This window comes from Rheinheimera tangshanensis (genome assembly GCF_014645135.1).
Lineage (GTDB): Bacteria > Pseudomonadota > Gammaproteobacteria > Enterobacterales > Alteromonadaceae > Pararheinheimera > Pararheinheimera tangshanensis.
Map to the genome: position 1 here is coordinate 287,203 of NZ_BMLH01000004.1, position 57,671 is coordinate 344,873.

Annotated in this window: 52 protein-coding genes and 4 tRNA genes (1 of these 56 running past the window's edge); 30 read left to right on the plus strand and 26 right to left on the minus strand. The window is 46.7% G+C overall.

Annotated elements, in window-relative coordinates:
* Positions 1–127: 127 nt before the first annotated feature.
* Positions 128–2,260: an alpha-galactosidase gene (locus IEW88_RS10275; RefSeq protein WP_147904114.1), complete on the plus strand. Its 2,133-nt coding sequence runs from the start codon at positions 128–130 to the stop codon at positions 2,258–2,260.
* Between the two features lie 61 nt (positions 2,261–2,321).
* On the opposite strand, the gene IEW88_RS10280 is transcribed toward IEW88_RS10275, so the two are convergent.
* The gene (locus IEW88_RS10280) at positions 2,322–3,020 is read right to left on the minus strand and encodes a FadR/GntR family transcriptional regulator (RefSeq protein ID WP_053425200.1); all 699 of its coding nucleotides are present in this window, start codon (positions 3,018–3,020) and stop codon (positions 2,322–2,324) included.
* A 226-nt stretch (positions 3,021–3,246) separates the two neighbouring features.
* Between IEW88_RS10280 and IEW88_RS10285 the strand changes: the two genes are divergently transcribed.
* A complete protein-coding gene (locus IEW88_RS10285; protein WP_221411403.1) occupies positions 3,247–3,990 on the plus strand; it encodes an SDR family NAD(P)-dependent oxidoreductase in 744 nt (247 codons plus the stop codon).
* 93 nt (positions 3,991–4,083) lie between these two features.
* Here IEW88_RS10285 and glpD read toward each other — a convergent pair whose 3' ends face one another.
* The 6 genes from glpD to galE all read right to left on the minus strand — a co-directional run bounded on the left by glpD (position 4,084) and on the right by galE (position 12,217).
* Positions 4,084–5,607 carry a glycerol-3-phosphate dehydrogenase gene (glpD, locus tag IEW88_RS10290; RefSeq protein ID WP_147904115.1) on the minus strand — a complete coding sequence of 508 codons (1,524 nt, stop codon included), beginning with the start codon at positions 5,605–5,607 and terminating at the stop codon, positions 4,084–4,086.
* Positions 5,608–5,849: 242 nt separating this feature from the next.
* Positions 5,850–7,331: a glycerol kinase GlpK gene (gene glpK / locus IEW88_RS10295; RefSeq protein ID WP_147904116.1), complete on the minus strand. Its 1,482-nt coding sequence runs from the start codon at positions 7,329–7,331 to the stop codon at positions 5,850–5,852.
* 215 nt (positions 7,332–7,546) lie between these two features.
* Positions 7,547–8,935 carry an alpha/beta hydrolase family protein gene (locus IEW88_RS10300; protein ID WP_147904117.1) on the minus strand — a complete coding sequence of 463 codons (1,389 nt, stop codon included), beginning with the start codon at positions 8,933–8,935 and terminating at the stop codon, positions 7,547–7,549.
* Positions 8,936–8,996: 61 nt separating this feature from the next.
* Positions 8,997–10,163, minus strand: coding sequence for a galactokinase (gene galK, locus IEW88_RS10305; RefSeq protein ID WP_147904118.1), 1,167 nt, complete (start codon positions 10,161–10,163; stop codon positions 8,997–8,999).
* The gene (locus IEW88_RS10310) at positions 10,153–11,202 is read right to left on the minus strand and encodes a UDP-glucose--hexose-1-phosphate uridylyltransferase (protein ID WP_053425205.1); all 1,050 of its coding nucleotides are present in this window, start codon (positions 11,200–11,202) and stop codon (positions 10,153–10,155) included. The genes galK and IEW88_RS10310 overlap by 11 nt, the downstream gene beginning before the upstream one ends.
* Positions 11,195–12,217, minus strand: coding sequence for a UDP-glucose 4-epimerase GalE (gene galE / locus IEW88_RS10315; protein WP_053425206.1), 1,023 nt, complete (start codon positions 12,215–12,217; stop codon positions 11,195–11,197). The genes IEW88_RS10310 and galE overlap by 8 nt, the downstream gene beginning before the upstream one ends.
* A gap of 224 nt (positions 12,218–12,441) precedes the next feature.
* Between galE and IEW88_RS10320 the strand changes: the two genes are divergently transcribed.
* Together IEW88_RS10320 and IEW88_RS10325 are read left to right on the plus strand one after the other, a co-directional pair.
* Positions 12,442–13,461, plus strand: coding sequence for an oxidoreductase (locus IEW88_RS10320; protein ID WP_147904119.1), 1,020 nt, complete (start codon positions 12,442–12,444; stop codon positions 13,459–13,461).
* A gap of 4 nt (positions 13,462–13,465) precedes the next feature.
* The gene (locus tag IEW88_RS10325; protein WP_147904120.1) at positions 13,466–14,653 is read left to right on the plus strand and encodes a serine hydrolase domain-containing protein; all 1,188 of its coding nucleotides are present in this window, start codon (positions 13,466–13,468) and stop codon (positions 14,651–14,653) included.
* On the opposite strand, the gene IEW88_RS10330 is transcribed toward IEW88_RS10325, so the two are convergent.
* The 3 genes from IEW88_RS10330 to IEW88_RS10340 form a co-directional block, all read right to left on the minus strand.
* The gene (locus tag IEW88_RS10330) at positions 14,626–15,678 is read right to left on the minus strand and encodes a glycoside hydrolase family 16 protein (protein ID WP_147904121.1); all 1,053 of its coding nucleotides are present in this window, start codon (positions 15,676–15,678) and stop codon (positions 14,626–14,628) included. The genes IEW88_RS10325 and IEW88_RS10330 overlap by 28 nt on opposite strands.
* 79 nt (positions 15,679–15,757) lie before the next feature.
* Positions 15,758–16,933, minus strand: a complete 1,176-nt coding sequence (locus IEW88_RS10335) for a GGDEF domain-containing protein (RefSeq protein ID WP_147904122.1) — start codon at positions 16,931–16,933, stop codon at positions 15,758–15,760.
* Positions 16,934–17,167: 234 nt separating this feature from the next.
* Positions 17,168–18,421 carry a cyclic di-GMP phosphodiesterase gene (locus IEW88_RS10340; protein WP_147904123.1) on the minus strand — a complete coding sequence of 418 codons (1,254 nt, stop codon included), beginning with the start codon at positions 18,419–18,421 and terminating at the stop codon, positions 17,168–17,170.
* A gap of 342 nt (positions 18,422–18,763) precedes the next feature.
* Here IEW88_RS10340 and IEW88_RS10345 point away from each other — a divergent pair, with 342 nt between their 5' ends.
* On the plus strand, positions 18,764–19,495 hold the full coding sequence (locus tag IEW88_RS10345; protein WP_147904124.1) for a FadR/GntR family transcriptional regulator: 732 nt from the start codon (positions 18,764–18,766) through the stop codon (positions 19,493–19,495).
* A gap of 61 nt (positions 19,496–19,556) precedes the next feature.
* On the opposite strand, the gene araD1 is transcribed toward IEW88_RS10345, so the two are convergent.
* Together araD1 and IEW88_RS10355 are read right to left on the minus strand one after the other, a co-directional pair.
* Positions 19,557–20,552 (minus strand): AraD1 family protein, encoded by a 996-nt coding sequence (gene araD1 / locus IEW88_RS10350; RefSeq protein WP_147904125.1) that lies wholly within the window; start codon positions 20,550–20,552, stop codon positions 19,557–19,559.
* Positions 20,553–20,784: 232 nt separating this feature from the next.
* Positions 20,785–21,738: a glycoside hydrolase family 43 protein gene (locus IEW88_RS10355; protein ID WP_147904126.1), complete on the minus strand. Its 954-nt coding sequence runs from the start codon at positions 21,736–21,738 to the stop codon at positions 20,785–20,787.
* A gap of 240 nt (positions 21,739–21,978) precedes the next feature.
* Here IEW88_RS10355 and IEW88_RS10360 point away from each other — a divergent pair, with 240 nt between their 5' ends.
* From IEW88_RS10360 to IEW88_RS10425, 14 genes are all read left to right on the plus strand, one after another.
* The gene (locus tag IEW88_RS10360; RefSeq protein WP_147904127.1) at positions 21,979–23,718 is read left to right on the plus strand and encodes an IlvD/Edd family dehydratase; all 1,740 of its coding nucleotides are present in this window, start codon (positions 21,979–21,981) and stop codon (positions 23,716–23,718) included.
* 74 nt (positions 23,719–23,792) lie between these two features.
* Complete coding sequence (locus tag IEW88_RS10365) at positions 23,793–24,563, plus strand: SDR family NAD(P)-dependent oxidoreductase (RefSeq protein ID WP_147904128.1); 771 nt, start codon at positions 23,793–23,795, stop codon at positions 24,561–24,563.
* A 64-nt stretch (positions 24,564–24,627) separates the two neighbouring features.
* A complete protein-coding gene (locus IEW88_RS10370) occupies positions 24,628–26,223 on the plus strand; it encodes an aldehyde dehydrogenase (NADP(+)) (RefSeq protein WP_147904129.1) in 1,596 nt (531 codons plus the stop codon).
* Positions 26,213–27,283, plus strand: coding sequence for an aldose epimerase family protein (locus IEW88_RS10375; RefSeq protein WP_221411404.1), 1,071 nt, complete (start codon positions 26,213–26,215; stop codon positions 27,281–27,283). Before IEW88_RS10370 ends, IEW88_RS10375 begins: the two co-directional genes overlap by 11 nt.
* A gap of 84 nt (positions 27,284–27,367) precedes the next feature.
* Entirely contained in the window at positions 27,368–28,315 is a 948-nt protein-coding gene (locus IEW88_RS10380; protein WP_147904130.1) for an ABC transporter substrate-binding protein, read from the plus strand.
* A gap of 42 nt (positions 28,316–28,357) precedes the next feature.
* Positions 28,358–29,893: a sugar ABC transporter ATP-binding protein gene (locus tag IEW88_RS10385; protein ID WP_147904131.1), complete on the plus strand. Its 1,536-nt coding sequence runs from the start codon at positions 28,358–28,360 to the stop codon at positions 29,891–29,893.
* Positions 29,894–29,910: 17 nt separating this feature from the next.
* Positions 29,911–30,993 carry an ABC transporter permease gene (locus IEW88_RS10390; protein WP_221411405.1) on the plus strand — a complete coding sequence of 361 codons (1,083 nt, stop codon included), beginning with the start codon at positions 29,911–29,913 and terminating at the stop codon, positions 30,991–30,993.
* The gene (gene yjfF, locus IEW88_RS10395) at positions 30,993–31,964 is read left to right on the plus strand and encodes a galactofuranose ABC transporter, permease protein YjfF (RefSeq protein WP_221411406.1); all 972 of its coding nucleotides are present in this window, start codon (positions 30,993–30,995) and stop codon (positions 31,962–31,964) included. The genes IEW88_RS10390 and yjfF overlap by 1 nt, the downstream gene beginning before the upstream one ends.
* Positions 31,961–32,905 carry an SMP-30/gluconolactonase/LRE family protein gene (locus IEW88_RS10400; RefSeq protein WP_147904134.1) on the plus strand — a complete coding sequence of 315 codons (945 nt, stop codon included), beginning with the start codon at positions 31,961–31,963 and terminating at the stop codon, positions 32,903–32,905. Before yjfF ends, IEW88_RS10400 begins: the two co-directional genes overlap by 4 nt.
* Complete coding sequence (locus IEW88_RS10405) at positions 32,889–33,875, plus strand: glycoside hydrolase family 43 protein (RefSeq protein WP_147904135.1); 987 nt, start codon at positions 32,889–32,891, stop codon at positions 33,873–33,875. Before IEW88_RS10400 ends, IEW88_RS10405 begins: the two co-directional genes overlap by 17 nt.
* A 119-nt stretch (positions 33,876–33,994) precedes the next feature.
* Positions 33,995–35,320 (plus strand): M16 family metallopeptidase, encoded by a 1,326-nt coding sequence (locus IEW88_RS10410; RefSeq protein WP_147904136.1) that lies wholly within the window; start codon positions 33,995–33,997, stop codon positions 35,318–35,320.
* The gene (locus IEW88_RS10415) at positions 35,317–36,735 is read left to right on the plus strand and encodes a M16 family metallopeptidase (RefSeq protein ID WP_147904137.1); all 1,419 of its coding nucleotides are present in this window, start codon (positions 35,317–35,319) and stop codon (positions 36,733–36,735) included. The genes IEW88_RS10410 and IEW88_RS10415 overlap by 4 nt, the downstream gene beginning before the upstream one ends.
* 72 nt (positions 36,736–36,807) lie before the next feature.
* On the plus strand, positions 36,808–38,013 hold the full coding sequence (locus tag IEW88_RS10420) for a DUF3142 domain-containing protein (protein WP_147904138.1): 1,206 nt from the start codon (positions 36,808–36,810) through the stop codon (positions 38,011–38,013).
* 3 nt (positions 38,014–38,016) lie between these two features.
* Positions 38,017–40,149, plus strand: coding sequence for a hypothetical protein (locus IEW88_RS10425; RefSeq protein WP_147904139.1), 2,133 nt, complete (start codon positions 38,017–38,019; stop codon positions 40,147–40,149).
* Positions 40,150–40,260: 111 nt separating this feature from the next.
* Here the strand turns inward: IEW88_RS10425 and IEW88_RS10430 are convergent.
* From IEW88_RS10430 to IEW88_RS10445, 4 genes are all read right to left on the minus strand, one after another.
* Positions 40,261–40,335, minus strand: a tRNA-Gln gene (locus tag IEW88_RS10430).
* A 59-nt stretch (positions 40,336–40,394) separates the two neighbouring features.
* Positions 40,395–40,469, minus strand: a tRNA-Gln gene (locus IEW88_RS10435).
* A gap of 27 nt (positions 40,470–40,496) precedes the next feature.
* Positions 40,497–40,581, minus strand: a tRNA-Leu gene (locus IEW88_RS10440).
* A 23-nt stretch (positions 40,582–40,604) separates the two neighbouring features.
* Positions 40,605–40,681: transfer RNA gene (locus tag IEW88_RS10445), tRNA-Met, on the minus strand.
* Between the two features lie 254 nt (positions 40,682–40,935).
* On the opposite strand from IEW88_RS10445, the gene IEW88_RS10450 reads away from it, so the two are divergent.
* Positions 40,936–42,486 carry a POT-type proton-dependent oligopeptide transporter gene (locus IEW88_RS10450; RefSeq protein WP_147904140.1) on the plus strand — a complete coding sequence of 517 codons (1,551 nt, stop codon included), beginning with the start codon at positions 40,936–40,938 and terminating at the stop codon, positions 42,484–42,486.
* A gap of 264 nt (positions 42,487–42,750) precedes the next feature.
* Here the strand turns inward: IEW88_RS10450 and IEW88_RS10455 are convergent, their stop codons facing one another.
* The 4 genes from IEW88_RS10455 to IEW88_RS10465 form a co-directional block, all read right to left on the minus strand.
* Positions 42,751–43,086 (minus strand): hypothetical protein, encoded by a 336-nt coding sequence (locus IEW88_RS10455; protein WP_147904141.1) that lies wholly within the window; start codon positions 43,084–43,086, stop codon positions 42,751–42,753.
* Positions 43,087–43,302: 216 nt separating this feature from the next.
* The gene (locus tag IEW88_RS18690) at positions 43,303–43,500 is read right to left on the minus strand and encodes a hypothetical protein (protein WP_147904142.1); all 198 of its coding nucleotides are present in this window, start codon (positions 43,498–43,500) and stop codon (positions 43,303–43,305) included.
* Between the two features lie 28 nt (positions 43,501–43,528).
* Positions 43,529–44,254 (minus strand): immunity protein Imm33 domain-containing protein, encoded by a 726-nt coding sequence (locus IEW88_RS10460; RefSeq protein WP_147904143.1) that lies wholly within the window; start codon positions 44,252–44,254, stop codon positions 43,529–43,531.
* 17 nt (positions 44,255–44,271) lie between these two features.
* On the minus strand, positions 44,272–44,811 hold the full coding sequence (locus IEW88_RS10465; RefSeq protein WP_147904144.1) for a hypothetical protein: 540 nt from the start codon (positions 44,809–44,811) through the stop codon (positions 44,272–44,274).
* Positions 44,812–45,042: 231 nt separating this feature from the next.
* Between IEW88_RS10465 and IEW88_RS10470 the strand changes: the two genes are divergently transcribed.
* Positions 45,043–45,357, plus strand: coding sequence for an antitoxin YezG family protein (locus IEW88_RS10470; RefSeq protein ID WP_147904145.1), 315 nt, complete (start codon positions 45,043–45,045; stop codon positions 45,355–45,357).
* A 159-nt stretch (positions 45,358–45,516) separates the two neighbouring features.
* On the opposite strand, the gene ychF is transcribed toward IEW88_RS10470, so the two are convergent.
* From ychF to lolB, 6 genes are all read right to left on the minus strand, one after another.
* A complete protein-coding gene (gene ychF / locus IEW88_RS10475; RefSeq protein ID WP_147904146.1) occupies positions 45,517–46,608 on the minus strand; it encodes a redox-regulated ATPase YchF in 1,092 nt (363 codons plus the stop codon).
* Between the two features lie 67 nt (positions 46,609–46,675).
* Entirely contained in the window at positions 46,676–47,266 is a 591-nt protein-coding gene (gene pth / locus IEW88_RS10480) for an aminoacyl-tRNA hydrolase (RefSeq protein ID WP_008899749.1), read from the minus strand.
* The gene (locus IEW88_RS10485; RefSeq protein ID WP_053425227.1) at positions 47,266–47,868 is read right to left on the minus strand and encodes a 50S ribosomal protein L25/general stress protein Ctc; all 603 of its coding nucleotides are present in this window, start codon (positions 47,866–47,868) and stop codon (positions 47,266–47,268) included. The genes pth and IEW88_RS10485 overlap by 1 nt, the downstream gene beginning before the upstream one ends.
* Before the next feature lie 368 nt (positions 47,869–48,236).
* A complete protein-coding gene (locus IEW88_RS10490) occupies positions 48,237–49,172 on the minus strand; it encodes a ribose-phosphate pyrophosphokinase (protein WP_286049765.1) in 936 nt (311 codons plus the stop codon).
* 80 nt (positions 49,173–49,252) lie between these two features.
* Positions 49,253–50,098: a 4-(cytidine 5'-diphospho)-2-C-methyl-D-erythritol kinase gene (gene ispE / locus IEW88_RS10495; protein WP_147904147.1), complete on the minus strand. Its 846-nt coding sequence runs from the start codon at positions 50,096–50,098 to the stop codon at positions 49,253–49,255.
* The gene (gene lolB / locus IEW88_RS10500; protein ID WP_185148588.1) at positions 50,086–50,697 is read right to left on the minus strand and encodes a lipoprotein insertase outer membrane protein LolB; all 612 of its coding nucleotides are present in this window, start codon (positions 50,695–50,697) and stop codon (positions 50,086–50,088) included. Before lolB ends, ispE begins: the two co-directional genes overlap by 13 nt.
* A 100-nt stretch (positions 50,698–50,797) precedes the next feature.
* Between lolB and hemA the strand changes: the two genes are divergently transcribed.
* From hemA to IEW88_RS10545, 9 genes are all read left to right on the plus strand, one after another.
* A complete protein-coding gene (gene hemA, locus IEW88_RS10505) occupies positions 50,798–52,045 on the plus strand; it encodes a glutamyl-tRNA reductase (RefSeq protein ID WP_147904149.1) in 1,248 nt (415 codons plus the stop codon).
* Between the two features lie 19 nt (positions 52,046–52,064).
* Entirely contained in the window at positions 52,065–53,156 is a 1,092-nt protein-coding gene (prfA, locus tag IEW88_RS10510) for a peptide chain release factor 1 (protein ID WP_053425232.1), read from the plus strand.
* Positions 53,143–54,015 carry a peptide chain release factor N(5)-glutamine methyltransferase gene (gene prmC, locus IEW88_RS10515; protein WP_147904150.1) on the plus strand — a complete coding sequence of 291 codons (873 nt, stop codon included), beginning with the start codon at positions 53,143–53,145 and terminating at the stop codon, positions 54,013–54,015. Before prfA ends, prmC begins: the two co-directional genes overlap by 14 nt.
* Positions 54,016–54,246: 231 nt before the next feature.
* Positions 54,247–54,498, plus strand: coding sequence for a hypothetical protein (locus tag IEW88_RS10520; protein WP_147904151.1), 252 nt, complete (start codon positions 54,247–54,249; stop codon positions 54,496–54,498).
* 229 nt (positions 54,499–54,727) lie between these two features.
* Positions 54,728–54,982 carry a type II toxin-antitoxin system Phd/YefM family antitoxin gene (locus IEW88_RS10525; RefSeq protein WP_147904152.1) on the plus strand — a complete coding sequence of 85 codons (255 nt, stop codon included), beginning with the start codon at positions 54,728–54,730 and terminating at the stop codon, positions 54,980–54,982.
* Entirely contained in the window at positions 54,975–55,238 is a 264-nt protein-coding gene (locus tag IEW88_RS10530; RefSeq protein WP_185148589.1) for a Txe/YoeB family addiction module toxin, read from the plus strand. Before IEW88_RS10525 ends, IEW88_RS10530 begins: the two co-directional genes overlap by 8 nt.
* A gap of 196 nt (positions 55,239–55,434) precedes the next feature.
* On the plus strand, positions 55,435–56,988 hold the full coding sequence (locus IEW88_RS10535) for a response regulator (protein ID WP_147904154.1): 1,554 nt from the start codon (positions 55,435–55,437) through the stop codon (positions 56,986–56,988).
* A gap of 82 nt (positions 56,989–57,070) precedes the next feature.
* A complete protein-coding gene (locus IEW88_RS10540; RefSeq protein WP_053425235.1) occupies positions 57,071–57,445 on the plus strand; it encodes a SirB2 family protein in 375 nt (124 codons plus the stop codon).
* A gap of 69 nt (positions 57,446–57,514) precedes the next feature.
* On the plus strand, positions 57,515–57,671 hold the start of the coding sequence (locus IEW88_RS10545; RefSeq protein ID WP_147904155.1) for a tetratricopeptide repeat protein. It continues 629 nt past the right edge of the window; the window shows 157 of its 786 coding nt (coding positions 1–157); the start codon lies at positions 57,515–57,517; its stop codon lies off the right edge, out of view.

Sequence of the window (57,671 nt, forward strand, 5' to 3'; positions counted from 1 at the left end):
TCATCACCAACTTGAATTCACGATATTATTAATTGTATGATATATAATATTATTATTTGTGCTGACTGTCTAATGCTCTGTACATTTACGGCAGCTTGATTGTTCGCTTTGCCAAAGGAATTTACCGATGAGTGCTATTCCCTCGTATATCCGGCTGGAAAGTCAGTCGCTGAGCTTGTTATTGGATTGCCGGAATCGTACCCCGGCTTTGTTGTATTTTGGTAAAAAGCTAACTGAAGCCACAACGGCACAGATGCTGACTCTGTTGTGTACAAGACAAGAAGCGAAGTGTTCAGTTGTGATTGAAGCTCCTATCTCATTGACACCTTTAAATGCAGAGGGATTCACCGGAGCGCCTGGCCTTGAATTAAGTAATGAGCAGCAGGCCTGGTCAGTTGGGCCACAACTTACTGCAGTAAGGCAGTTATCGTCGCATGAGGTTGAGTTGGTCAGCGTCGATTTACTCAGGCACATTGAGCTAACACATTTGCTGTCCTTAGATGAGCAATACGATGTTGTAAAGGCATCAACAGCAGTCCGTAATCTTGGCGCTGAACCATTGCAGATGCATTGGTGTGCGGCACCGACTTTTATGTTGCCTGATCACTTAACGCAACTGACCAGTTTTGAAGGTCGTTGGTCTAATGAATTTCAACGTCGCACTATCGATTTATTTTTGGGGAGTTTTTTGCGGGAAAATCGTAAAGGCAAAACCTCACACGATAACTTTCCGGGCGTTTTAGTTCACGGGAAAAATACCTCTGAACAGCAAGGCGAGTGTTTTGGTTTTCACTTAGCCTGGTCTGGTAATCACCGCAGTCGAGTAGAGCTGCTTGCTGAGGGGCGCAGCTACCTTCAGATGGGAGAGCTGTTGTTACCCGGAGAAATGGTTTTGCAGCAAGGTGAAAGTTATCAAAGCCCCGTATTGTATGCCTCATGGTCTGATCAGGGTTTTAGTGCCTTATCGCGCAACTTCCATGCATTTGTGCGTCACCGCCTGTTGAGCAAAGCGCAGCGCAGCAAGCCAAGACCAGTGCATTACAATACCTGGGAGGGGATCTACTTTCAGCATGATGTTGAGACACTAAAAACTCTCGCTGATGAGGTTGCAGCTCTTGGGGTAGAACGTTTTGTGTTAGACGATGGATGGTTTAAAGGCCGGCGTGGTGATTTTGCAGGTTTAGGCGACTGGACTGTGGATGCTGCGGTTTACCCGCAAGGGCTATCACCGCTGATTAATCATGTGAACTCGCTTGGCATGGAGTTTGGTATTTGGTTTGAGCCGGAGATGGTCAATCCGGATAGTGATTTATATCGTGCACACCCGGATTGGGTATTACAGACCAGCGGTAACCCACAACTTAGATTCCGTAACCAACTAGTGCTGGATTTAAGCCGTGCCGAAGTGACTAACTATTTGTTTAGCGCCATCGACGCCATCTTAAGTCAATATCCTCTGATCCGTTATATCAAATGGGATATTAACCGTGATCTGAATCATCCGGGTAATGCATTGGGCAAACCGGCTGTGCATCAACAGACACAAGCCTTATATGCGCTGATTGACCGCATTAAAGCCGCGCACCCTGGTTTAGAAATTGAGAGCTGCTCTTCTGGTGGCGCACGTATTGATTATGGCGTACTTGCACATACCGACAGAGTATGGACCTCAGATTCTAACGATGCATTGGACAGGTTACAGATCCAGCGGGGTTGCTCATTTTTCTTTCCATCCAATGTGATGGGCGCTCATGTCGGGCCACGGGATTGCCATATTACCGGCCGTCGTGTGACTTTAGAAATGCGCGCAGCTGTCGCTATGTTTGGCCATATGGGGATTGAGATGGACCCCAGAGAGCTGACGTCTGAGGAAAAAGTGGCGCTTAGGGCCGCCATTCAACTGCATAAACAGCATAGAGAGTTTATTCACCAGAGCGATTTATACCGGCTTGACAGCGATGGTGATTGCATAAATTTTGGTTTGGTTAACAAAGACAAAACTAAAGCGTTGTTCACTTATAACGTGGTTCGGGAAACTGCACGTACATTGCCGGCCCGTTATCGATTTACTGGCCTGGATGTAAAACGTCAGTACCGGATCAGTTTAATTTGGCCAACTCAGTTGAAGGAGTATTCTCCGTCGATACTAAGGCTTATTCAGGGCGAAATACTCAGTGCAGAGGCGTTAATGAGTTTTGGCATGCAACTGCCAATAGTTCATCCGCAAAGCTCATTGGTGTTTGAATTAGTGGCGGTATAAAGAGGGGGTAGCGACGAGCTCTGGTGAAGTTTAGAGCTCGTCTTTTTTGCGACAGTACAAACTAGAGTTTAGATTCAATCAGTTCCAGTACTTCGTCCAGAATGGCTTCGACTGCTTTTTTGGCTTTGTCCGGGTTGCGGGACTTTATAGTTTCCAGGATTTCTGCATGCTTTTGCACATCGGCACCAGGTACACCTTTGATTCTGTTGGTGTAACGAATGCTGACATGTAACGCCGTACTAATAAACTCAGAGAGTTGTAAGAAAAATCTGTTATTGCTCGCGACCAGCATAGCGGTATGAAAGGCTATATCTGCTTCTAGCGGATCGTCCAGACCTTTGTCTGCGTCAACCATCCGCGCCAGCGCTTTTTCGATATCTGCCAACTGCTGATATGTAGCAGTGACTGCGGCCAATGCCGCAACCTGAGGTTCCATCGCAATCCGTACCTGAGTAAATTCTTTCAGTAATGAAAGTGAAGGTTTGCTGCTTAAAATCCATTTTAATACGTCAGTATCAAACATGTTCCAGCTGCTTTCAGGTAAAACCCGGATCCCTTGTTTTGGCCTGGACGAGATAAGGCCCTTGGCTGAAAGCATTTTGACCGCTTCCCTCGTGGAACTTCGACTGACATCATATTTAATGCAGAGGTCGGCTTCTGAAGGAAGACCGGTTCCAACAGGATAAACCCCCTGAACTATAGCTAAACCTAAATCATAGGTAAGTTTATGTGTCAGATTATGCGTTTGAGAACTCTTCATCAGCCAACCACTTCTTAAATTTTATTAATGTAATATATCATATTAAAATACATACAGTTGCGATATAAGTTTTTTGTCCTGAGCAGGTTTCTTTGGTTATAACTTGACTATCGACCCCGTATAGCTTTATTTTCACGACTCAACCGCCAATCTCCTTAAAACGTTTAAGAAAACAATAGTATCAAATCAAACAATATCGGAGTTCATCAGGTTGCAGGAAGCTACAGTGTATCCAAGTCTAAGCCAAAAAGTGGTGTTCATTACCGGCGGAGCAAGCGGAATCGGGGCTGCTATGGTTCGTGCTTTTGCTGCGCAACAGGCTCAAGTTGCTTTTATTGACGTTGATCTAGATGCAGCTGAAACCTTACAGCAAGAGCTTTCCTCCAGTCAGCTTTGGTTTCGACAGGTGGATGTGCGTCAACCGTCTTTGCTTCAAAAGGCCATTCAGGATGCCGCAAAAGATCTGGGTGCTTTTGATGTGCTGGTAAATAATGTTGCCAACGATAAACGCCAACCTACTGCAGAAGTAACATCGATGGACTGGCAACAATGTATGCAAGTGAATTTGGATCCGGCGTTTTTTGCTTCACAAAGCGCTTTTGAGTTAATGAAAGTACAGCAGCATGGCTGTATTATTAATTTCAGTTCCATAAATGCACTCGTAGGTCAGCAACAGATGGCAGGTTATGTGACTGCAAAGGCGGGCATTATTGGCATGACCAAAGCGCTGGCGAAAGATTATGGCAACGCCGGTATTCGTGTGAATGCGATTTTACCTGGCTGGGTCGCTACTGAGCGTCAGCTTGCGACCTGGTTTACCTCTGAAGAACAGCAAAAATGGTTGGAGTCTTCTGCTATTAAACGTTTAATTACGCCACGAGACATTGCCAATTTAGCCTTGTTTCTGGCGTCTGATCAAAGTGCCTTAATTACAGGCCAAACCATCAGTGTGGACGGTGGCCGAACTTAATACGAAACTCATCATCAATCCAGATCCGGCATCACAGGTGCCGTTTTTGTCATCCCATTCGCTGGCGTTTGGCTGGTTTGCAAAACCTTGCTTCTACATCGCACTGCAGTTCTGAAATGACTGCATGGGCTGATGACGTTCCTGAATAAAGCATTCTAATTCGGCGGTTTGTTCTGCGGTAAAGTACAAGCCCAGTTTGCTGCGGCGCCATAAGATATCTTCTGCGTTTTCAGCCCATTCTTCTTTGAGTAAATAAATGACTTCGGCTTCAAACAGTCCATGACCAAAATGTTGTCCCAGATCTGTTGCTGACATCACTTCTTTTAACAACAAAAAGCTGCGGCTGCCATAACTGCGGACATAGCGCCGTATAATGCTAGTTTGCAGATAGGGATACTGTTGTATCAGAGCGTTAATGAGGGATTCTTTAGAGTCAAAATCACCGCCAGGTAAGGCTTTTTTTGCGGTCCAGGCTGGTCTTGCTCCTGTAAAAAATTGTACTAACTGATCAGTCGCGGCTTCGGCAAGTTTACGGTATGTCGTTATTTTTCCGCCAAAAACAGAAAGTAAGGGAAGTTTACCTTCATCAGTACTTAATTCTAGTTTGTAGTCGCGGGTAACCGTTTGAGCGCTATCGGATTCGTCATCCAATAAAGGCCTTACACCAGAAAATGATCCTACTATATCTGCTGTAGTCAGTTGTTTGTTAAAGTAACTATTGCAGATCTGCAGCAAGTAATGCACTTCTTCCTGACTTATGCTGACTTTTGAAGGCTCGCCCTGATACTCCACATCCGTGGTACCAATCAATGTGAAATTATCTTCAAATGGGATCACAAAGATAATACGTTGATCTTTATTTTGTAGCATGTATGCCTGTGGTTGGTCATGCAGCTTAGGGACAACAATATGGCTTCCTTTTACAAGACGCACATTCTGCGGCGATTTCTCTTCCAACGCCTGATCAAATAGTCTGGCGACCCAAGGGCCTCCAGCGTTGACAATAGCTTTTGTTTTGACCTGATAAGGCGCTTGCTGCCGTTGCTGCAGAGTCACTAACCAATGATCGCTTTTTCTTTGAGCAGCAATACACCTGGTTCGGGTGCAAATTGTTGCTCCGTGCTGTCGCGCTGCCAGAGCATTCGTCACTACAAGCCTCGAATCATCCACCCAGCCATCAGAGTATTCAAAACCTTTGCTGATGTGCTTTTGCAGTGGGCTGTCTGTGCCAAAGTGGATGCTCCTGGACGCAGGCAAAGTCACTCTTTTAGCGAGATGATCATAGAGAAATAAACCTAGACGAATGAGCCAGGCCGGACGCAGATGAGGCTGGTGCGGGAGGCGGAATATCATAGGCCACATGATATGTGGCGCATTTTTAAGCAGCACTTCTCGTTCAGCTAGTGCTTCTTTGACTAAGCGAAATTCATAGTGCTCTAAATAACGTAATCCGCCATGGATCAATTTGCTACTGTTAGAGGAGGTCGCTGAGGCTAAGTCGTTTTGCTCACACAACAGTACCTTCAATCCACGACCTGCACAATCCGCGGCAATACCTGTACCGTTAACGCCTCCACCAATAATCAGGACATCATGACAATTCGCTAGTTCATCCATTTTTTATTCCATGAAAATAAATCATACAAATAATATATATATCATGATATGGCGGTAGCAATAGACTGACAAGCGCCTTTTAGTCAAATAGATAAAAAAAACGCTGTTAGGTTGGAAGTTGAAGTAGGTGAAGAAGATCAATGGATAAACAGAACTGGTGCAGATGCATCGAAACCTTAGAAAAGGTTAGCTCTGACTCATTCGGTTGTATGCGAACTGAGTGAGCTAACCAAGGCGATTTGCTAAAGTCGGACCTGAGCGACAGCATGCTGCCACTTCGCATATAAGTGGTTGCGTTGCTCAGTACAAAGACTGGGTTCAAAGCGGCGTTCGCAATGCCACAAGGTGGCGAGCTGTGCAGTTGAATGAAAGACTCCGGCATGGAGACCGGCTAAATACACGGCGCCAAGAGCTGTTGTTTCAATCACTTGTGGTCTTTCGACTACGGCGCCTAAAATATCGGCTAAGAAGCTGAGGACCCAATTGTTTTTTACCATCCCGCCATCAACACGCAGTACTTTTGGCCTTAAACCATCCCGTTCCATCGCTTTTTGCAAATCTTTAGTTTGATAACCTACGGATTGCAGCGCGGCTGCCACTATGGTGCTAATGCCTGAATCACGGGTTAATCCCAGAATTGCGCCTCTGGCATTCGGGTCCCAATAGGGAGCTCCAAGACCTGTGAAGGATGGAACCAAAAAGACTCCATGGTCCAGGGGAACGTCTTTTACTATCGCTTCACTTTCACCTGCGTGGCGGAGCAGTTTTAAACCCTCAACAATCCATTGCATGGTCGCACCTGCCATAAAAATACTTCCTTCAATAGCGTAAGTGACTTTGCCATTTAAGCGATAAGCAACTGTTGTTAGCAGACGATTCGTAGATTTCAGCGCGGTATCGCCGGTATTTAGCATCAAAAAGCAGCCTGTGCCATAAGTACTCTTGGCCATACCCTGGTCAAAACAGGCGTGACCAAATAAGGCCGCTTGTTGATCCCCAGCCATGCCATAAACAGGAATTTCACCACCCAGGCATTCTGCGGCTGTAACACCGAAATCAGCTGAAGAATCTAAGACTTCCGGCAGCATAGACTTTGGGATATCAAACAGTGTCAGTAATTCGTCATCCCATTGTTGGTGATGAATATCAAATAACATAGTACGTGATGCGTTAGTGGCATCTGTGCGGTGTACTTTGCCATTGGTGAGTTGCCAAAGTAAAAAACTATCCACAGTACCAAAAGCCAGTTCACCTGCAGCTGCGCGCTGTTTTGCATCAGGCACGTGGTCCAGGATCCAGCGAATTTTGCTGGCTGAAAAATAGGGATCAAGTAGCAGGCCTGTTTTTGCGTTGATTAATGCCTCTGTTTCGCTACTGTAGATCGATTCACAATAGGCTGTAGTGCGGCGATCTTGCCAGACTATGGCGTTGTAGACTGGTTTACCGGTTTTTTTATCCCAGACCAGTGTAGTTTCGCGCTGATTAGTAATGCCTATAGCGATGATATCATCAGCCGTAATATTCAGATCTGCCATCACTTTGCGGCAAGTCCGGAGGACAGAATTCCATAAATCGTCTGGGTTATGTTCAACCCAGCCATTTTCCGGGTAGTGCTGGGTAAATTCTTCTGAAGCACAAGCTGCAGTTTTACCTTCAGTTGTAAATGCGATCGCTCTGGAGCTAGTTGTGCCTTGATCAATGGCAAGCAGATAAGACTTCTTCATTTGTTAATTCATATATATCTTATAATATGGCTAGATTGACGGGAAAGTACCGCTTTGGCAACTGAATTTTATAAAAATGGTCGAAGTAGTAATTACAGCTGATGGCCTCAGGAGCGAAGCTCAGGGTAAGTAAAGCATACTGCCAACCCACTACAGGTAAAAGCTGTAGTGGGTGCTGCTTTGAAGCTAAGGCGATTAGCTAGTCCCTGTCGTTATTAAGGTTTTGCTGTCTTTTGCAGCCACGACATTCCAGTTGCATAACGCGGATCAAAACCTCGCCAGGTGTCTGGAGTTTTACCATCAACAGGTCTCTGATCGGGGCTTGCTGGCAAATCCAGGTAGGCGCAACGTGCCTGGATCTTTTTAAGATGGCAATCAAACATTGCCAAAGCAAAATGTTTATTGATTTCGTTCAGCGTCCTTGTTGACCAGGCCGGTTCGTAATAATGACCAATATCAAGTTCATTGGCCGATGCTTTAGCGGGAGCCGGATGTGGGGCTATATTGTGTCTGGCATTGTGATAGGTCAGTAGGTACTTATTTGAACTGCCTGTTTTCTGGTAAAGAGACCTTATGCCATCGTAGCCTGAAATATCATCTAAATCACCGGCCACATAAAGGACTGGTACTTTTAGCGCTGCGAGTGAGGTGCTCGAGAATAATTGATGTTGTCCGCCCCATGGTGCTACTGCAATAGCGGCTTGCCATGACGAGTCAGGCTGTGTTTTTTCGTAGTGGCCACCAGCACAGCTATTCAATAATTTTTGTAAGGCGCTAATTTGTGATGGTTCTTTCAAGCCGGTAAAAGCGGCGGTGGTTTGAGCATTAAAATCGTAGCAGGCCCCAATGGTGTTTAACGCACCAAATCCGCCCATTGAATAGCCGATCACAGCCGCTTTAGCGCCATCGAGTTGAGATTCTGTCAGCTCAGGAGAGTGCCTGAGCTGCTCTAATACAAACTGTTGATCACGTGAGCGATTTAACAAGGTACTGAGAAAACCTGCAAAGGGAGCCGTTTTCATGTCGATTTCTGCGTTAGTGGAGTCTGTGTGATCAATAGCCGCCACTATATAACCATGAGATGCCAGATGCTCGCCAAGATAAAACATGATGGTACGATAGCCGGTATAGCCATGTGAGAGCACCACTAATGGGTATTTTTTATCTCCTTTACGGACCGGAACATCACGCAATGCTGCCGCTTGTAATGCAAAACGAGCTCCACTGCGGCTCTGATTTAGGTAAGACGTTTTCTGCTGTGTTGTATCTTCGGTGGCTGGATACCAGATTTCCAGTGTTAAAGGTCGTGCTTTCATAGTTTGAGAGGCAGGGTCAAAGCGGGCAGGGTCAACTATGGTTACAGTTTTGACCCCAACCGCATAAGAACCTGTGCTTGCAAGTTCTGGCAATACGTCAGTTGTGAGTGGCGGATAAAGTTGCTCAGGTGCATCAACTGCTCTGGTTGCAGCCACTTCAGTGTTCGCATAAATACTAAGAGGCAATGCAAACAGCAGCCAGCCCAGAGCAAGCTTTTGTTGTTTCAGAGCGGGCAAGTAAGGTCGATTTCTTATTCGTTTATCTGTTGTATTTGTATTTATTGCCATGGCTAAATCCCCCATTGTAGTGCTTGTTATTATTTTGTAAGGCAAGAGCTGATGCCGATCGTCAGCAGTTATTCTGTTGATTGAACAACTCAATCTGTAAGCCACTGCCAGCATGACAAAGATAAAAATCTGCAGTCAGACCAAATTTTTTAGTGTATTGCGCCAGGACGGCCTGCCGTAAAGGCTCAATATGCTCTTCACGGCACAGGCATAAGATGGCGCCACCAAACCCACCCCCTGTCATTCGCACTGCAATTTGATCTTTAAACAGTTGATGGCAAATCTCTACCAGGCCATCCACCGGAGGTACTGTGACTTCAAAATCATTTTGCAGGGACAAGTGAGAGGCTCGCATCAGCTCGCTCAGAGTGAGCATGTCATTAGCAATCAAGGCCTTTTGTGTCGCCAGTACTCTGCTATTTTCAGTAATCACATGACGTGCCCGTCGAAACTCGGTATCGCTTAGCTTAGGTGCTGTATCGTTGAGCAGCTCAAGAGTGGCATGGCGAAGAGTACGTACGCCCATTTTTTGTGCGGCTTGCTCGCAATCCAGGCGTCGCTGATTATATTCACTGTCCACCAGTTTTCGCGGATAATTTGAATTGATAATCACCAGCTTTATGTCTTCCGGCAGCGGGACCGCAGTAGTTTGCAGATCGCTACAGTCAATCAGCAAGGCATGGCCTTGCTGTCCCTTCGCCGAAATCAACTGGTCCATAATGCCACACTGGCAGTCCATAAATTCATTTTCGGCTTGCTGACCAAATAAAGCGATTTGCTGTAAGCTAAGGCCCAGTGCGCTGATCTGGTTAAAGGCGCCAGCTACAGCAACTTCCAGTGCTGCAGAAGAGGAGAGTCCGGCCCCTTGTGGCACATCACTGCTTATCAGGATATCGGCTCCAGCCAGGCTGTGTCCGGCTTTCTTCAGTACATAAGCCATAGCCCGAATGTAGTTACCCCATTGCGAGGGACCGGCTGAAATTGCTTGATCCAGAGCGAAAGAATCATGCTCTCCAGGGTAATTCACCGAGTGCACCACAAGTTGTTGATCGGTCCGTCGTCGAAATAGCACTAAGGTGCGAAAGCCTAATGAGCAAGGAAAGACAAATCCCTGATTGTAATCCGTAAACTCGCCTATCAGGTTGACTCTGCCAGGTGCACTGGCTACTCCTTGTGCTTTGTGTTGATACAGCATCTGAAACTGTTGCTGCAAAGTTTCATACGTCATCAGAATTTCCTTGCTTGTAATGAATAGTGGAGGCTGAACGCAAAATAGACGCTGCAGTTTCTGGAGTAAGATCGCGCTGGCTTTCGGCCAACATTTCATAACCAACCATATGCTTTTTTACTGTAGCTGAGCGCAACAAAGGCGGGTAAAAATGGGCGTGTAAGCGCCAGTATGATGCAGAAGAGTCCAGATTTGCTGGCGCATTATGCCAACCCATAGAATAAGGGAAGCTACAGCGAAATAGGTTGTCGTACTTGGTGGTAAGCACTTTTAAGGTTTCTGCAAGCGCACTATTTTGTGCGTCATTCAACGCATCCAGTCTTTGCAACTCGTCCTTAGGCAATACTAAAGTTTCAAATGGCCAGGCCGCCCAAAAAGGTACTACGACAAGCCAATGCTTGTTTTCAAAAACCACCCTGCTGCCATCAGCGATTTCTTTTTCTGCATAGTCCGCAAGCAAGGCTCGGCCATGAAGCTGAAAATAACTGGATTGCTGGGCGTCTTCGCGCTCAATTTCTGTAGATAAATGCGGGTGTGCCCAGATCTGTCCATGTGGGTGCGGCTGCGAACAGCCCATAATAGCCCCTTTATTTTCAAAGACCTGCACACAGTTGTAGCGAAGACTTAATTCCCGGTAATGCTGCTGCCAGGCGGTAATCACTTCGGATAATTCTGTTAACGACATCTCTGGCAGCGTTTTATTATGATCGGGCGAGAAACAAATAACACGGCATTCGCCCTCTGCTGCATCGTATGTAAATAGTGGATCCGTACTTGATTCGGCCTGAGGTGATATAGAGTTTAATGCGCCAAAATCATTTACAAACACATGGGTATAAGAATAGTGCGGATTTGTATCCGAGTTTGCTCGTTGGTTCCCAGGGCACAAAGGACAGGACGGATCGTGTTTTGGTAATTCTTCAGTGGCTACGGCTTCCGTAGCCCCAAGCCATGGTCTGTTATTTCTATGCGGAGAAACCAGTACCCATTCTCCTGATAGTGGATTTTTTCTTCTATGAGTAAACTCAAATTTATTCATCGCTATACTCCAGCCCTTGAGGATAATTCGACTGCCAGCGCCAGGTGTCATCCGTCATCTGTTGCAAACTATGCTCAGCAGTCCAACCAAGTAATTGATTCGCTTTTGTCGCATCAGCGTAATAACAAGCAACGTCACCAGCTCTGCGCGGTGCCAACGTAAAGGGGATTTCCTTTCCGGCAGAAACAGAGAATGCCCGTATGACCTCAAGCACTGAATGACCTTGACCTGTACCAAGGTTATACGTATGAAAGCCTTTATCTGCCTGATGGTGAAGTAAAGCGGCGACATGGCCTTTTGCTAAATCCATGACGTGAAGATAATCCCGCACCCCTGAGCCGTCTGGAGTGGGGTAATCTGAGCCGTACACCTTAACAAAAGGCCGGCGACCCACCGCGGTTTGAGCAATAAAAGGTAATAGATTGTTGGGTGTTCCTTGGGGACTCTCACCCAGAAGACCGGACGGGTGAGCACCGACCGGATTAAAGTAGCGTAATGACACAGCAAGAAAGTCACTGGCAGCACAGCAGAGATCGTTTACTACTTGTTCTGCCATAATTTTGCTCCAGCCATAAGGGCTGGTGGCACGAAGAGGATGCTGCTCATCAAAAGGCAGGTACTGTGGATCGCCATAAACAGTAGCAGATGAACTAAAAATAATTTTATTCACTCCCACTTTTTGCATTGCCTCTAACAGCGTGAGAGTTGCAGCGACATTATTCTGATAGTAACGCAGTGGCTGTTCTGTTGACTCACCTACGGCTTTTAGTGCAGCAAAATGCAGTACTGCGCTGGCATTGGTTTGACGTAAAGCCTGCTCAAGAGCGACGGCATCCGATACATCCCCTTCGATAAATTCAATGCTGGTCCCGGTGATTTTTTTTAGTTGCTCCAGAACTTTGACACTGGAGTTGACCAAGTTGTCAAAAATCACTGGTGTAATGCCTGCTTCATATAAAGCGATACAGCTATGACTGCCTATATAGCCCATACCGCCTGTAACCAAAACTTTCATTCATTAACCTGAATAGTACTATTTATACGATAAATAGTACTATTCAGGTTTGGATAGATCAAGTCCCAAAATTTGTTCTTAAGAACAGGAATGCTGTCTTGTATCGAGGGGGTTGGTGGGAAGCAATAGTGCCAGTGAGCAAAGCTCTCAGATATTTTCCCCATTGACCTGTTTTAGTGGTATTACAATGACAGCTCAATGAGTGATGCTATTTAGGAGTAGCCATGATCAAAACAGCCGTTATTGGCTATGGTTTGTCTGCCAAAACCTTTCATTTGCCTTTTATTAGCTTACAGCCCGAGCTTGAATTGGTCGCAATCAGCAGTAGTCAGTCTCAGTTACGGCTGGATTATCCGGATATAAAGCACTACTCAAATGGCGATGAGCTTATTCGTTTATCCGATGCTGAGCTGGTAGTGATTACCTCACCTAATGACAGCCATTATCCTTTGGCAAAACAAGCTTTGCTGGCAGGGAAACATGTACTGGTGGAAAAGCCCTTTGTGCTGACAGAGGTACAAGGACAGGAGCTGTTTGAACTGGCGGACGAGCAACAACGCCAGCTGTTTGTTTACCATAACAGACGGTTTGACGGCGACTTTCTGACTTTACAGCAATTGCTGCAAACAGGAGAGCTCGGAACTATCCGTTATTTTGAATCGCATTTTGATCGTTTCCGTCCTGTTCCCAGACCACGCTGGCGCGAATTGCAGGGGGAGGGAAGCGGGATTTTGTATGATTTGGGGCCGCATTTAATTGATCAGACCATCGCGTTATTTGGTGCACCAGAGGCACTGACAGCCCGCTGTCGTGCGTTACGTCTGGGCAGCGACACTGTGGATTATTTTCATCTGTTGTTGCATTACGCCGACAAAGAAGTGGTGCTGCACTCCAGCCCTTTTTCTGCGCATCCAACCACACGTTTTATTCTGCAGGGTGATTTAGGGTCTTATCATAAAACAGGTCTGGATCCGCAGGAAGATGCACTAAGAGCAGGGCAAAAGCCTGGTGGTGCAGGTTGGGGGCAGGAGCCTGAAGCTTTGTACGGTGTAGTGGCTGATGCGCAAGGACAAAAACCTTATCCAACTTTAGCTGGTGATTATCAGAAGTTTTATCAGCGACTGGTCGCTGCTTTGCAACAAGGTAAACCCCACTTGGTTTCTGCCACCGAAGCTTTGCAAGGCATCCGTTTGATAGAGCTGGCGATGCACAGTCAACGCCTTGGCCGGACTTTGGATTTTTAACCGCATGCCTGACCGTATCATTATAGTTTTACTTTGCAGCCTGCTGTGCTGCGGTGCTTTTAGTTCTGCTCAGGCTCAAGAGCTGTTGCGGGCGACGACTCGGGGTGTCATAGCGCAAAGTCTGGAGTCCGATTTATTTCTACCTCAGAAAAAGCCTGCAGCACAAGGATTGAACGAACAGATACTGCAGCAACTGCTGCTACAAATTCAAAACAAAACCAAGCCGGGTTATCAGCAGGTGCATAGCCTGCTGTTGTATAAATCAGGCGCTTTGGTCCTTGAGCATTATCAAAAGGGCAATAACAACCTGATTAACTTTGAGCAAGGGATACGGTTAGAGCAGGGAAAGCAGGATTTTATCTGGCAAGCAGAGGAGCCTCATTATGTGGCTTCTGTCACTAAAGCTGTTACTGCAACTTTAACAGGTATAGCTTTGCACCAGACGGGGTTAAGTGTCGACAGTACTTTAGCGCAGCTGTTACCTCAGCATGCCGTGATCAAAGCAGATCCGATCAAAGCCAGTATTAGCCTGCACCAGTTATTATCGATGCAGGCAGGTTTTGTCTGGGATGAATGGGCGGGAGATGATTTAGTAAAGCTGTGGCAACAGCAAAATTTTGTCGATTATCTGCTGCGACAGCCGAATACCGGACCAGGTCAAAGCTGGGCTTACAACAGTGCTTTACCCAATCTGGTATTACAGCTGATACAACGTGAGCTAAAACAGCCGTTGCAGCCTTGGGCTAAACAGCAGTTATTTGATAAGTTAGGTTTTGGTTCTTATCGCTGGGAGACGCAACCCGATGGTGTGCCCGAAGGCTCGGCTCGTTTATGGCTCAGACCCCGCGATATGCTTAAATTGGGGGTTTTGTATCTGCAGTTGGGGCAATGGCAGGGGGAGCAGTTATTACCGCCGGGTTGGGTGCACCAAATGACCAGCCGTCAGGCTACAAGTCCTGCTGGTGATTACGGCTACTACTTCTGGTTACGACAGCAAGACGGCATTTCTTATTACACAGCAGAAGGTGACGGCGGTCAGTATATTGCCGTATTCCCAAGTTTGGAGATGGTGCTGGTACTGACCCAGGGTAACTATTTGCAATGGCTACTGTATAAAGCTCAGGCGGATCGTATTATCCGCCAGGTGCTGCTGAGCGCCCGGCATCAGAATGTCGGCAAAGCGGGCGGTTGAATCCCCGAAACCTGTTTTGCCATGCTGCTTTTGGTGCCACAGCCAGTGCCATCGGCAGTCTGCGCTGAGCATTGGTAAACCCGGACATAATCCACCACCATCTGCCGGGGCCAGTGCTCAACATCCACTCCTTTTTCATTGACGTTTTCAGGCCAGTGACCACCCACTGCCAGATTCAGCAGTAAATGAAAAGACTGATCAAAAGGTGCCGCACCCTTGGCTTGTTGCCAGACACCATCCGCGGTCTGGAACTGACTGTACCAGCCCTGTTCAGTTTGAGTGGCATAGTGCACATCATCAACATACCAGCGAATTTCACCTTTTTCCCATTCCAGGGCATACAGATGGAACTGCTCTGTCGGCTTAAAGTCATTGGCTTTGTAGCTGGTCCCCGAATAAACATTTCCCGGCGCTTGCCTGCCATAATGCAAAGTACCATGGACTCTTTGCTCTGTTTGACCCACTGCGGTTACATCGTCTGTGATGGTACCCAGATTTACCGCTTCCATGATGTCAATTTCACCGGAAGACGCCCAGCCACCATAACGCCACTCTGTAGGTAACATCCAAATGGCAGGCCAACTCCCCTGGCCTGATGGCAGCTTAGCTCTAATTTCAAATCGGCCATAGGTCCAGTCACCTTTGCCCTTAGTGCGAAGGCGGGCTGAGGTAAATTCACGGCTGACAGTCAGTTCTGGGTGGTAATCAGGTGAGTCGTCCTGAGCCGCCGGGCCTGCAAAGTTCTCTTTGATGGCCGTGATGGTCAGAGCTCCATTCGCTACAGCAGCGTTTTCTGCCCTGTTGGTGTAACACTGGCGTTCGTTATTGCCACCTCCGGCGCAGTTGACCTCAAAACTCCATTTGGTTAAATCCACTTGTTGACCAGAGAATTCATCCTGCCAAATCAATTGCCAATCAGGGGAAGAGTCATCTACAGAGATTGATGGCTGATCTGTTGTGCCACAGCCGCTCAATAGCTGTGTTGCTGCCACTGCAGCGCACACTGAGCATTTTTTGCAGTCCATCAGGCTATCTCATCTGGTTGAAAGAGCTTTCATCTATAGCAGAAACTGACGGACGAACAAAGAGAGTGAAGCGGTTTTGTTAGCTGATCATGGCAGGACAGGCTTTGTTGCGGCCTTCGGCTTTGGCCTGATACATGGCTTTATCAGCCAATGTCAGTAAATGTTCGGCTTTAGCGCCGGGATAGACAGTGATGTAACCCAAACTGGCATTAAGCTCTATTGGATTGTTTTGCCAAATTAACTGACAGCCAGCAAGAGTCGCTCTGATCTTTTCTGCGATCAGCGGTAGTTCAACTGCTGTAACGCCGGGGAAAAGCAGCAGAAACTCCTCACCACCATAACGACTGACCAGATCCTGAGTTCTGACCACAGCAGACAAAGTCGTAGCACAGCGGCGCAAGGCGGCATCTCCGGCGTCATGCCCCAAGCTATCATTAATCTGCTTAAAGTGATCTAAATCCAATAAAATCAGACTGTAGCTTTGCTGTTGTTTTTGCCATAGGAGGTGCATTTCCTGCAGCTTTTTTAGCACTGCTCTGCGATTCCACAAACCTGTCAGTTGATCCCGCTCAGCAAACTGACGGATTTTTGCAACTAAACGAGCTAATGCTCCCCCTATCATTACAATATTAATGGTCAGAGTCAGGATCACATAACACCATAACAAAGGTATGGCTTCGACAGTGTAAGTGGCAACAAAGGCGTCTGTTTCAGTTTCTGGCCACGATAAAATCAAAGCCCGGACTAAAAAGATCAGAGTGACCGCATATAAAGGGGCAGACATCAGACAGGCAGCAACAGAACCAAAATCTTTTTGGATTGCCTGAAAGTTGTTTCTACTGGCAGAGTATAAAAATACTGTGGCTGTGACTGAAAAGAGGATACCTAAAAAGATGGGATGAGGGTGCTGCAGATGAGCAAACAGCATCAACAGGGCTGTAACCAAAAAGATCAGACTGTCGCGTGCTGCAGTAGAGTGCAGTTTGAACAGCTGTTGTATACCCCAGCCAATCAGCATAAAACTGCATAAAATAGCCAGATCAGCAACAAACCAGGTGAGTAACTCAGACTCAGCTGTATGCAAAGTAAGCAAATAGATCCCTGAGCCTAACGTCAGGTTTGCAAAAAAGAACCTGATACTAGCCTTGGGTGCTATGCGCAAAGGTTGGGTCATTAAACCCCAGGCTATACCTGCAACAACAGTGAGTAACCAGATAAAAGAGATCAGTAATTCTGATTCAGGATGATTGTTCATAAATTTTTAGTTCTATCCGGCGAGCAATAAAACCAGTTTATTAAACGCTTTGAGTCGTCTGCAAACCAGCAGTTAAAAAATTCAGCGTACTACATCCTGACAGCTGAGCATTGATTTATATACAGAAGTTAAAGAGAGCTTTACAACTGGTCCGACATTATAAAGCGAAATAAAGTATTCAGTTAGCAGAAAATGCTCATATTTCAGCCATTGCTTTGAAGCCATTGACCCGACTCAGTTTTTTTGTTGTACAAAATAACTGACCTGAGCTCTTGGGTTTAAATAGGCAAAAACTTCCGGTGGTAAGGCTTTGGGTTTGATTACTTTTTCAATTGAAAGCTTGTTGGCTTCTAAAGTGACAATAGCGGCTTCAAGTCGCGGTACGTCTGCGTCATAAATCAATACATCGGGGTAGAGCATCGAGTCGGAATTGACTGCCATGACAATACCTACTCTTTTATCCGACAGCATCACCACAGTGCCGGGTGGATAAATGCCCATCATCTTAATCATCACCTTCATTTCAAGATCGCCCAGCTTTCCTTTCATTGTTTTATACATCACTGATAAGGCATGATGCGGTGAGCGGGCTTGTGATAGATCGGCTGGATGACAGAGGTTATCGAATTCATTGACTACTGCAACTATGCGAGCGAGCTTATTGATTTGATCCGTTTTTAACCCTGCCGGATAACCGCTACCATCCAGATATTCATGATGCTGCTCCACGATAGCTTTAGCTTCAGTCGGAAATTGTTGAGTTAAACCCAGCAGCTCCAGGCCGAGTTTTGGATGAAGTTTGATAAAGTTTTGTTCCGGAGTGGTTAAGGCTGTAGTTTTACGCAAAATCTGGCTAGGGATTTTTAGCTTGCCTATGTCGTGAAACATGGCCCCCAAACCGACCCATTTCACTTCGTCTGCGCTGTATTTTAAGTTTTTCGCCAGCATCATCGCCAGAATCGAGACGTTCAGAACATGAAAGTACATTGATTCTTGTTCTTTACCTGCCTGCGAAATCAGATGCAACACTAGTGCGTCTTCACTCAGGATGGTGTCTGCTAAATTACTGATCAACTGAGTGGCGTCTTCTATCGCATTCAGTGGGCGCCCCTGAACTTTAGTCATCAGATTACGCACCTGTGCCATAGACTGAGCAAAAGCTTTTTCAGTTTTTTGTAACTCTCGTCTGTGGGCTTTGGCTTGCTCTATACGTTGTTCTTTATCCAGCTGCATTTCGGTGCGTAGCTGCACATCGGCTAATTCTTGTGTTACAGAGCAGTCTGTTGTATCCGTAGGACTTTCCGGAACGACAGAGCTGCGTTCCGGGTAGAAATAGACAAAATCCAGCTCCAGAGACTGAATAATACGCAGCTGCTGCAAAGACTCTACTACCAGTTTATTGGTCAGAAAAGGATGTTTCATCCAACCGACAGGCAATTTGATGGCGTAACCGAGCTTAATGTCTTTTGGTGCTATTTTGACGGGCAATTAAAGGGCCACCTCTGTAGAGTTTTACCTACTGGCAAAACGGACGATTTTATAAATAATAACCAGTATAAATGCAATATCGAATTACAGATTTTATCAATTAAACCCTTCACTCATCGGCCAGTGAAAAAGTAATCAACAGAGGCAAGGCCCTGCTTTACTATGGCTTGAATATTGCTATTTAGTACCTTAATGCCTATGATTTTTTGTGCGCTTATTATGAAAAACTAATGAAATCAGACTGCTGTTAGGTTTTTTAGCAATAAATCGGTTAACATAAATCCTATTGTAGTAAGAATTTGATTTTGACCTGAATTGCAGGTCGATGTTTAGGGGATCTGCATGGCAAATCAGTTAAAAAGCCGGCCTCAGAGTATTCATGGCTGGGTGGCAGAAGAATTGGGCACCCGTATTGTCAGTGGTATTTATTCGCCGGGTGAATATATTCCGAATGAAACCAGCATAGGTGAAGAATTGGGGGTGTCCCGCACAGCGCTGCGCGAAGCTTTTAAAATCCTGACCTCTAAAGGGTTACTGGAGTCGAGGCCTAAACTGGGTACCCGCATTCGGCCACGTAAGCACTGGAATATGTTCGATAGTGAAATTTTAAGCTGGTGTTTTGAATCGAAACCCTCACCACAGTTTTTTATCTCCTTGTTTGAAATTCGCGAGATTTTTGAACCTGCAGCAGCAGAGTTGGCCGCAAAAAACCGTAGTGAAGAACAAGCTGTGGTATTGGGTGCAGCCTATGAGGCGATGGAAAAAGCCGAAATTGGCACTGATGCTGTGTTCTCCAGCGATCTGGAATTTCATATGGCGGTGTTGGATGCCACCAATAATGAATTTATGATTTCCTTAGGCATGACAATACAAACCGCTTTAATGGGCTTATTCCGCTTAAGCAGTGCTATAGCGGAAGAGTATGTCGATTCGTTGCCCGGTCATAAAGCTGTGTATCAGGCGATAGCATCAGGTGATGCAGCCAAAGCAAAAATAGAGATGTTCCAACTGCTGGCTAAATCGAAAGAAAACTTAGAATACGCCTTAAAAAATCTGGCACAACAGCCGGATTAATAAAAATGGGGTCAGAATATTAGTGATGCGTAACTAATGTATTCTGACCCCATTTTTAGTTTTACAGTGTCTTTACTTTCAAAGGCTGTTTGGTATCCACAGCCAGAGTATTGCGCAGCGCTAACCCAAAGGCTGGGGCTTCAATTTCAAATACATCACCGGCCTGAGTTTCAATACCATCTCCAAAACTTAAAGTGGCAGTGCCGAAGTAATGCAGATGGGCATCACCAGGGCGGCAAAACAAGCTGTATTTAAAGTGGTGATGTTCCAGATTACTGATACTGTGCGACATATTGTCTTCGCCGCTGACAAAAGCTTTTTGCCACAGTAATTTGCCGTCGCGGTAAATACGTGAGGTGCCTTCGATATGAGCGGGTAAATCGCCAAGCAGCAATTCCGGACCTACAGCACAAGGCCGCAATTTTGAATGCGCCAGGTATAAATAATTCAGCCGTTCGGTTTTATGATCGGAGAATTCATTACCTAAAGCAAAACCAAGTCGCCAGGGCTGACCTTCAGCATCATTGATATAAACTCCAACAATTTCAGGCTCTTCGCCACCATCTAAAGCAAAAGAAGGAGACAACAACTGTGCACCGGGGGACACCACTATGCTGCCATCTCCTTTATAAAACCATTCAGGCTGTACTCCGGTTTCACCTGCCGCAGGTTTACCGCCATCCAGACCTAACTTAAACATTTTCATGGTATCAGTCAGTTCAGCCACTGCTTTGCCACTGGTTTGCGCATGCATGTTGGCACGGGTATCGGCGCTGCCTAAGTGAGTCAGGCCAGTGCCTGTGACCAGCAAATGGGCTTGATCCGGATGATCAAAAGGCGCCAGTAAACGGCCTTCTGTGACTATGGCCTGATAATCCAGTTTCTGAGCAGCAACCAGTTCTGTGACGAGCTGCTGTAATGGTTTTTTCTCAGCTAAGGCTTGATTTGCCAGCTGATAGACAGTCTGCACGCCTTCTAATGGCTGCACCTCGGTGCCGGATAACACCAGTGCCACAGCGCGTTGCTGATCTGGAGTCACAAATTGAATTAAACGCATCGCACATCCTCGTTAATTTATTTGTATTACAATACCATTAATATCTGGTTTCTGTTTTCTGTTGTCAAGCAGAACCCTAAAATCGTTATGCTGGTTTATGCCCAAATTATTCCCAAAGTAATTGATGTTGCAGCTAGGCGGCAAGCGAGCGAGACCCCAGGAGCATAGTTGTCCTATGTGACTGGGGCGAGGAGCGCAGGCAACAACGCTGCGGCTTCAAGTTCGAAGGGGATTAGTCTTTATCCAAACCTTCACTGGTCATAATCACCCGTTTTAAAGTGCCATCTTTGTTGTAATACAATCTGTCTATCGCCACGGAGCGGCGGAATTCGCCGCCGTCAGGTTGGGCTGCCCCTGTGTGGTAGATAAAATAATCTTTGCCTTTAAACTCGATAATCGCCTGATGGTTAGTCGGGGAGTTACCTGCGACTTCGTTCAGAATGTCCTGATACACCCAGGGCCCGGTGATTTTTTTGCTGGTGGCATAGACAATTTTTTCCGGAAAACCCGAGGCATACGACAGGTAATACAAGTCGCCCTTTTTATGCAGCCAAATGGCTTCGGTGAAATTCGGTAGATCCAGACTCTGTATAGGGCCATCCAACTCAATCATATTGGCTTTGAGTTTGGCGTAACGGGGTTTGGTATTGCCCCAAAACAAATAGGCCTGACCATCGTCATCGATAAAAACCGAAGGGTCTATATCATCCCAGTCGATGTCGGTGTCTGTGGTCATATCGTTGGTAATAAGCGCTGTGCCGCGGGCATCTTTGAACGGCCCAAGCGGTGTATCACCTACAGCCACACCGATGGCAAAACCATTGATAGTGGCGTGTCGCACTGTGACATACCAATAAAACTTGCCGTCTTTTTCTATCACTTGTGATGCCCAGGCATCGCCTTTTGCCCAGCTGAAATCTTTGGCTTTGAGTTTAGCGCCGTGGGCCTGCCAGTTTTTCATGTCTTTGGAGGAGAACACCAGCCAGTCATGCATCACAAAAAAGCTGTTATTGTCTTTGGCTTCATCATGGCCTGTGTACAAATAAACAGTGTCGCCAACCACTAAAGCGGCCGGATCGGCAGTGCGTACATCTGTAAATAGCGGATTGGCTGCCCACATACCAAAGCTGGTCAGGCTCACGGATCCGGTCAGCAGTAAAAAGATAAAAATCTGAACGTTTTTCATAATACCCCTGTCGTGATTTATTAATAATTATCTTATAGTATTACCAATATGCCTAATTTGAGCCGGATGTGCAAAAGTCGCACACATCAAGAGCAGAAAAAATCTCTAATCAAATCAATGGATAGCTAAATCAGCTGCACTGCTTTGGTGAAAATTTTTTACGAACTGCTTGAACTTTGACTCAAGCTTGATGTATTAGTAATACAATATTATTAAATTAAATTGCTTTAGGATTCAACTATGGCCCAAGACGAAAAGAAAAAAGTGCAGCTTCGTTCTGCCAGCTGGTTTGGTACCAATGACAAAAACGGTTTTATGTATCGTAGCTGGATGAAGAATCAGGGTATTCCTGATCATCACTTTCAGGGCAAGCCGGTCATTGGTATCTGTAATACCTGGTCTGAACTAACGCCTTGTAATGCGCATTTTCGTCAAATCGCCGAACGGGTGAAAAACGGCATCCGTGAAGCCGGTGGTATTCCAGTGGAATTTCCGGTGTTCTCTAATGGTGAATCGAATTTACGCCCAACCGCTATGCTGACACGCAACTTAGCGGCGATGGATACCGAGGAAGCGATTCGTGGTAACCCTATTGATGGTGTGGTACTGCTGGTTGGCTGTGATAAAACCACTCCCGCCTTGTTAATGGGCGCTGCCAGTTGTGACTTACCGACCATAGTGGTGACAGGTGGGCCTATGTTAAACGGCAAACACCATGGCAAAGATGTAGGTTCAGGTACGCTGGTGTGGCAGGCACATGAAGAATACAAAGCGGGCCGTATCAGCCTGGAGCAGTTTATGGATATGGAAGCCAGCATGTCGCGTTCTGCCGGTACCTGTAACACCATGGGCACTGCATCTACTATGGCCTGTATGGCGGAGTCCTTAGGTACAAGCTTGCCTCATAACGCCGCTATTCCTGCTGTGGATTCACGCCGTTATGTGCTGGCGCATTTATCCGGTATGCGAATTGTGGATATGGTGCATGAAGATTTAAAACTGTCGAAAATACTGACCAAAGATGCCTTTATTAATGCGATTCGCACCAACGCTGCTATTGGCGGATCCACCAATGCAGTGATCCACTTAAAAGCCATAGCGGGTCGTATTGGTGTGGATTTATCTCTGGATGACTGGTCACATGGCAAAGGCGTTCCTACTCTGGTGAACCTGCAACCGTCCGGTAAATACCTGATGGAAGAGTTTTATTACTCTGGTGGTTTGCCAGCTGTGCTGCGCCGCCTGGGCGAAAATGGCATGTTAAATAACCATGCCCTGACGGTGAATGGCAAAACCATTTGGGACAATGTCAAAGACTCTGAATGCTATAACGACGATGTGATCCGTACTATGGATAATCCACTAGTTGCCAGTGGTGGCATTTGTATTTTACGTGGCAACTTAGCGCCTCGTGGCGCTGTACTCAAACCTTCAGCCGCCAGCCCGCATTTATTAAAGCATCGTGGTAAAGCCGTGGTGTTTGAAAACTTCGATATGTACAAAGCCCGCATTAATGACCCAGAGCTGGACATCGATGAGAACAGTGTGATGGTGCTGAAAAACTGTGGGCCAAAAGGCTACCCAGGCATGGCCGAAGTCGGCAATATGGGGTTACCGCCTAAGGTGCTGAAAAAAGGCATTAAAGACATGGTGCGTATATCCGACGCCCGAATGAGCGGTACAGCTTTTGGTACTGTGGTGCTACATGTCACGCCTGAAGCCATGGAGTTAGGGCCTTTAGCTGCAGTGCAGGAAGGTGATTATATTCAGTTGGATGCCCCCAATGGTGTGTTGCATCTGGAAGTTTCGGACGAAGAAATCGCCGCACGGTTAGAGAAATTAAAAGCCACGCAAGTGATTATGCGCACTGGTGGTTATCTGGAAATGTATCGCGAACGGGTATTACAGGCTGATGAAGGCTGCGACTTCGACTTTTTAGTCGGTTGTCGTGGTGCTGATGTGCCGGCCCATTCGCATTAGTTTAGGCTTTACGCCGGATCGGCCCTGTGGGTGGTGCCAGCGGGGCCGATTATTTTATTTAGAAAGGACACCTTATGACGTTAAGCAATCAGTATCCAAGTCTGCGTCACAAAACCGTTTTTATCAGTGGCGGTGGTTCAGGCATTGGTGCTTGTCTGGTGGAAGCTTTTATCGCTCAGGGCGCTAAAGTCGCTTTTGTTGATATTTTAGCAGCGGAATCAGAGGCATTAGTGACTGATTTAACTGCAAAATACCCAGATGCAGAGCTGAAGTTTTATCACTGTGATTTGTTGAATATTGACGATTTAAAGCAGGTGATAGAACAAGTCAAACAACAGCTGGGTGCTATCAGCGTATTAATCAACAATGCTGCCAGTGATACCAGGCACAACTTCCTTGACGTGACGCCTGAGTATTGGGATCAGCGGGTCAATATCAATTTACGCCATCAGTTTTTTGCCATTCAGGCGGTGTATCCGCAGATGAAACAGCTGGGCGGAGGTTCCATTATCAATTTAGGTTCGATGAGCTGGTACGAAAGTCAGGGCGGTATGCCTGGCTACACCAGCTCTAAAGCTGCAGTTTTAGGATTAACCCGTGGTCTGGCTCGTGATTTAGGGCCGGATAAAATCCGCGTCAATACCCTAACGCCCGGCTGGGTGATGACTGAACGTCAGTTGAAGTATTGGGTCAACGAAGAAACGGCACGGGATATTGAAAAAAATCAATGCGTCAAAGACAGCCTGATGCCGGAAGATGTGGCAGCTATGGCGCTGTTTTTAGCTTCCGACGACAGCAAATTGTGCACAGCACAAAACTTTATTGTGGACGGTGGCTGGATTTAACTGCTTTTGCGGTGATTAGGCCACTTTTTTTGAATCTGTTACCACGAACAAGGGTTGAGTAAAGATGATTACAGGTCAACAACTGATTAATGGGCACTGGGTGCAGGGCGAAGCAGGTCAATATCAGGCGGTTAATCCTGCGACTGCCGCTTTTATTGAGCCTGTAATGAGTTATGCCAGCAAAAATCAAGTGCATCAGGCGGTGGCTGCTGCTGCGAAAGCTGCGCCGGTTTTTGCGGCTACAACACTTAAGCAGCGAGCTGAGTTTTTAGAGTTATGCGCTGATGAAATTATGGCTTTAGGTGATGTGTTGCCAGAGCGTGTCGCGCTGGAAACAGGGTATCCAAAAGCCCGCGGTGAAGGCGAGCGTGCCCGAACTGTTAATCAGCTGCGTTTATTTGCCTCTTCTATCCGTTCTGGCGAATACCTGAATATCCGAATTGATACCGCCTTGCCTGATCGCCAGCCTTTGCCTCGTCCTGATTTACGTTATACCAATCAGCCGATAGGCCCTGTGGTGGTGTTTGGTGCCAGTAACTTTCCGCTGGCTTTTTCTGTGGCTGGTGGTGATACAGCTGCGGCTTTAGCTGCGGGTTGTCCTGTCATCGTCAAAGGGCATAACTCACACCCTGGTACGTGCGAGCTGGTCGCGCAAGCTTTGCATAAAGCGGTGCAAAAAGCCGGTTTACCTGCTGGTGTGTTTTCTTTGATTATGGGTTCTGGCCGTGAAGTAGGGTCTGAATTAGTGGTTGCGCCAGAAGTGAAAGCTGTAGGTTTTACCGGCTCTTTAGCTGGGGGCATGGCATTGTTTCAACTGGCCAATAACAGGCCTGAACCTATTCCTGTGTTTGCCGAAATGGGTAGCGTCAACCCTGTGGTGTTATTGCCAGAGGCGCTGGAGCAAAATGCCGAAGGGATAGCAGCAGGTTTTGTCGGCTCTTTAACTTTGGGTGTGGGTCAGTTCTGTGTCAATCCTGGTGTGGCAATGGCTATTCAAAGCCCGGCTTTAGACAAATTCTGCGCTGCAGCTTCCGCTGCTTTAGCCAAAGTACCGGCTGGTGTGATGCTAAACGAAGGCATAGCTGCGGCTTATCAAAAAGGCACAGTGCATTTGGCGGAGCAGTCTGGTGTTGAACTGGTTGGCAGCGGCGAAGCTGTGGGCGATAAAGCAGGCTTCTGCACTCAGGCCAAACTTTTTAAAGTCACAGCCGAAGCTTTTTTAGCCAATCCACATTTGCAGGAAGAAGTGTTTGGCCATGTTTCTGTACTGGTGAGCTGTGCCGACCAGGCGCAATTACTGGCGGTAGTGCGAACTTTAAAAGGCCAGTTGACTGGTACTTTACAGGCAACAGCAGCAGAGCTTGCCACTCAGGCTGAACTCATCAGTCTACTGCGTCAAAAGGTGGGCCGTCTGGTGGTGAATAACTTCCCGACTGGTGTTGAGGTGTGTGATGCCATGATGCATGGCGGACCTTTCCCAGCCGCTACTGATGCACGTTTTACCTCGGTAGGCACAGCTTCTATTGCCCGTTTTGTCCGTCCTATTTGTTTCCAGAATTACCCGGCTGAGTTATTGCCACCAGAGCTGCAAAACGCCAATCCATGGGCTTTACCGCGTTTGGTGAATGGCGTAAAAACCAGCGCAGCGGTTGACGCTTAATATGGGCTTTGTTGTCACTACTGACACTTTGCAGGTGGCTGCGTTAAAGCGGCCCTTGCAGCTGATTAAGCTGACTAATCCGGCTGGACTTAGCGTTACTTTAAGTAATCTGGGGGCAGGTTTATGGTCGGTGCTGATGCCAGACTTGGTGCCAGAATCAGGCTCGGCTGAAAAAACAGAGCTGCTGCAAAATTATCAGGACCCAAGCCATTTTGCCCGCAATCCTTATTATTTTGCCGTGACTATAGGCCGGGTGGCGAACCGCATTGGTGCTGCCGCTTATATGCAGCAAGGTAAGGTCGTTTCGTTACTTGCCAATGAAGGGCCGAATCAATTGCATGGTGGACCAGATGGCTTAGGTAGTCGCTTCTGGAGTTTTGATATAGACCAGCAAAAAGACCGAGTCAGCGTCACTTTTCGTATCACCAGCCCAGAAGGCGATCAGGGGTTTCCTGGGCAGTTGGATGTGCAGCTGCGTTATACCTTGCTGGCTCATCATGAGCTGGTACTGGAATACAGTGCTGTGTCAGATAAAGACACGCCAGTCAGCCTGACTAATCATGCCTATTGGGCTATTGGCGGTGTAGGCAAAGGCACAGTGCTTGAGCAGCAATTGCAGCTTGATGCCGATTTTATTCTGGCGTTGGATAAACAACTGGTGCCTACAGGCGAATTGCTTCCGGCTAAAGGAGCTTTTGATTTTAAAGCGGGCAAGCGGATAGGCCAGCATATTAGCTTGCTTGAAAACGGCTACGACCATTATTTTGTCTTGAACAAAGACCGTGATTTGAGCAGACCTGCTGCGTTAGTGCGCGATCCTGTGTCGGGCCGCACTCTGCAGTTGTTTACTGATCAGAGCGGCATTCAGTTTTACAGCGGCAACTTTTTGGACGGCAGCATACTGGGGAATCAGGGCCGGCCCATAGAAAAATACGCCGCTTTATGCCTGGAGCCTCATGGCTATCCAAATGCAGTCAATAAAGCAAATTTTCCAACGGCTTTGCTAAAAGCCGGCCAGTTGTACCGGCAGTGCAGCCGTTTTGTATTGGGGTATAGCTAGGGCGTTATAACAACAGAGTTTAATAACCGCAGGTCTGTCTTTAAAAAATATCATAAGGACCTGTTTGACAAGGGGAGTCGACCTATGAAAATCAAATCCATAGTTGCAGGTTTGGGCCTGTGTTTAGTTTGCCACAGCAGTTTTGCTACCACTGTAGGTTTTGCTCAGGTAGGGTCGGAAAGTGGCTGGCGGACCAGTTTTTCCGAGTCTGTCAAAGCGGAAGCGAAAAAACGCGGTATAGAGCTGAAGTTTTCTGATGCGCAGCAAAAGCAGGAAAACCAAATTAAGGCGGTTCGCAGTTTTATTGCGCAGGGTGTGGACGCCATTATCATAGCCCCAGTGGTCGAAACCGGCTGGACTCCTGTGTTAAAAGAAGCCAAACGTGCCCGTATTCCGGTGGTGATAGTCGATCGTAATGTGCAAGTGCAGGACGAGTCGTTATTTGTCACCCGTATCGCCTCCGATTTTGTCGAAGAAGGCCGCAAAGCCGCGACCTGGTTAATGAGCCAACCCCAGGCTCAAAAACAGTGCAATATCATCGAATTGCAAGGCACAGTGGGTGCTACAGCGGCCATAGACCGTGCTAAAGGTTTTAATGAAGTCCTGGCGAAACACCCACAAGCTAAAATCGTCCGTAGTCAAACTGCTGAATTTACCCGCGCCAAAGGCAAAGAAGTGATGGAGTCCTTGCTCAAAGCAGAGCAGGGTGGCAAAGCCATTTGTGCACTTTGGGCTCATAACGATGAAATGGCGTTAGGCGCTATTCAGGCCATTAAAGAAGCGGGCCTGAAGCCGGGCAAAGACTTACTGGTGGTGTCTGTCGACGCTGTACCGGATTACTTTAAAGCTATGGCCGATGGGGAGGCAAATGCCACAGTAGAGCTGAGCCCGCATTTAGGTGGCCCGGCTTTTGACGTGATTGAAGGGTATCTGAAGGGTAAAAAAGACACAGAAAAGCTGATCCGTACCACAGGGGATTTATTCCTGCAGGATACGGCTGCTGCTGAATACGAAAAAAGACGCCTGAACTAATTCACTTTCAGGTTACTCAGTTTGGTTATTCAGGAGTGTCTGATGTCAGAATCGATCAACAATGCCGCCAAGCCAGTGCTGCAACTGCGGCAGATCAACAAAAACTTCCCTGGTGTGAAAGCACTGCAGCAAGCCCAGCTGAGTTTGTATGCCGGTGAAGTGCATGCCTTATTAGGTGAAAACGGCGCTGGTAAATCCACCTTAGTTAAAGTGATGACAGGTGTGCTGCAAAAAGATGGCGGCGAACTATTGCTGGATTCCACAGCGTTAAGTTTTGCTACACCTAAGGATGCGCAGCAAGCTGGTATCAGCACTGTCTATCAGGAAGTGAATTTACTGCCGAATTTATCGGTAGCGCATAACCTGTTTTTAGGTTCAGAACCTAAGCGCTTTGGTTTGATTGATAAAAAAGCCATGGCACATCAGGCGCGGCAGTTGTTAAGCAGTTTTGGTCTTGATATCAATGTCACTGCGCCTTTGTCTGAGTTCTCAGTCGCAGTGCAGCAGTTGGTGGCTATTGCCCGTGGTATAGCCCCTAAACGAGGGGCTGCTCGCACCAAAGTGCTGGTGTTGGATGAGCCTACAGCCAGTTTAGATGCTGATGAAGTACAAACTTTATTTCAGGTGCTGCGCCAGTTGAAACAGCAGGGCGTAGCCATCGTTTTTATTACCCACTTTTTGGATCAGGTGTATCAAATCAGTGACCGTATCACGGTCATGCGTAACGGCTGTTTTGTCGGTGAATACCAGACGGCTCAATTGAATAAAGCTGAACTCATTGCCGCTATGCTCGGTAAAGAGCTGAGCCAGCAGCGCCATCAAACGCCTTGTCTGGCAGTGGAGCACTCCGAAGCTATTTTATCCGCGCGGCAGTTAAGCTCAGGCCAGTCGGTACAGCAGTTGGATCTGGATTTACCTCAAGGTCAGGCTGTGGGTTTAGCGGGTTTATTAGGTTCAGGTCGTACTGAAATTTGTCGTCTGCTATTTGGTTTGGATCAAGCCGATGGCGGTACCTTAAGTTTTGCAGGTTCGCCTATTAAACTGAGTAATCCGGCGCACGCTATAGCCCTTGGTATCGCGCTTTGTCCTGAGGATCGTAAGACCCAGGGCATGATTGCAGCTTTATCCATTCGTGAAAATATCAGCTTAGCACTGCAGGCGAAACAGGGCTGGTGGCGAGTGCTTTCTAAAAAGAAGCAGCAACAACTGGCGGATTTTTATATTGAAAAACTGCAAATTGCCACACCTGATGCGGATAAGCCTATAGGCCAGTTAAGTGGTGGCAATCAGCAAAAAGTCATTCTGGCACGCTGGTTGGCGGTGGAGCCTCAGTTGTTGCTACTGGATGAACCGACCCGTGGTATCGACATTGGTGCTCATGCAGAAATTTTGCAGCTCATTCGTCAGCTTTGTCAGCAGGGCATGTCTTTATTGGTGACGTCTTCCGAGTTGGAAGAACTCACCGCCTTTTCCAGCAAAATAGTGGTCATGCGTGACCGGAAAAAAGTAGCAGAGCTAAGTGGTGAGGATCTGAACCCGGATCGGATCATGGCTGCTATAGCGGGAGCCAGCGTATGACGAGCGAGGCAACAGTTTTGAACTCAACTCATTCTGATCCGTTAAAAGCGGACCAACTAAAAGCAGCAAGACAAGCGCGTTATAGCCCGGGCCAGTCAGCGCATAAATTCAGTTTATACCTTTATCCTTTAGTGGCTTTAGCCTTGTTATTACTGGTGAATGTGCTGCTGGACCCGCAGTTTTTCTCCCTGCAATGGCAGGATGGCCGCTTGTACGGGCCCTTGATTGATATTCTAAACCGCAGTGCACCTGTGGCTTTGTTGGCCATAGGTATGAGTTTAGTGATAGCCACGGGTGGTATTGATCTGTCCGTCGGCGCTGTAATGGCGATTTGCGGCGCAGTGTGCGCTAACTTATTACTACTGGGTGACTGGTCCTTTCCTGCTGTGATAGGCCTGGCTGTACTGACAGGTTTAGCTTGTGGTCTGGTCAATGGCTTTATGGTCAGTTATCTCGGCATTCAGCCTATAGTGGCTACTTTAGTGCTGATGGTGGCAGGCCGTGGTGTGGCGCAGCTATTAAACCAGGGCCAGATTGTCACTTTTCAAAACCCTGACTTTGCCGCTTTAGGTTCAGGCTCCTTTTTAGGCTTACCTGTGCCAGTCTGGCTGGTGCTGCTGGCGCTGCTGATTATGCAGTTGCTATTGCGGCGCACAGCTTTGGGTTTATTTATCGAAGCTGTAGGCTGTAACGCCAAAGCCAGTCGTTATTTGGGCATAGATGACAGAGGTATAAAGCTGACTGTGTATTTACTGGCAGGTGGCTGCGCTGCTTTGGCAGGTATTATCGCGACAGCAGACATTCAGGGTTCGGACGCGAATAACGCCGGTTTATGGTTAGAGCTGGATGCGATTTTAGCTGTGGTGATAGGGGGTGCGGCTTTAACAGGCGGGCGTTTTTCTCTGCCTCGTGCTGTCATCGGAGTGTTGATTATTCAGACCTTAAGCACCACCATAGTGGTCAGTGGTTTACCTTCTAAATTTAACTTATTGATCAAAGCTTTAGTTATATTGCTGGTGCTGATGTTGCAGTCGGAATTGTTTCGCAACCAGCTAAAATCCCTGTTGAGCTTTGGCAAAGCGCGTGGAGGAAAAGTCTGATGTCCCGCACTTATTTACCTTTGTGGATCACTTTTGCGCTGGTGCTTGCGATGTTTGGCGCTGGTGCCAGCCAGTTTGACGGTTTTGCCAGTCTGCGAGTGGTTACTAACTTAATTAGTGATAATGCCTTTTTGCTGGTGACTGCTTTGGGCATGACACTGGTGATTTTATCTGGCGGTATCGACTTGTCAGTAGGTTCTGTCATTGCCTTAAGCGGCGTGGCGGCGGCCTTGTTGATTGGGCCTTATCAATGGCATCCACTGCTCGCTTTTGCCGTGATATTACCTTGTGCGGCGGTGTTTGGCGCTGGTATGGGCGCCTTAATTCAGTATTACCAGCTACAGCCTTTTATTGTTACTTTGGCTGGCATGTTTTTAGCCCGTGGGGTGGCGACTTTAGTCAGTGAAGAGTCTGTCGCTATCGAACATCCTTTTTATGATGCAGTGGCCGAGTTTGGGCTGGAACTGCCGGACGGTGGTTGGCTGGGCGCCACTTCTCTACTGACCATAGCGCTAGTGCTACTGATGTTGGTACTTACTCACTACAGTCGCTTTGGCTCTTATGTCTATGCTTTAGGTGGCAATAGCCAATCGGCTCAACTGATGGGAGTGCCTGTCGCTCGCACTACTATTTTGCTCTACGCCTCAAGCAGTATGCTGGCCGCTACGGCTGGTATTATTTTTAGTTTTTATACCTACTCAGGTTATGCACTGGCGGCTGTAGGTGTCGAGCTGGATGCGATAGCAGCGGTAGTGATAGGAGGTACCTTACTGACAGGTGGCAGTGGTTTTATTATCGGCACTGTATTAGGTGTATTGCTGATGGGCCTTATTCAAACCTATATCAATTTTGACGGCAGTTTAAGCAGTTGGTGGAGCAAAATAGTGATAGGGGTTTTACTGTTTTTCTTTATTGCTTTGCAAAAGTTACTGAGTCATAGCTGGCAATCTAAAGCTGGAGGCAAAGCATGAGTGAATTGAAGTTATTGCATAGCATTCCGCTTAAAAACAAATTAGGTGAAGGCATCATCTGGCATGGCGCCAGCCAGTCAGTCTGGTGGACCGACATTCATGGCCGCTTTTTGTATCAGCTATTTTGGCCTTCACTGCAGCTCAATACCTATCCGCTGCCGGAACGCATCAGCTGTTTTGCTTTATTAAACGCACATGACCCCATGCGCTCTGATTACTCGATGCTGGTGGCTTTTGAGTCAGGTTTTGCTTTGTATCAACCTGCAACTCAGGGCATCTTCTGGTTGGCTAAACCTGAAACTCATTTATCTGGTAATCGAATGAATGATGGCCGAATCGATCGTCAGGGCCGGTTTTGGGCTGGCACTATGAAAGAGCATGATCACGGCCAGCATGGCACCTTATACCGGCTGGATCAGCAGGGCTGTCATGCGGTGATCACCGGCTTACAGATCCCCAATAGCCTGTGCTGGAATAAAAACAGCAGCAGGATCTATCACGCCGACTCACCGACAGGTGTGATTTACTCCTATGGCTTTGATGCGGTTCAAGGTGCTGTAAGTCAGCCGCAGTTATTTGCCAAAGTGCCAGCAGGGGCTGAACCCGATGGTGCTGTGATAGATGCAGAGGATCACCTGCTGTGCGCTTTATGGGGCGGGAAAGCCATAGCGCGTTATTCGCCTTCAGGACAGCAAACGGCTTTACACCCTTTACCTGTCAGTCAACCCACTTGTCTGGCTTTTGGTGGCCCTGAATTGGACCTGCTATTTGTCACCACGGCTCGTCAGGGCTTAACAGAGCAGCAGTTAGAGGCAGAACCCGATGCTGGTAGTTTATTGATTTATCAGTCGCCTTATCAGGGCTTGCCTGAATCAGAGCTGGCGGTGCTGGATTGGACTGCTCTGCAAAAAAATGGAGGTGGTGATGTGGAAGCTGGTTAGTGTTTTATTGATAAGCCTACTGAGTGTTAACCTGCTGGCGCAGGATGCCGGGCTTTTGATTAAAAACCGGGCCGATCCCTGGGTCTATCGCGCTGCAGCCGATTCTTACTATTTCACCGCTTCAGTGCCGGAGTTTGATCGTATTGAGTTACGCCATAGCTCAAGTATTAAAGGCTTAGCAAAGGCGAAAACCAAAGTCATCTGGCGCAAAAAAGACAAAGGGCCTATGAGTGCCAATATCTGGGCGCCTGAGATACATCAGATAGACGGCAGCTGGTACATCTATTTTGCCGCAGGTAAGGCGGAAGAGCCCTTTCATATCCGTACTTATGTGTTAAAAAACAGCGCTGCAGATCCGCTGCAAGGGCAGTGGCAGGAACTGGGGCCGCTGAATACCGGCTGGGATAGTTTTAATCTGGATGCCACTCATTTTGTACACAAGGGCCAGCATTATCTGGTATGGGCGCAGCAAGATAAAAAGCAAAGCTATAACAGTGCCTTATGGATAGCCAAAATGCGCAGCGCCACAGAGCTGGAGTTACCCGCCACTTTGTTAACAGAACCTACTCTGGATTGGGAGGTTTTGGGCCATAAGGTCAATGAAGGACCCGCTGTACTGATTAAAAACGGTAAAATCTGGCTGGCCTATTCAGCCAGTGCCACCGATCATCGCTATGCCATGGGCTTACTGACAGCTTCTGTCGATGCCGACTTACTAAAAACCGAAAGCTGGACTAAAGCGCCCCGGCCGGTATTTTTTACCAACGACAGCCTCAAACGTTTTGGCCCAGGCCATAACAGTTTTGTGCTGGCCGAAGATGGTGTCACGGATTTAATGCTCTATCACGCCAGGGATTACAAAGAGATCCAGGGCAATCCGTTGCAGGATGGCAATCGCCATACTCGTGTGCGGCCTTTGTACTGGACAGCGCAAGGCCAGTTAGACTTTGCTCAGGATAAACCCGACTAATTCCTTGTTCCTTTAAAGCCTACTTTTTACGCCTTGTAACAATTTTGTTGCAGGGCGTTTTTGTTTTTCGTTTAGTCTTAAGCTTTTGCAATTCGTTTCGAAAAAGGGCAGGGGAAAGTATGAGGTTAAAACAGTCGGCTTTGGCGCTGATGCTTGGGTTGGTGTTCAGTTCAGCACAAGCGACAGAAGCTAAAGATATTCAAAGCTTTACGCTTAAAAATGGCATGAAAATTATGGTGTTGGAAGATGCATCTATTCCCAATGCCAACAGCTATTTATTCTGGAAAGTAGGTTCACGCAACGAATACCCTGGCATCACCGGCATCTCGCATTTCTTTGAGCATATGATGTTTAACGGCGCCAAAAAGTATGGCCCTAAGATGTTTGACCAAACCATGGAAGCTGCTGGCGGTGCGAACAATGCCTACACCACCGAAGATTTAACTGTGTACACCAACTGGTTTCCGGCCAATGCACTGGAGACCATTTTTGATTTAGAAGCCGACCGTATTGCTCATCTGGATATCAATGCCAAAATGGTTGAAAGCGAACGAGGCGTCGTCACCTCTGAGCGCTCAACCGGTCTTGAAAACTCCAACTTCCGTACTATTCAGGAAGCGCTGAAAGGCGTGGCTTTTTTAGCCCATCCATACAGCTGGTCTGTGATTGGTCATGAGTCTGATATTAAAGCCTGGACTTTGGACGACTTAAAGCGTTACCACAAAACTTACTACGCGCCGAATAATGCCGTGATGGTGGTTGCTGGCGCGGTGACGTTAGCCGAAGTGAAAAAGCTGGCCGAACAGTATTTTGCACCTATTCCATCTCAACCAGAGCCTGAAGCTGTGCGTACAGTGGAGCCGGAGCAAAAAGGTGAACGTCGGGTTTATGTGCAAAAGGCCTCAGTCACCAGCCCAAACTTGCTGTTAGGTTTTCATATTCCAGCCAGCTCCAGTCCTGATTATTATGCGCTGGATTTACTGAACTCTATTTTGAGTCAGGGCAACAGCTCACGTTTGTATCAGGGCCTGGTCGACAAAGAACTGGCCGTGGATGTGTTTAGTTATTTACCTATGTCCTTTGATCCGAATTTATTTTATCTGATGGCCATCGCCAATCCCGGTGTCAAAGCTGAGGATCTTGAGACAGCTTTGATTGGTGTTGTTAATAAAGTAGCCAAAGACGGCGTCACTCAAGCTGAGCTTGAAAAAGCCAAAAACCAGAAACTGATGCAGTTCTACCGAGAAATGGAAACCATCAATGGCAAAGCCGATATTATCGGCACTTACGAGTTGTATTTTGGCAGCTATCAAAAGCTGTTTGATGCGCCAAAAAATTATCAACAAGTCACTCCTGCTGATATTCAGCGAGTGGCGCAAACCTACCTGAAAAAATCCAACCGCACTGTTGCTGTGCTGGACTCTGCTGAGGATAAAGATCTATGAGCCATTTCACTAAGACTTCAAAAGCAGCGGCGTTGGTTTTACTAAGCTCTTTTGTATTTGCCTTGCCAACCATGGCAGATCAAGCAAAAAGCCAAAGCAGTTTTCAGTTACCGGCTTATGAGCAACTAAAACTCGACAATGGTTTGACTGTGTTTTTATTACCTCAGCACGAGGTACCGTTAATTACGGTGCAGGCTACAGTGCGTGCAGGTGCCGTTAACGACAACGTAGCCGGTGTCTCCCAACTGACCAGTCAAGCCTTGTTGTTAGGTGCCGGGGGCAAAAGCAAAGCTGAAATTGAACAATTGGTCGACTTTTTAGGGGCCAGTTTAATCAGTGAAGGCACTCTGGAGGGGTCTAGTCTGCGCGCTGATTTTTTGGCAAAAGACACGGAACAAATGCTCGCGATATTTCATAAAGTGCTGACTCAGCCAGCCTTTGACCTGGCCGAGTTCGATAAATTAAAAGCACGCCAGATTGCCGCCGTGGCTCAGGCTAAAGAAAGCCCACGAATGGTGATGGAGCACTACTTTAATAAGTTGGTGTTTGGCTCACATCCTTATGGCAACGCCATTTCTGGTACTGCGGGGTCGCTGAAAACCATTAGTCAGCAGCAAGTGAAAGATTTCCACCAGAGCTTCTATCAGCCGGCTAATACCGCCATCAGCATAGTGGGTGACTTCAAACCTGATGCGATGAAAGCCCTGCTGCAAAAACTCTTTGCCAGTTGGAACAATGGCAAAGTAATAAAACAACCTGATTTAACTGCGGCTTTGCCAAAAGCAGAAAAAGCCAAAGTGTTGCTGGTGAATAAAGCCGATGCGATAGAAACCACGTTCAGTATTGGTGGTGTAGGTGTGAAGCAGAGTAACCCGGATTATGTCGGTATCAGTGTGGTCAACACAGTGTTGGGAGGCCGTTTTACCTCCTGGCTGAATGACGAGCTGCGGGTGAACTCTGGTTTAACTTATGGCGCCCGTTCTGGTTTTGAGCGTTATTCTGCCACTGGTATTTTTACTATCAGCAGTTTCACCAAAACTGAAAGTACCAAAGCCGCTGTGGATTTAGCACTGAACACTTATCAGCGCTTATGGGATAAGGGCATCGATCAGGCCACGCTGGATTCCGCCAAGGCCTATGTCAAAGGCCAGTTCCCGCCGCGTTTTGAAACCAATACAGCCTTAGCTGGTTTGTTAGGAGATATGTATCTCTATGGTTTTAATCAGGAGTTTATTAACAGTTTCCAAAGCAAAGTGGACCAACTGACTGTGGCCGAAAGCAAACGCCTGATCAACAGCTACTTCCCGAAAGACAAGCTACAGTTTGTGTTAATTGGTAAAGCTGAAGCTATTAAAGACATCGCTAAAAGTTATGGTGAAGTAACTCAGGTAGATATCACTGCTGATAGCATCTGATTTAAAGTGATGGCCCTGCACTAATGCAGGGCCTTATACTGCCCTCATATCCTCTTTAGATAAGTACTTCGTTTGAAAACTCAGTGTAAACTTCTCATTCTGTTATTTAGCCTTTGTTTGTTGTGTTCTTGTACACCTCAGGCCAGCTCTGGTTTTAGTCAGCATATTTATATCTGGCAGCGGGTGTGGAACTCGGATCATCGCCAGGCTTTGGCCCAAAGCAAAGCTGATTTCAGTGTATTGAGGGTTTTAGCCTTGCAGCACCATCAAACCAAAGTTGGCCCGGTCTGGACACAAGCTAAGGTTGATTTAGCTCTGCTTGCTGCAGATGGACGGGCTGTACATTTGGTGGTGCGGCTTGATGGCCAGCTCAAACACTTACCAAAAGCCGTGTTGCAACAAAAAATACTGACACTGCTGCAGTTATGGCAACAGCAAGGTGTGAAAGTCACTCAACTTGAGTTGGATTATGACTGTGCCAGCAGTCAGCTTGGTGCTTACGCGAATTGGATCAATGAATTACGTCAGGTGCTGCCTCAGACTCTGGCTTTAAGCATTACGGCTTTGCCGGACTGGTTAGGCAAGCCTGGTTGGTCTGAACTGCAACAGCAGGTAGACCAACTGACCTTACAGGTGCATTCAGTGATATCGCCTGAACAAGGGCTGTTTCAGCCAAATCTTGCCAAAGACTGGACTGAGCAATTAGCAGCAGAGGCGCAGAAACCATTTTATATTGCGGTGCCTTCTTATCATTCCGCTTTACTGAAACAAGAACAAAGCACTCTGGTGGAAAGCGAACAGGCCCTACAAAGCCCAGGTGAGCGACAAGAGTTATGGCTCGATGCGTTAGCAGTGCAGGGCTTTAGCTTGTGGTTAAAGCAACAAAACTGGCCGCTGTTACAGGGGCTGGCCTGGTTTCGTCTGCCTTTAGCATCCGACAAACGCAGCTGGTCTTATTCCCAATTGCAAGCTGTCAGTTCGGGTAAAACCCTCACTGCTGATTTAAAACTAAGTTTGCAAGGCGAAGCGCCACAGTTTGAGGTTGTGGCAGAGAACCATGGGTTTGTCGCTGCGTCATTACCGCCACAGATCAACTTATCTGGTGGTCACTGTAAAGCCGCCGATGCGGTATCCGGCTATCAGCTTAACTTTTCAAAAGATAAAAATCAGCTGCAGTTTGTTTTAACCGAAGCTGAAGCTATGCTGCAACCCCGCCAACGACTGGTGCTGGGCTGGGCCACTTGTCAACACTTAACCCTTTGGGCATTTAAAGGATGACGTATGCTGAAATTTAACAAAGCCTTACTGCTTAGCTGCATGACGTTAGCTGGCAGCGCTGTGGCTTGTGGGCCTGACTTTCCAATGATGCTGAGTTCGGACAGGGCCCAGACTTTTGCTGTACTGCCTGAGCCCCTGTTTTTAGTGGAGGTTCAGGCGCTTGCTGCGACTGTACCTGACTTTTCTGCCCTGATAGCCAAACCTCAGGCCGTGGTATTCGAAGACTCCTATGATTATCAAAACGACCGCTGGGTAAGCGCCACAGAACAAGCAGAGCAGCAGCTGCTGAGCCAAGAGCAAGCAAAGCTAGTCCAGCAGATGAGGCAAAGTGCTACAGTGCAGCAGGCCTTGTCCGTGGGTGAAGCTTTGCCCGCTGAATTGCGTTTTTACACAGCAGCAGCTGTTTCTTTTGCACAGCACGACTATCAACAGGCCATTGAATTATTCCGCCAGGTGCTGGCTTTGCCGTTAGAGCAACAACAGCAAAGGCGTAGCTGGGCGTTGTATTCGTTAGGACGTGCCTTACTAAAGCAAAATACTCAGACTCAAACTAGTGAAGTCTCAGCTTTATATAGCCAGCTACAACAAGAAGTAGCGGCTGGATTAGCTGATCCTTTGCAGCTGGCTGTGGCCAGTTTAGGCGAACAGGCCAAACTGGCTAAACAGCAAGGCGATTGGGCTGCGGCTATAGGATTATATGCAGCACAAAGTCGCTGGAGTGAAAGTGGCCGCGCTTCTTTATTGCTATTGAGTAAAGAGCTGGCTGCGATGCCGGATCCGCAATTAATAGCTTTAGTACAAACTCCGGCTGTGGCCGCTTTATTAAGCCGTTACCTGATGACACAGTTCAGTGCTTTAAGTTATCTGGAACCAGAACAGTTACAGCGTCTGCTGGTGGTACTGAATCAGGTTCCTGACATTCAATTAAAAAATGCGACTCAATTTGCCACAGTAGCTTATCAACAGGGCCAGTTTGATTTGGTAAAGCAGTTATTGCCTCATCTGGATCAAAGTCCGCAAGCCTGGTGGCTGCAAGCCAAAATGGCATTAAAAGCAGGGGATACGGCCAAGGCGGCAGAGTTTTATGCCAAAGCCAGTAAATCTTTTGCCCCAGCACTAACACAGGCGGAGTTGCCAGCAGTACAGCAGGATGATTACAGCAAAGCGTCCATCGAAGAATTGCAGGCACAGCAGTATTGTCGCATCCAGGCCGAACACGGCATCCTGGAATTAAGCCGCGGCGATTATTTACAGGCTATTACTTTGCTGATAGCGGCAGGCCCTGAGTACTGGCAGGACACGGCTTATATCGCAGAGCGGGTTTTGACGCTGGACGAGCTGACCACATTTGTAGCTTTGCATCCTGTGACTGCTGTACCGGAGAAATCCGAATGGCATTATTTTGGTGATACACCAACTGAGGTGTTATTGCATCATTTAACGGCCAGACGCTTAATGCGCTCTGGTGAATACCAGCAGGCACAAGCCTATTTTATCGACCCTGAACTAAAGCAGTTGGCAAAGCGTTATCAGCAGCATGCAGAAAATGCCGCTGGCAGCTGGACTGATCATGCTAAAGCTGAAGCCTTATTTGAACAGGCAAAGCTTGCCAGAGCACATGGTCTGGAATTATTGGGTTTTGAACTTGCGCCCGACTATCAGGTGTTTTATGGCCAGTTTGAGCCTTATGAATTTGAGGCAAAAACACCGGCTTTAGCTGCTGCTGAAATACAACGTGTAAAGAGTTCAGCTTCAACCTACAGCAACAGATTCCATTACCGGCAACTGGCGGCTGAACTATCCGCAGAAGCAGCTCAGCTTGTGCCACACAACAGTCAGGCTTTTGCTGCGACTTTATGTCATTCAACAAAATGGCTGTTAATACGCCAGCCAGAATTGGCTCAAGGTTATTATCAGCAGTATCTGCAACAAGGGCCTTATGTCAGCTGGGGGGCTGAGTTCGGTCAGACCTGCCCTGAGCCGGATTTTGTTGCGGCTAAACAGCGCCACTACCATAACCTTGAACTTCAACTCCGAAAAATGTTGCGACCTTTTAAGTGGTTGTTGTTAACGTTATTACTGGCTGGCGTTGGTGTGATGGGGTGGTTTGGTATCAAAAGGCTAAAAAGGGCTTAGTTCATTGGCAGAGCTTTTACAGCGAAAGCTCTGCTTTTCTACTTGCCTGAAATTAAAAGAAATGAAGATAGCAGAAAAGAAAAAACCCAGCCGAAGCTGGGTTCCAATTTATGGCAGGGGTACAGGGATTCGAACCCCAGAATGGCGGGATCAAAACCCGCTGCCTTACCGCTTGGCTATACCCCTGCAGAACTGTTGTAGCTAAAATTGTGTAATTTGATGATTACACTGCCACTTCAATTAAATGGCAGGGGTACAGGGATTCGAACCCCAGAATGGCGGGATCAAAACCCGCTGCCTTACCGCTTGGCTATACCCCTGCAGAAACTGCAGAATTCTTACTTGCTTGGTGCGGAAAGAGAGACTCGAACTCTCACGCCTCGCGGCGCTGGAACCTAAATCCAGTGCGTCTACCAATTTCGCCATTTCCGCTAACACTGGACGAACAAATTAAGTGGTGGCTACAGCGGGAATCGAACCTGCGACCCCAGCATTATGAGTGCTGTGCTCTAACCAGCTGAGCTATGTAGCCACTATGTCTTAGTTGTCCTAAGCAAGTGGCGCGTATTATGCTCACCAGACTTTTTTGCGTCAACCGTTTTTTTACCACATCTTTGTCTATTCGGTTTGTTTGCTGGTTTTCTATGCAAGTTGATGTCAACACAGCCAGTTTTTTTGATTTTTCTGCCCGTTGCTTGGGCATATACGCCTGATGAGGTAGTATCGGTTTGTTATTAAAATTAAAAAAATTAACTCCCGGCTTGGGAGTCAGAGCAAGGAAACCCCATGTCGACAGATGTAAAACAGGCCCGTTGGCCACGACAAATCCCCTACATTATTGCCAGTGAGGCGTGTGAGCGCTTCAGCTTCTACGGTATGCGTAATATTTTGACGCCATTTTTAATGACGGCTTTGCTGTTGGCTGTGCCTGAGCATTTAAGAGCGGGTGAAGCCAAAGACGTATTTCACTCCTTTGTGATAGGCGTGTATTTTTTTCCTTTATTAGGCGGTTGGTTGGCTGATCGTTACTTAGGTAAATACAACACTATTTTATGGTTGAGCATTGTCTATGTGATTGGGCATTTATTTTTGGCTTTGTTTGAAACCAGTAAGGAGGGCTTTTATACCGGTTTGTTTTTAATAGCGCTGGGCTCCGGCGGTATTAAACCCTTAGTTTCTGCTTTTATGGGCGACCAGTTTGACCAGAGTAATAAGGCGCTTGCTCAAAAAGCCTTTGATATCTTTTACTTCACCATTAACTTCGGCTCCTTTTTCGCCTCCTTATTAATGCCGCTGACACTGAAGCACTTTGGTGCTGCCGTTGCTTTTGGTATTCCGGGCGTGCTGATGGCCTTGGCGACTTTGTTTTTTTGGCTCGGCCGCAAACGTTATGTGCATATAGCGCCAGAACCTAAAGATCCGCATAGCTTTTTAAAAGTAGTGAAAACCGCCCTGTTATCGAAAGAACAAGGCAAAGCCAATGGCGGCTTATACCTAGCTTTAGTCGGTTTTGCGTTAGCGCTGTTTAGCTTAAGCCAAACCGCAACTTTAGGTTTTGTCGCTGCTTTTTGTTTAGCTTTAGTGCTGGTGATGGGATTTGGTGGTGCTGGTGCTGCTATTCAGCTGGAAAGAGCACGGGGTGTGCACCCTGATATAGCCGTAGATGGTGTGCGCTCCGTGCTGCGTATTCTTATTCTATTTGCGCTGGTGACGCCTTTCTGGTCTTTGTTTGATCAAAAAGCTTCGACCTGGATTTTACAGGCCAATGAGATGAGCAAACCTGACTGGTTTGAACCTGCCATGATGCAGGCATTAAACCCGCTGCTGGTGATGCTGCTGATCCCGTTTAATCATATGGTGTTGTATCCGCTGTTGGAACGTTGTGGTGTGCGTATTACTGCATTGCGCCGTATGGGCGCTGGTATTGCCTTTGCGGGCTTTAGCTGGATTGTGATTGGTTCAGTACAATTGGCGATGGACGGTGGCACTGTAATGTCTATTGTCTGGCAGGTGTTGCCTTATGCACTCTTAACTTTTGGTGAAGTATTGGTATCAGCCACAGGCTTAGAGTTCGCTTATAGTCAGGCTCCTGCTGCGATGAAAGGCACTATTACCAGCTTCTGGCAGTTGTCGGTCACAGTGGGTAACTTATGGGTGCTGTTGGCGAATAACAGTATCCGTAGCGAAACAGTGTTGTCACATGTGGCCTCCACAGGCTTGTCGCAAACCGCATTTTTAATGTTCTTCTTTGCCGGTTTTGCGCTGGTGGCAGCTGCTATTTTTGCCTTATATGCACGTAGTTATACTATGTTGGATAACTATAGGGCTGCGGCTTAGTCTTGTGTAATGTGGTGTGTGCTGTAGTGGGGGATGTCGCTGCGGGAAGGGCATAGTCCACGCAGACACGCCGTAAACCCATCCATGGGGGCTCGCGTTTCGCTATCCCTGCGAAACACGGTCTGCTTAGAACTATACCCATCCTCGCTTTTTAAGCTGCCAAATAGTAGATAAATTGCAGTAGTAGCAACTCAAAACGTTGGGTACACCGCAAGACTTGACTCTGAGGGACACAGATCGTGTTGGCGGTATGAACGGGACAAATCAATTGCCATATCCAAATGTACTGGTTACAGTACCATCCTCATTGATGAACAATGTAAACTCACTCCAGTCTCCACCGGTATGAGACTTCATCTTGGCATGCAAATCTTTAACTAACTCCATGACGGGTCTACGCAACTCTGGTTTTAAGGTTTCTGAACTTTCCTTGTCATCTTTAGTAAAATAAAACTCCTGCTCTACACGTGAGCTACCATCTATAAATCTTTCATACCTAAATGTACACCTAGCTTTTTGGACATCAACTGGACAACTACCTTTTACTATGTGATATAGCTGATCTATGACTTGTCGTTGCTCCTCAATAGGATTAGTCAATTTAACCTCCAGGTTTGTTTTCAAAGTGTTGAACTTTCTTCACGCCGTAAATATATCCCTATAGGCTCGCCTTTGGCATCCCTGCCAAAGACGGTCTGCTTAGAACTATATCCATCCTCGCTTTTTAAGCTGCCAGATAGTAGATAAATCGCCGTGCTATCCACTCAAAACCTTGGGGCACACCGCAAGACTTGATCTCGTCTCCCCTTGGCTGTTTTACCTAATTAAGAAATATAACTCTGTCATATGTTCTCTTATTGACTGGCGTAATTGACCAGTGGTGATCTGCTCATCCAGCAAGAGAAATATTTTCTTAGCATTCCCTTCGCTTACCAATTCATCAAATTGAGTTAGTAAATTAGATTTGTGTTCCACTAATAGTTTTCTTATATCTAAAACAATCTTTTTTTGCATATCGTCGGTTTTTCTGATTTTTTGGGGATTACGGTCCTTTATTCAGTTCCGCAAGATAAGAGCCGTCTTGAAAATGTACTTCGTTGTTATTCAATAGAATTTTGAACGGTTTTCCTTTTATTTCACACACTCTGTAGCCGACAGGTAGTGCCAGGTATTTAACCAGATCTGGTCGGTCTAGTGCGAACTGATACATAGAAGTGATGTAGTAGTCATCTGGATTAAAGTCATCATTAGTGTGAACCCACCAGCCTGAACGAACACCATCAGAGGCTGACCTATCCAACCGTAAAGCGGGGGATGATTTATAGTCTTTGTGAACCATTAGAGCCTGAGTAATGGCTGGGAAGTCAAAATCTAGCGTCCTGTCGATACTTTCGACGACATCTTTTTGGTTTCTTAGCGTGATAAAAGTGAAGTCCATAGACGACGTATATTGAATTGGAAAAGAAACCATATCTGGTTCTTGGAGCAATAATCGTCCATCATCTAATTCTTTAAACTGATTCAGGACAAAGCCCAGCTGCAAGGTTTCTCCGCTTTTGAATTGAACACCGGCTAAAATCTGTTTTTCAAAATAGTCTAATATGATTTGTACGTCTTGGGGTATAACCGCTTTTTTAGATATGCGAATAACGATGTCCGAGTGGTTCAAGCTGCGATCTAGATTTGTTTGATATTCGGTGATCCCGGAAACTGTCGATCTAGACTTAGTAGCTCCGGTGCTAAATAATTTCTTAAATAAATTTCTCATGTCCCTATGTCCTTGTTTTATTTTTCACTTGCTTTCCTTGCTTCGGCAATCACAGCGTGCCCTGCATGAAAAAGACTTGAAAGCTGATCTCTTTCTTCGCCAAGTTCTATTTCTTTAGCTGTATATGATTTAACTCCGGTAAATGTTAAAAAGTAGAAAACAGTGTCCCCGCTCTTTGGAAGTGGATATGAACTTACAGGCATAGACTGACTTACGTATCTGTTTGCCCATCCTATAAAATTTGCGCTTACGTCTCTTACTGAGGCATGTTCACCAGCACCGATAATTCCGCCGCCGTTGCTGAAATACAAGCTTGTTGTTCCATCAGCAATAACAATCAGGCTGTACGCGCCATTGTCAGTTCCTGTTTCCATTAAAACTCCCCAAACTTGGTGAGGGAAGTTTTTCTCGGACAAGCCAATGGAGTTTGGCGACAAGTTCAACGCCATCATTCGCAATTCTTGCGTTATGTACTCTTTGCTATCCTGAGCCTCTTCAGCCAGCGATGGTGTTCCCATTCCCACTATAGCTAGGATACTTGCGATAATTTTCTTCATAGCGACCTTAAATAGCTAACCATTAAGCAAACTGGTGGGGAAAAAGCTTAGTTTTTCCTAGCCGGATGACGAAGTAAGTTGGGCTTGCGCAACAAACTCTTTACTGGACATCTACTAAACTTCGCATCAATACTACTGCGGCGTACAGTAATTTGAAACTTAAGATTTACGTTAAACACTCTTGGGCTGGACGTAAGTCTTTACCCTGAGTGGTCTTCATTGAGGTGAATAATGAATCATATGGCTATATATACGAGAATTGGCCAAATCTTGTTAGAGCGAGCGCCTCAAAATGCTAAAAAAATTTTGATGGATGCGGAGTTGTCAAATGAGGATGATGTAGGGACATTTAAGTTCAGCTTTTTTGATGATATGGGAGCCATAAATTACTTTGCAGGTGGTGCTAAAGCAAACAATGAAATATTGGATTTATTAGTCAAGCTTAGAAATGAATTCATAGAAACGAATCAAGGTAAATGGCTGAGTTGCTTGTATGATTTAAATGCTGAAAACTTAAAGTTCGCTGTTGATTTTAAATATGATTAAAGCGTCGTATTTACTCTATTCGTATCATATCGGCTCAGGAAAAATACAAACCAAACAACTCTTCTAAAAAACTACAAGTAAGATACGTTTAAACTATAGCCCCAACAAAAAACCGGACTAAAAAGTCCGGTTTTGGCTTGTAAGGCAGATCAGTCTAACTTAAACGTTAAACAAGAAGTGCATTACGTCGCCGTCTTTACAGACGTAGGTTTTACCTTCAACGCGCAGTTTGCCTGCTTCTTTGGCGCCGGCTTCACCGTTACAGGCGATAAAGTCGTCGAATGACACCACTTGAGCGCGGATAAAACCTTTTTCGAAGTCGGTGTGGATCACGCCAGCCGCTTGTGGTGCTGTGGCGCCAACCGGGATAGTCCAGGCGCGCACTTCTTTAACACCAGCAGTGAAGTAGGTATGCAGGTTCAGCAGTGAGTAACCGCCACGAATAACGCGGTTTAAACCTGGTTCGTTTAAGCCCATAGACTCTAAGAATTCAGCTTTTTCGTCGTCTTCCAGTTCAGAGATTTCTGATTCAATAGCAGCACAGACCGGTACTACGATAGCGCCTTCTTTAGCGGCAATTTCACGTACCACATCTAAGTGTGGGTTGTTTTCAAAACCATCTTCCAGCACGTTAGCGATGTACATGGTAGGTTTGATGGTCAGGAAGTTCATGTAGGACACCAGCGCTTTTTCTTCTGGTGATAATTCTAACTGACGTAAGGTTAAGCCTTGCTCTAAATGCGCTTTTACTTTTTCCAGCACTTCCATTTCAGCTTTAGCGTCTTTATCACCGGCTTTGGCTTTTTTGCTGACGCGGAATATAGCTTTTTCAGCACTGTCCATATCAGATAACACTAGTTCCATATTGATGGTGTCTATGTCATCTGCCGGGTCTACTTTGTTGGCAACGTGGATCACGTTGTCGTCTTCAAAGCAGCGTACCACGTGGCCTATGGCGTCGGTTTCGCGGATGTTTGCCAGGAATTTATTACCTAAACCTTCACCTTTGGATGCGCCTTTAACCAGGCCTGCGATATCGACGAATTCCATGGTGGTCGGCAGAATGCGCTGTGGGTTCACAATAGCTGCCAGTTGGTTCAGACGTGGGTCCGGCACTGGTACCACACCGGTATTTGGTTCGATAGTACAAAACGGGAAGTTAGCCGCTTCAATACCAGCTTTGGTCAGTGCGTTGAACAGAGTGGATTTACCTACGTTTGGTAAACCAACGATGCCACATTTAAAACCCATGGGTGTTTCCTTTGTGCTGTAGACGGCAAAGCCGTACGTTTGCGAACCGGACGCGCTTAATCTGTGCTTAAGCCGCGCTAAAACTATGTAACCTGTGCTGCGCTTTAATTAAGCCATCGCTTAACCAGAGCTCAAAACAACGCATCGATTCATCCAGAGCTTCGTCGATCAGCTTCTGTTCGGACTGCGGTGCTTTGCCCAGCACATAACCTGTGACTAAATCTTTGTGGCCAGGATGGCCAATACCCAGTCGCAGGCGATAAAAATTGGCATTATTGCCGAGTTTACTGGTGATGTCTTTTAAACCATTGTGACCGGCATGGCCGCCACCCAGTTTAAATTTAGCTACGCCGGGCGCTATCGCCATTTCGTCGTGAGCCACCAGAATGTTTTCGGGTAAAAGTTTATAGAACTGCGCCATAGCTGCAACGGCTTTGCCACTTAAATTCATGTACGTAGTGGGAACCAGCAATTTATATTCCTGACCTTGGGTGACAAATTTGCCAGTCAGGCCAAAAAATTTGCTGTCAGGACGAAGAGAAACGTTATAGCGGCGGGCTAGTTGTTCTACAAACCATTGACCTGCGTTGTGGCGGGTCTGGCTGTATTCTGGGCCTGGATTACCCAGGCCCACAATTAACTGAATTGCTTCAGTCATTACTCAGCTGTGTCTTCGTCTGCTTTGCCAGCAGGCTTGTTCACAGTAACAACGGCTTGGTCATGACCAGCGCCTTTGGCTAACTCAGTGATAGTTACGCCAGCAGGAACTTTAATGTCTGACAGGTGCAGTGTTACACCTACTTCAACGTTGGCTAAATCCACTTCAATGAATTCTGGCAGGTTCTGTGGTAACACAGTGATAGCCAGTTCGTTGATGTGGTGAGCAACTACGCCACCTTTTTTCACAGCAGCAGCTTCGTTGATGAAGTGTACTGGAACTACAGTGTGTAACTCGTGGCCAGCTTCTACGCGTTGGAAGTCAACGTGCATAACTTTTGGCTTGAACGGGTGACGTTGCATAGCTTTAACGATTGCTTTTACTTCTTCACCGCCAACAACGATAGTCAGGATGTGAGTGTAGAAACCTTCGTTAGCCTGAGCTTGTAACAATTTAGAGTGATCTAAAGTGATAGACAGAGCTTCTTTGTGACCACCGTAAATGATAGCTGGTACTTTGTCTGCGTGACGTAGGCGGCGGCTCGCACCTTTCCCTAAATCAGAGCGGACTTCTGCATTTAACGTGTAAATGGCGTTTGACATGGTATTCTCCAAAAATTAATAGACCCTGAGTTCCGCGACCTGACCCCAGGAAGAAGCTTTTTCGGTGGGCGAAATAAATCCAGCCGACGCAAAAAAGCGCGCTATAGTATCACCGCAGCCTTAAGGCTGCAAATGAAAGCTATAAGCGTCGCAACAATTTTCCGGCCTCCACCAGAGGCGGAGGCGTGATATCGGCGAAATGCCAAACTGTTGGCATTTCGAAAGACCGCTATCACCCCGACAGTTGCGACGTACCGTCCCTACATGGACATCGTCGAAACACCGTTCCCGACAGTTTCGACATACCGTCCTTCCATGGACATAAAAAAGGCACCGAGCGGTGCCTTTTTCAAATCTTCAGTCTGAAGTTAATCAAACATAGAAGAGATAGATTCTTCGTTGCTGATACGACGAATACATTCGGCCAGCATATCGCTTAAGGTCAGCTGTTTTACTTTGCTGACGGCGCGCATTTCTGCAGTCAGCGGAATAGTGTCGGTGATGATCAGCTCGTCAATCACTGAGTTTCTGATGTTCTCAGCGGCAGAACCGGAGAAAATCGGGTGAGTGGCATAAGCAAATACCCGTTTAGCGCCTTGTTCTTTTAAGGCTTCAGCGGCTTTACATAAAGTGCCACCTGTATCAATCATGTCATCGACAATAATACAGTCACGATCTTTGACATCACCAATGATATGCATCACCTGAGACACGTTGGCCTTAGGACGACGTTTATCGATAATGGCTAAGTCAGCGTCATTCAGCAGCTTGGCGATAGCACGGGCACGCACTACACCACCGATATCCGGAGATACAACCACTGGCGCTACGAATTCACGTTTGCGCATGTCTTCCAGCAATACCGGGCTACCAAACACGTTGTCCACCGGGACGTCGAAGAAGCCCTGGATTTGCTCAGCGTGTAAGTCCACCGTTAATACACGGTCTACACCTACGCTGGATAAAAAGTCGGCTACTACTTTGGCTGTGATAGGCACACGGGCAGAACGCACGCGTCTGTCCTGGCGGGCATAACCAAAGTAAGGGATAACCGCAGTAATACGACCGGCAGAGGCACGGCGTAAGGCGTCTACCATCACAATGAGTTCCATCAGGTTGTCATTGGTAGGGGCACAGGTAGACTGGATAATAAAAACGTCAGATCCCCTGACGTTTTCATTGATTTGTACACAGACTTCACCGTCACTAAAACGGCCGACTTCGGCATCGCCCAGCTTGATATATAAACGGCTGGCTATCTTCTTGGCGAGTTCTGGTATGGCGTTACCAGCGAAAATCTTCATGTCGGGCACGGTAGGATCCTCAGGGCAGTTTGTGAGTCCGGTTAATAATGCAGCAGGCCTTTTGTGTCGCCTGCTGTGCGTCATACGGCTTGTTCCAATTCAGTCAAAACAGCAGACTGATTGACCCCTTTAGCAACAAAACCACGCCACGGTGGCGGTAGTTTTGCAAGGGTTTGACGGGCACTTAATTCATCCTGGAACTCGGCAAACACACTGGCGCCGGTACCTGTCATTCGGGACGGCGCGTATTCTATCAACCAGTTCAGTACCATTGCAACCTCGGGGTAGAGCCGTTTCACCAGAGTTTCACAGTCATTTTTCCAGTCACAGTCTAGTAGATCTTTGACGGACATGACGGGCGTATTGCGGATTAAATCAGGGTTGCCGAAGACTTCAGCCGTGCTGACATGCACCTCTGGCGTCACAATCAGGTAATATTTTTGCGGCAAACTAACGGGTTGTAATTTTTCTCCAACTCCCTGTGCAAAGGCTGTTTTTCCGAATACAAATACAGGAACGTCTGCACCTAACTTTAAGCCCAGTTCACAAAGCTGTGCGTTTGATAACTTTAATTGCCATAACTGATTCAGTGCCAATAGGGTAGTGGCTGCATCCGACGAGCCGCCCCCCAAACCGCCCCCCATAGGCACTTGTTTATCCAGATGGATTTTTACACCTGCGTTATCCGAGGCTAAAGGCTGCAGTAACTTAGCGGCGCGCACCACCAGATTACTGTCGTTTTCTATGCTTTTATCTGAACAACTAAACTGGATTTCACCGTCCGTGGTGAGTGTGAAACTAAGCTGGTCGCCACAATCAAGCATTTGAAACAAGGTTTGCAGATTGTGGTAACCGTCGGCCCTGCGGCCTGTAATATGTAAAAATAAATTCAGTTTAGCCGGCGCTGATAAGGTTAAAGTTGCCATTTACTCACCACCAGTTTAATACTGCTGCCATCGGCCTGGGCTTTTAGTCTGATTTCTTTGGGTAAGGCTAAGGCATCTGGGAAAAACGTCACATAACTGACCTGCCAGTCCCGCTCTTGGCTGTCTTTTAGAGTAAAACTGGTTAAACGTCCCTGCGCATCCCATTGATGATTAAAGCTTTCCGGGCTTGCCACACCTTTGAGCCAAAGCGGCATTTCTTCAATAGGTAAGCTCCAGCCGGATAAATAGTCCAGCAGGGCACTGGCTGATTGTGCTTGATGAGTTTCACCATCTGCTTTAACCGTAGCGCCTAAAGCGTCGGTTTCCAGTTCAAAAATGCTGATGCCCACAAAGTTGGTCATATTGGCCTGAAAATAAGGCCCTTGTTGTTGCCAGTTTAAACTGCCGCTGACACTCTCTTGAGGTGCTTTTACACCTAAGGCTCCGGTCAGTGTAAACTCCTGCAATTGTTCTAATTGCAATTGTCGTTGTTGGGCTGATAGGGGAATAACTGGTTTTAGCTGGCTGCTTTGGCTGGCACAACCTGTCAAAATCAGACTGAAAACTACAAAACAACCAGTTTTTATCGCTGCAAACACACTAATTCCTTCTCTACGCTTTTTTTAGTTTGGGCTTTTTCGTACAATTCGCCCTCTTTTTGACGAACGCCGGTTTTTTCGAAACGGGCCAAACAGGTGAATGACCATTTTTGCTTTAGGTATTAATCATAAAACTGCACCTGTCTCCTTACGTGAGCAGGTCGCTTTTGCGCCTGAACAAATTTTGGACGCCTTACGGGATCTGACGACGACGACCCAGGTGTCCGACGCAGTGATTTTGTCTACCTGCAACAGAACTGAGCTGTATTTTAGCGGCAGCGCCGAGCAATCGAAACAAGTAATTGACTGGTTGAGCAAATTTCATCAGCTGGACCTGGCCGAACTGCAGCATCATTTATACCTGCATCAGGATCAGCAGGCCAGCAGTCATTTAATGCGGGTGGCCTGTGGCCTAGATTCTTTAGTACTGGGCGAGCCACAAATTCTCGGGCAAGTGAAGCAGGCCTATAGCCATTCCCGTCAGGCCGGTACAATTAATCCTGCGTTTGAACGTTTGTTTCAAAAAACTTTTTCAGTCGCCAAGCAGGTTCGTACTGAAACAGATATTGGCGCCAGTGCCGTATCTGTTGCTTTTGCGGCGGTAAGTTTAGCCCGGCAAATCTTCGGCCAGCTTGGTAAAGTCAAAGTGCTGTTGATTGGCGCCGGAGAGACCATAGAGCTGGTGGCCAAACATTTACTGGAGCAGGGGGCGGAAAAAATTACCGTTGCCAATCGCTCTTATGACAAAGCTGCGGCACTCGCCAGTCAGTTTAACGGTGAAGCCGTCAGCCTGGCTCAAGTGCCACAAGCCTTGGCCAATGCCGATGTGGTGATTAGTTCAACCGCCAGCACTCTGCCTATTGTCGGTAAAGGTATGGTGGAACAGGCACTGAAAAAACGCCGCCATAAGCCTATGTTTTTTGTCGATTTAGCTGTGCCCCGTGATATTGAAGAGCAAGTGGCAGAGCTCGAAGACGCCTATTTGTATACAGTGGATGACTTGCAGTCCATAGTGCTGCAAAACCTGCAAAACCGTCAGGAAGCGGCGGCTGAAGCCGAGCAAATGATTTTACAGGGCGTGACTGAATTCAGTCAGTGGTTAAGTTTGCATGGCCAGTTGGACGTAGTGCGCGACTATCGCGACAAAGGCGAAGCCATACGGGATGAATTGCTGGCCAAAGCGGGCAAACAAATTGCTGCAGGGCATGACCCGGAAAAAGTATTAGCTGAACTTGCGACTAAACTTAGCAACAGGTTGATGCACGCACCAACCAAGGCGCTGAGGCAGTTACTGCAGGACGAGCAACCTCAACAACAATCTTTGATCAACACTTTGTTAGATCTGTAATCAGGTAAATAGAAACAACATGAAAGAATCGGTGTACCGCAAACTCGAAGCTCTGGTCGAACGTTATGAAGAAGTTCAGGCGTTATTAAGTGACGCTGGCGTAATTTCTGACCAAAGTCGTTTTCGCGAGTTGTCTAAAGAGTACAGCCAACTGGAAGAACTGAGCCATGCCTTTGGTTTGTATCGTCAGGCGCAGGATGATTTAGCCAGCGCTGAAGAGATGATGAAAGACTCAGATCCTGAAATGCGTGAAATGGCGCAGGACGAATACAAAGCGGCCAAAGAGCGGATTGAACAGCTGGATCAGGACTTACAAATTCTGTTGTTACCTAAAGATCCAAACGACAGCAACAGCTGCTTCCTGGAAATTCGTGCCGGCGCCGGTGGTGATGAAGCTGCTATTTTTGCTGGTGACGTATTCCGTATGTACAGCCGTTTTTGTGAACGCAAACGCTGGAAAGTGGAGATTGTCAGCTGCAACGACGGCGAACACGGTGGTTATAAAGAAGTGATCGCTAGCATTCAGGGCGAAGGCGCTTACGGTATTTTGAAATTTGAATCCGGTGGTCACCGCGTGCAACGTGTGCCAGCCACTGAATCTCAGGGCCGGGTGCATACCTCAGCTTGTACTGTGGCCATTATGCCGGAAGTACCAGAAAGCGAAGCCATCGAAATTAACCCTGCAGATTTAAAAGTAGATACCTACCGCGCCTCTGGTGCCGGCGGTCAGCACGTGAACAGAACGGACTCTGCTATTCGTATCACTCACTTACCAACAGGTATAGTGGTGGAATGTCAGGACGAACGTTCGCAGCATAAAAATCGTGCCCGCGCTATGAGCGTGTTGCAGTCGCGTATTCAGGCTGCGGAAGACGAAAAACGCCGTTTAGTGGAAGAATCGACCCGCCGCTCTTTAGTGGGTAGTGGTGATCGTTCTGAACGTATCCGTACTTACAACTTCCCGCAAGGCCGCTTAACGGATCACCGTATTAACCTGACCATTTACCGTTTATTGGATGTGATGGAAGGGGATTTAGACCTGGTGATAGGCCCATTAAGTCATGAACACCAGGCCGACTTGTTAGCTGCTTTGGCTGATGAAAACCGTTAATAGCCTGTCTTTAACGCAGTGGCTGCAACACGCTACTGCGTTACTCACTCCTTTGCTCGAAACCGGCCCTGTGCCTGCAGATGCAAAACAGGAAGCCCGGCGTATTCTGCTGGAAGTGCTGGATATTAATGCTACCACTTTGATGTTGTATCCAGAGCGTGAGCTTACCCAAGAACAGTTGTTGTTATTGGAACCTGTGCTGACAAGGCGCCTGACCGGTGAGCCTTTGGCGCATATTCTGGGCCATTGGTATTTCTGGGATTTTAAACTCGCTGTTGCCCCTTGCACCTTAATACCAAGACCAGACACCGAACTGTTAGTAGAACAATCCCTGGCTTTGCCCTTGCCTGTGAAAGCCAAAGTACTGGATTTAGGCACCGGTACAGGAGCTATAGCTTTAGCTTTAGCCAAAGAAAAGCCAAACTGGACTGTGACTGGCGTTGATTTACAACCTGATGCTGTAGAACTGGCCAAGCAGAATGTTCAGTTGTTGGCGCTAACCAATTGCCAGATCAAACAAAGCAGCTGGTTTGACGCTGTGGCTGGTCAGCAGTTTGATTTAATCGTCAGCAACCCACCTTATATCGACGCAGAAGACCCGCATTTAGCCTTAGGTGATGTGCGTTTTGAACCCGACTCCGCTTTAGTCGCTTCAGAGCAAGGCCTGGCTGATATCCGCCATATTTGCACTCAAGCCCCACAATTCCTGGCTCCATCCGGCTGGTTATGGCTGGAACACGGCTACCAGCAAAGCGAGGCAGTACAACAGATTTTAACTGAAGCTGGTTTTACACAAGTGCAATCGGTGAAAGACTACGGCGACCAATGGCGTATTACTGGTGGTCAGCTTCCCGCTTAAATTTTTTTTGTCCTTTCTTTGAATTACTTCTCTTAAAGCCCACTGTAAGGGCGCGGTTTATCCGTGCCCGTGTGACGGTGTAAAAGCTCTGGTTGTAGCTCGATATAAAAATTGATTAGTAAACATTATGTTTGTAAGTAATTGATAAATATAATATTTGTGTTGATTTGGTATTTGGTGTATAGGATACTTGCTTTGGTCGAATTGTGACCATTTATAAGGTTGAAACTTATGTCCCATACATTACTATGCCAGTTTCCTGACTCCTCTGTGGAGCATTACTGGTGCGATTCAATTCCTAAAGTTGAAGAATACCTAAAATTTGCCGGAGGAATTTTTTACGCCGTTAAAGCTATTATTCCACCTTCTTCAAAAGTATCAGAACCTAAGTATTTGTTGGAGCCTGTACCTGATGCTATCAATTACACTAAAGCTGAATTGATTGAACAGGAAATTGTCGTTGTGCGGCGAACGAGAAGGTAGTTCGGTAAATGGATAAAGTAATAGGGGAGAAGTTTGTCTACTCTCCCCTAAATTCGCAAATTCAAATGCAAAGTGCCATAGCCTGAAACAAGCTCTATTAACTGGTGCTTTAGCAACGTATTTTCTCGCCAGGCTCGCTGCTGTTTCCTCAACCTACCTGTTCCATTTGTTGTACAAGTTAGGGCTTTGAGCTTATACTTGTCCTGTAAGTTGTACATGTGGAGGTTTTATGAGAATTGTGTCTTTTACAGAAGCAAGAAATAGCTTAAAAGCGGTGTTAGATTCAGTGGTCAATGATGCTGATACCGCGGTAATAACTCGTCGTGATGCAGAAGATGCCGTTGTGATGTCACTGGATTATTACAATAGCCTAATGGAAACAGTGCATTTATTGCGTTCCCCTGCAAATGCTGAGCATTTGAATCGTTCAATTGCACAATACAAAGCTGGTCAAGTGACTCAACGGGATTTGATTGATGAGTAGTCGTCTGCTCTCATGGACGGACGAGTCATGGAATGACTATTTGTATTGGCAAACTCAGGATAAGAAAACGCTTAAACGTATAAACAAACTGATCAGTGATGTAAAGCGTTCACCTTTTGAAGGTATTGGCAAGCCAGAACCACTCAAAGAAAACTTAGCTGGTTTTTGGTCTCGTCGTATAGATGATACAAATAGACTGGTCTTCGCAGTTGATGATCATGCAATTACGATTATTTCGTGTCGTTACCACTATTAAATTTAATCTTTTATCTAATTAGACTTGCTGACACTTTATCTCTGACCCAGAGTGATCCTTAAGACTCAGTAAAGCTTCCTTCAAGACTGCACTCCAAAATATTTATATTTTCAACGACTTTGCTTTGACCCAACCTTGTTTAGCGCATATAAATAAACACAAAGCGATAAAACGCAGCAAGCTAAAGGAGTGTGGCATGGCAAATGATTTTTTATTTGCTGAGGAACCTGAGGAAATAGTGTCTGTTTCCCGAGGCAGCTGGAAAGTACTGATAGTGGACGATGAGCCTGAAGTTCATGCGGTGACTAAACTGGCATTAAGTGATTTTTCTTTTCAGGGTAAAAACCTCGAATTTATTAGTGCCTACTCAGGCCGTGAAGCCCGTGACATGTTGGCAAAGCACACAGACGCGGCCATAGTGCTGTTGGATGTAGTGATGGAAACCGACGACGCTGGTTTGCTGGTTGCCCGCTATATCCGCGAAGATCTGCACAATCATTATGTGCGTATTATTTTGCGTACCGGCCAGCCCGGCCAGGCGCCTGAGCGTCAGGTGATCGTCAATTACGATATCAACGACTACAAATCCAAAACTGAGTTGACGGCACAAAAGCTTTTTACCGTAGTGATGTCGAGCTTACGTTCTTACCGAGATATTCTGGCTATTGATCACAGCCGTCAAGGCCTTGAGAAAATTATTACAGCCTCAGCTGATTTGTTTTCCGCTCACTCGATGGAACAATTTATTGATGGCGTTTTACAGCAACTGACCTCTATTTTAGGTTGCAATGACAATGCCCTGCTGGTGACCTCATCACTGGTGGCCGGTAATATCAATGAAGAAGCAGACCCTGAGCGTTTAGTGGTTTTTGCTGGTTTAGGCCAGTTTGAAAAACAAGAGGGCAAGCAGATCAGCGAAGTGCTGGATGCACCATTACTTGATGCCTTCCATCAGGCATTGCATAGCCGAAGTATTGTTTATCGCGACAATTATTTAGTGGCTTATTGCACCAGTAAATTCACTTCCGGTTCTTTGTTATATGTGTCAGGTTTACCGAATCAAATGACAGACACGCAGAAACGTTTAATAGAGCTGTTTTCACAAAACGTGCAGATAGCCTATGAAAACGTGCAGCTGCAAGGCGAAATTGAAGATACCCAACGTGAAATTGTCTATCGCTTAAGTGAAGCTGTGGAGCACAGGTCTATCGAAACCGGTAATCACGTTAAGCGTGTGGCTTTTATTTGTTACGATCTGGCTAAAGCCTACGGTTTACCTGAAGAAGAGGCTGAAAAGCTGATGTTTGCTTCGCCTTTACATGATGTCGGCAAAGTCGGCATACCGGATGGCATTTTGAATAAGCCAATGAAATTACATGGCCAGGAATGGGAAGTAATGAAAACCCATGCCAGTATAGGTTATGAAATTTTAAAGAATTCCAAACGTTCTATCATTCAGGCGGGCGCAGTGATAGCCCAGGACCATCACGAAAAATGGGACGGTTCAGGTTACCCCAGCGGTAAAAAAGGCGAAGAAATTCACATTTATGGCCGTATTGCCGCGTTGGCTGATGTTTATGATGCATTAAGGCACAGACGCTGTTATAAGTCGGCCTGGACTTTGGAGCAAGTGCTGGAGAAGATTGAAAGCGAGTCTGGTAAACATTTTGATCCTAAACTGGTCGAAATTTTTAAAACCCGGGTCGACAAACTCGAAGCAATACTGCAAAAATACCCAGACGAAGAATGAGTATGACTCATCGGTGAATCAAGCCACCTGCGGGTGGCTTTGTTATTCTGCAGACATTCAATCAAGCTAAGGACTATTTCTTATGTATATGGCATTAAAACACTCGCATATGCTGTTTATTGCACTCAGTGTGTCTTTTCTGGCCGTGCGGTTTTTATTGAGTTTAAGAGCGCCAGCTTTGTTGCAAAAAAAGTTCTTTAAAATTGCGCCTCACGTGGTCGATACCTTTTTGCTGCTGACAGCTATTGGTCTGATGCTGACCATTCAGCAATACCCATTTCAAACCCCATGGCTGACTGAAAAACTGTTTGGTTTATTTGCTTACATTGGTTTGGCCGTGATGGCGCTCAAAGGTCGTACTTTGCTGATGCGCTGGGTTGGTTTTGTTGGGGCATTAAGCTGGCTTGCTGTAGTTGCAAAAATAGCTGTGACTAAAACTCCATTATTTTTGAGTTAAATCGGTTTTGTGTTTTCAGGTGATGACATTTTTTTGTGTGATGTCCTTTTGAGTTGTATTGGGTAGTACATGAAATTTGAGTTGAAACAGCAGGGCTTAGCCCTGCTTGAGTTATTGTTAGCTATAGAGCAGCAGTGGACGGATGCCGCGCAAATTCAGCAGGCAAAAGAAAGCTGGTTGGCGATGGCTCCTGCCTGTGCTGAAAAAACGCTGACGATGAATATGC

What these genes read in the sequence shown, in the direction of transcription:
- IEW88_RS10275 (WP_147904114.1), top strand. Translation starts at nt 128, where the DNA reads ATGAGTGCTATTCCCTCGTATATCCGGCTGGAAAGTCAGTCGCTGAGC.
- IEW88_RS10280 (WP_053425200.1), bottom strand. Translation starts at nt 3,020, where the DNA reads ATGAAGAGTTCTCAAACGCATAATCTGACACATAAACTTACCTATGAT.
- glpD (WP_147904115.1), bottom strand. Translation starts at nt 5,607, where the DNA reads ATGGATGAACTAGCGAATTGTCATGATGTCCTGATTATTGGTGGAGGC.
- glpK (WP_147904116.1), bottom strand. Translation starts at nt 7,331, where the DNA reads ATGAAGAAGTCTTATCTGCTTGCCATTGATCAAGGCACAACTAGCTCC.
- IEW88_RS10300 (WP_147904117.1), bottom strand. Translation starts at nt 8,935, where the DNA reads ATGGCAATAAATACAAATACAACAGATAAACGAATAAGAAATCGACCT.
- galK (WP_147904118.1), bottom strand. Translation starts at nt 10,163, where the DNA reads ATGACGTATGAAACTTTGCAGCAACAGTTTCAGATGCTGTATCAACAC.
- IEW88_RS10310 (WP_053425205.1), bottom strand. Translation starts at nt 11,202, where the DNA reads ATGAATAAATTTGAGTTTACTCATAGAAGAAAAAATCCACTATCAGGA.
- galE (WP_053425206.1), bottom strand. Translation starts at nt 12,217, where the DNA reads ATGAAAGTTTTGGTTACAGGCGGTATGGGCTATATAGGCAGTCATAGC.
- IEW88_RS10320 (WP_147904119.1), top strand. Translation starts at nt 12,442, where the DNA reads ATGATCAAAACAGCCGTTATTGGCTATGGTTTGTCTGCCAAAACCTTT.
- IEW88_RS10325 (WP_147904120.1), top strand. Translation starts at nt 13,466, where the DNA reads ATGCCTGACCGTATCATTATAGTTTTACTTTGCAGCCTGCTGTGCTGC.
- IEW88_RS10330 (WP_147904121.1), bottom strand. Translation starts at nt 15,678, where the DNA reads ATGGACTGCAAAAAATGCTCAGTGTGCGCTGCAGTGGCAGCAACACAG.
- IEW88_RS10335 (WP_147904122.1), bottom strand. Translation starts at nt 16,933, where the DNA reads ATGAACAATCATCCTGAATCAGAATTACTGATCTCTTTTATCTGGTTA.
- IEW88_RS10345 (WP_147904124.1), top strand. Translation starts at nt 18,764, where the DNA reads ATGGCAAATCAGTTAAAAAGCCGGCCTCAGAGTATTCATGGCTGGGTG.
- araD1 (WP_147904125.1), bottom strand. Translation starts at nt 20,552, where the DNA reads ATGCGTTTAATTCAATTTGTGACTCCAGATCAGCAACGCGCTGTGGCA.
- IEW88_RS10355 (WP_147904126.1), bottom strand. Translation starts at nt 21,738, where the DNA reads ATGAAAAACGTTCAGATTTTTATCTTTTTACTGCTGACCGGATCCGTG.
- IEW88_RS10360 (WP_147904127.1), top strand. Translation starts at nt 21,979, where the DNA reads ATGGCCCAAGACGAAAAGAAAAAAGTGCAGCTTCGTTCTGCCAGCTGG.
- IEW88_RS10365 (WP_147904128.1), top strand. Translation starts at nt 23,793, where the DNA reads ATGACGTTAAGCAATCAGTATCCAAGTCTGCGTCACAAAACCGTTTTT.
- IEW88_RS10370 (WP_147904129.1), top strand. Translation starts at nt 24,628, where the DNA reads ATGATTACAGGTCAACAACTGATTAATGGGCACTGGGTGCAGGGCGAA.
- IEW88_RS10380 (WP_147904130.1), top strand. Translation starts at nt 27,368, where the DNA reads ATGAAAATCAAATCCATAGTTGCAGGTTTGGGCCTGTGTTTAGTTTGC.
- IEW88_RS10385 (WP_147904131.1), top strand. Translation starts at nt 28,358, where the DNA reads ATGTCAGAATCGATCAACAATGCCGCCAAGCCAGTGCTGCAACTGCGG.
- yjfF (WP_221411406.1), top strand. Translation starts at nt 30,993, where the DNA reads ATGTCCCGCACTTATTTACCTTTGTGGATCACTTTTGCGCTGGTGCTT.
- IEW88_RS10400 (WP_147904134.1), top strand. Translation starts at nt 31,961, where the DNA reads ATGAGTGAATTGAAGTTATTGCATAGCATTCCGCTTAAAAACAAATTA.
- IEW88_RS10405 (WP_147904135.1), top strand. Translation starts at nt 32,889, where the DNA reads ATGTGGAAGCTGGTTAGTGTTTTATTGATAAGCCTACTGAGTGTTAAC.
- IEW88_RS10410 (WP_147904136.1), top strand. Translation starts at nt 33,995, where the DNA reads ATGAGGTTAAAACAGTCGGCTTTGGCGCTGATGCTTGGGTTGGTGTTC.
- IEW88_RS10415 (WP_147904137.1), top strand. Translation starts at nt 35,317, where the DNA reads ATGAGCCATTTCACTAAGACTTCAAAAGCAGCGGCGTTGGTTTTACTA.
- IEW88_RS10425 (WP_147904139.1), top strand. Translation starts at nt 38,017, where the DNA reads ATGCTGAAATTTAACAAAGCCTTACTGCTTAGCTGCATGACGTTAGCT.
- IEW88_RS10450 (WP_147904140.1), top strand. Translation starts at nt 40,936, where the DNA reads ATGTCGACAGATGTAAAACAGGCCCGTTGGCCACGACAAATCCCCTAC.
- IEW88_RS18690 (WP_147904142.1), bottom strand. Translation starts at nt 43,500, where the DNA reads ATGCAAAAAAAGATTGTTTTAGATATAAGAAAACTATTAGTGGAACAC.
- IEW88_RS10460 (WP_147904143.1), bottom strand. Translation starts at nt 44,254, where the DNA reads ATGAGAAATTTATTTAAGAAATTATTTAGCACCGGAGCTACTAAGTCT.
- IEW88_RS10465 (WP_147904144.1), bottom strand. Translation starts at nt 44,811, where the DNA reads ATGAAGAAAATTATCGCAAGTATCCTAGCTATAGTGGGAATGGGAACA.
- IEW88_RS10470 (WP_147904145.1), top strand. Translation starts at nt 45,043, where the DNA reads ATGAATCATATGGCTATATATACGAGAATTGGCCAAATCTTGTTAGAG.
- ychF (WP_147904146.1), bottom strand. Translation starts at nt 46,608, where the DNA reads ATGGGTTTTAAATGTGGCATCGTTGGTTTACCAAACGTAGGTAAATCC.
- pth (WP_008899749.1), bottom strand. Translation starts at nt 47,266, where the DNA reads ATGACTGAAGCAATTCAGTTAATTGTGGGCCTGGGTAATCCAGGCCCA.
- IEW88_RS10485 (WP_053425227.1), bottom strand. Translation starts at nt 47,868, where the DNA reads ATGTCAAACGCCATTTACACGTTAAATGCAGAAGTCCGCTCTGATTTA.
- IEW88_RS10490 (WP_286049765.1), bottom strand. Translation starts at nt 49,172, where the DNA reads ATGAAGATTTTCGCTGGTAACGCCATACCAGAACTCGCCAAGAAGATA.
- ispE (WP_147904147.1), bottom strand. Translation starts at nt 50,098, where the DNA reads ATGGCAACTTTAACCTTATCAGCGCCGGCTAAACTGAATTTATTTTTA.
- hemA (WP_147904149.1), top strand. Translation starts at nt 50,798, where the DNA reads ATGACCATTTTTGCTTTAGGTATTAATCATAAAACTGCACCTGTCTCC.
- prfA (WP_053425232.1), top strand. Translation starts at nt 52,065, where the DNA reads ATGAAAGAATCGGTGTACCGCAAACTCGAAGCTCTGGTCGAACGTTAT.
- prmC (WP_147904150.1), top strand. Translation starts at nt 53,143, where the DNA reads ATGAAAACCGTTAATAGCCTGTCTTTAACGCAGTGGCTGCAACACGCT.
- IEW88_RS10520 (WP_147904151.1), top strand. Translation starts at nt 54,247, where the DNA reads ATGTCCCATACATTACTATGCCAGTTTCCTGACTCCTCTGTGGAGCAT.
- IEW88_RS10525 (WP_147904152.1), top strand. Translation starts at nt 54,728, where the DNA reads ATGAGAATTGTGTCTTTTACAGAAGCAAGAAATAGCTTAAAAGCGGTG.
- IEW88_RS10530 (WP_185148589.1), top strand. Translation starts at nt 54,975, where the DNA reads ATGAGTAGTCGTCTGCTCTCATGGACGGACGAGTCATGGAATGACTAT.
- IEW88_RS10535 (WP_147904154.1), top strand. Translation starts at nt 55,435, where the DNA reads ATGGCAAATGATTTTTTATTTGCTGAGGAACCTGAGGAAATAGTGTCT.
- IEW88_RS10540 (WP_053425235.1), top strand. Translation starts at nt 57,071, where the DNA reads ATGTATATGGCATTAAAACACTCGCATATGCTGTTTATTGCACTCAGT.